The 56,033-nt window shown below is 66.1% G+C and carries 51 protein-coding genes (1 of these 51 running past the window's edge); 23 read left to right on the top strand and 28 right to left on the bottom strand.

The window, feature by feature from the left end; all coding sequences use genetic code 11:
* The 8 genes from dapA to AC56DV_RS18365 all read right to left on the bottom strand — a co-directional run.
* Window positions 1-444, bottom strand: the 5' portion of a protein-coding gene (gene dapA / locus AC56DV_RS18400; RefSeq protein WP_496315694.1) for a 4-hydroxy-tetrahydrodipicolinate synthase. Its footprint begins 435 nt before the window's first position; the window shows 444 of its 879 coding nt (coding positions 1-444); its start codon is at window positions 442-444; the stop codon falls past the left edge of the window.
* A gap of 106 nt (window positions 445-550) precedes the next feature.
* The gene (locus AC56DV_RS18395; protein ID WP_496315693.1) at window positions 551-1,099 is read right to left on the bottom strand and encodes a class I SAM-dependent methyltransferase; all 549 of its coding nucleotides are present in this window, start codon (window positions 1,097-1,099) and stop codon (window positions 551-553) included.
* Complete coding sequence (locus AC56DV_RS18390; protein ID WP_496315692.1) at window positions 1,096-2,298, bottom strand: tryptophan--tRNA ligase; 1,203 nt, start codon at window positions 2,296-2,298, stop codon at window positions 1,096-1,098. Before AC56DV_RS18390 ends, AC56DV_RS18395 begins: the two co-directional genes overlap by 4 nt.
* Before the next feature lie 5 nt (window positions 2,299-2,303).
* Window positions 2,304-2,978: a site-2 protease family protein gene (locus AC56DV_RS18385; protein ID WP_496315691.1), complete on the bottom strand. Its 675-nt coding sequence runs from the start codon at window positions 2,976-2,978 to the stop codon at window positions 2,304-2,306.
* A gap of 67 nt (window positions 2,979-3,045) precedes the next feature.
* Window positions 3,046-3,669: an L-threonylcarbamoyladenylate synthase gene (locus tag AC56DV_RS18380; RefSeq protein WP_496315690.1), complete on the bottom strand. Its 624-nt coding sequence runs from the start codon at window positions 3,667-3,669 to the stop codon at window positions 3,046-3,048.
* A 21-nt stretch (window positions 3,670-3,690) separates the two neighbouring features.
* Complete coding sequence (gene htpX / locus AC56DV_RS18375; RefSeq protein ID WP_496315689.1) at window positions 3,691-4,575, bottom strand: protease HtpX; 885 nt, start codon at window positions 4,573-4,575, stop codon at window positions 3,691-3,693.
* Window positions 4,576-4,683: 108 nt separating this feature from the next.
* Window positions 4,684-5,514 (bottom strand): 3',5'-nucleoside bisphosphate phosphatase, encoded by an 831-nt coding sequence (locus tag AC56DV_RS18370; RefSeq protein ID WP_496315688.1) that lies wholly within the window; start codon window positions 5,512-5,514, stop codon window positions 4,684-4,686.
* 65 nt (window positions 5,515-5,579) lie between these two features.
* Window positions 5,580-6,455 carry an alpha/beta fold hydrolase gene (locus AC56DV_RS18365; protein ID WP_496315687.1) on the bottom strand — a complete coding sequence of 292 codons (876 nt, stop codon included), beginning with the start codon at window positions 6,453-6,455 and terminating at the stop codon, window positions 5,580-5,582.
* A gap of 168 nt (window positions 6,456-6,623) precedes the next feature.
* Here AC56DV_RS18365 and AC56DV_RS18360 point away from each other — a divergent pair, with 168 nt between their 5' ends.
* The 4 genes from AC56DV_RS18360 (at window position 6,624) to AC56DV_RS18345 (ending at window position 11,818) form a co-directional block, all read left to right on the top strand.
* Window positions 6,624-7,148, top strand: coding sequence for a gamma carbonic anhydrase family protein (locus AC56DV_RS18360; RefSeq protein ID WP_496315686.1), 525 nt, complete (start codon window positions 6,624-6,626; stop codon window positions 7,146-7,148).
* A gap of 3 nt (window positions 7,149-7,151) precedes the next feature.
* Window positions 7,152-8,117: an Hsp33 family molecular chaperone HslO gene (gene hslO / locus AC56DV_RS18355; RefSeq protein WP_496315685.1), complete on the top strand. Its 966-nt coding sequence runs from the start codon at window positions 7,152-7,154 to the stop codon at window positions 8,115-8,117.
* A gap of 162 nt (window positions 8,118-8,279) precedes the next feature.
* Window positions 8,280-10,664 (top strand): TonB-dependent receptor, encoded by a 2,385-nt coding sequence (locus tag AC56DV_RS18350; protein ID WP_496315684.1) that lies wholly within the window; start codon window positions 8,280-8,282, stop codon window positions 10,662-10,664.
* A 26-nt stretch (window positions 10,665-10,690) separates the two neighbouring features.
* Window positions 10,691-11,818, top strand: coding sequence for a glycerophosphodiester phosphodiesterase (locus AC56DV_RS18345; RefSeq protein ID WP_496316420.1), 1,128 nt, complete (start codon window positions 10,691-10,693; stop codon window positions 11,816-11,818).
* Between the two features lie 8 nt (window positions 11,819-11,826).
* On the opposite strand, the gene AC56DV_RS18340 is transcribed toward AC56DV_RS18345, so the two are convergent.
* From AC56DV_RS18340 to pyrG, 6 genes are all read right to left on the bottom strand, one after another.
* On the bottom strand, window positions 11,827-12,993 hold the full coding sequence (locus AC56DV_RS18340) for a hemin-degrading factor (RefSeq protein ID WP_496316419.1): 1,167 nt from the start codon (window positions 12,991-12,993) through the stop codon (window positions 11,827-11,829).
* A 15-nt stretch (window positions 12,994-13,008) separates the two neighbouring features.
* Window positions 13,009-15,279 carry a TonB-dependent receptor domain-containing protein gene (locus AC56DV_RS18335; RefSeq protein ID WP_496315683.1) on the bottom strand — a complete coding sequence of 757 codons (2,271 nt, stop codon included), beginning with the start codon at window positions 15,277-15,279 and terminating at the stop codon, window positions 13,009-13,011.
* A gap of 152 nt (window positions 15,280-15,431) precedes the next feature.
* Window positions 15,432-15,752 carry a cell division protein FtsB gene (gene ftsB, locus AC56DV_RS18330; protein WP_496315682.1) on the bottom strand — a complete coding sequence of 107 codons (321 nt, stop codon included), beginning with the start codon at window positions 15,750-15,752 and terminating at the stop codon, window positions 15,432-15,434.
* A gap of 43 nt (window positions 15,753-15,795) precedes the next feature.
* Window positions 15,796-17,079, bottom strand: a complete 1,284-nt coding sequence (eno, locus tag AC56DV_RS18325) for a phosphopyruvate hydratase (protein WP_496315681.1) — start codon at window positions 17,077-17,079, stop codon at window positions 15,796-15,798.
* Window positions 17,080-17,243: 164 nt separating this feature from the next.
* Window positions 17,244-18,098 carry a 3-deoxy-8-phosphooctulonate synthase gene (gene kdsA / locus AC56DV_RS18320; RefSeq protein ID WP_132138876.1) on the bottom strand — a complete coding sequence of 285 codons (855 nt, stop codon included), beginning with the start codon at window positions 18,096-18,098 and terminating at the stop codon, window positions 17,244-17,246.
* Window positions 18,095-19,777 (bottom strand): CTP synthase, encoded by a 1,683-nt coding sequence (gene pyrG, locus AC56DV_RS18315; protein ID WP_496315680.1) that lies wholly within the window; start codon window positions 19,775-19,777, stop codon window positions 18,095-18,097. Before pyrG ends, kdsA begins: the two co-directional genes overlap by 4 nt.
* A gap of 211 nt (window positions 19,778-19,988) precedes the next feature.
* On the opposite strand from pyrG, the gene AC56DV_RS18310 reads away from it, so the two are divergent.
* The gene (locus AC56DV_RS18310; RefSeq protein WP_496315679.1) at window positions 19,989-20,390 is read left to right on the top strand and encodes a PRC-barrel domain-containing protein; all 402 of its coding nucleotides are present in this window, start codon (window positions 19,989-19,991) and stop codon (window positions 20,388-20,390) included.
* Between the two features lie 50 nt (window positions 20,391-20,440).
* Here AC56DV_RS18310 and AC56DV_RS18305 read toward each other — a convergent pair whose 3' ends face one another.
* Complete coding sequence (locus tag AC56DV_RS18305) at window positions 20,441-20,887, bottom strand: GNAT family N-acetyltransferase (RefSeq protein WP_496315678.1); 447 nt, start codon at window positions 20,885-20,887, stop codon at window positions 20,441-20,443.
* 73 nt (window positions 20,888-20,960) lie between these two features.
* Here AC56DV_RS18305 and AC56DV_RS18300 point away from each other — a divergent pair, with 73 nt between their 5' ends.
* Window positions 20,961-21,227 (top strand): putative signal transducing protein, encoded by a 267-nt coding sequence (locus AC56DV_RS18300; RefSeq protein ID WP_496315677.1) that lies wholly within the window; start codon window positions 20,961-20,963, stop codon window positions 21,225-21,227.
* Window positions 21,228-21,236: 9 nt separating this feature from the next.
* Here AC56DV_RS18300 and AC56DV_RS18295 read toward each other — a convergent pair whose 3' ends face one another.
* Window positions 21,237-24,434 (bottom strand): error-prone DNA polymerase, encoded by a 3,198-nt coding sequence (locus tag AC56DV_RS18295; RefSeq protein ID WP_496315676.1) that lies wholly within the window; start codon window positions 24,432-24,434, stop codon window positions 21,237-21,239.
* Between the two features lie 102 nt (window positions 24,435-24,536).
* On the opposite strand from AC56DV_RS18295, the gene AC56DV_RS18290 reads away from it, so the two are divergent.
* The 4 genes from AC56DV_RS18290 (at window position 24,537) to AC56DV_RS18275 (ending at window position 28,620) form a co-directional block, all read left to right on the top strand.
* Entirely contained in the window at window positions 24,537-25,397 is an 861-nt protein-coding gene (locus tag AC56DV_RS18290; protein ID WP_496315675.1) for a PhzF family phenazine biosynthesis protein, read from the top strand.
* A 147-nt stretch (window positions 25,398-25,544) separates the two neighbouring features.
* Complete coding sequence (locus AC56DV_RS18285; protein WP_496315674.1) at window positions 25,545-27,929, top strand: TonB-dependent receptor plug domain-containing protein; 2,385 nt, start codon at window positions 25,545-25,547, stop codon at window positions 27,927-27,929.
* Window positions 27,930-28,058: 129 nt separating this feature from the next.
* The gene (locus AC56DV_RS18280) at window positions 28,059-28,382 is read left to right on the top strand and encodes a CopG family ribbon-helix-helix protein (protein ID WP_496315673.1); all 324 of its coding nucleotides are present in this window, start codon (window positions 28,059-28,061) and stop codon (window positions 28,380-28,382) included.
* Window positions 28,366-28,620 (top strand): type II toxin-antitoxin system RelE/ParE family toxin, encoded by a 255-nt coding sequence (locus AC56DV_RS18275; protein ID WP_496315672.1) that lies wholly within the window; start codon window positions 28,366-28,368, stop codon window positions 28,618-28,620. The genes AC56DV_RS18280 and AC56DV_RS18275 overlap by 17 nt, the downstream gene beginning before the upstream one ends.
* A 9-nt stretch (window positions 28,621-28,629) precedes the next feature.
* Here AC56DV_RS18275 and coaD read toward each other — a convergent pair whose 3' ends face one another.
* The 5 genes from coaD to AC56DV_RS18250 all read right to left on the bottom strand — a co-directional run bounded on the left by coaD (window position 28,630) and on the right by AC56DV_RS18250 (window position 34,019).
* A complete protein-coding gene (coaD, locus tag AC56DV_RS18270; protein WP_496315671.1) occupies window positions 28,630-29,784 on the bottom strand; it encodes a pantetheine-phosphate adenylyltransferase in 1,155 nt (384 codons plus the stop codon).
* A 32-nt stretch (window positions 29,785-29,816) separates the two neighbouring features.
* Window positions 29,817-31,202 (bottom strand): ATP-binding protein, encoded by a 1,386-nt coding sequence (locus AC56DV_RS18265; RefSeq protein WP_496315670.1) that lies wholly within the window; start codon window positions 31,200-31,202, stop codon window positions 29,817-29,819.
* Window positions 31,199-31,858, bottom strand: coding sequence for a response regulator (locus AC56DV_RS18260; RefSeq protein WP_056394137.1), 660 nt, complete (start codon window positions 31,856-31,858; stop codon window positions 31,199-31,201). The genes AC56DV_RS18265 and AC56DV_RS18260 overlap by 4 nt, the downstream gene beginning before the upstream one ends.
* A gap of 22 nt (window positions 31,859-31,880) precedes the next feature.
* Complete coding sequence (locus tag AC56DV_RS18255) at window positions 31,881-33,395, bottom strand: Do family serine endopeptidase (protein ID WP_496315669.1); 1,515 nt, start codon at window positions 33,393-33,395, stop codon at window positions 31,881-31,883.
* A gap of 165 nt (window positions 33,396-33,560) precedes the next feature.
* Entirely contained in the window at window positions 33,561-34,019 is a 459-nt protein-coding gene (locus tag AC56DV_RS18250; RefSeq protein ID WP_057157623.1) for an Hsp20 family protein, read from the bottom strand.
* A 200-nt stretch (window positions 34,020-34,219) separates the two neighbouring features.
* On the opposite strand from AC56DV_RS18250, the gene AC56DV_RS18245 reads away from it, so the two are divergent.
* The 3 genes from AC56DV_RS18245 to AC56DV_RS18235 all read left to right on the top strand — a co-directional run bounded on the left by AC56DV_RS18245 (window position 34,220) and on the right by AC56DV_RS18235 (window position 37,534).
* The gene (locus AC56DV_RS18245; protein ID WP_496315668.1) at window positions 34,220-36,112 is read left to right on the top strand and encodes a M61 family metallopeptidase; all 1,893 of its coding nucleotides are present in this window, start codon (window positions 34,220-34,222) and stop codon (window positions 36,110-36,112) included.
* 88 nt (window positions 36,113-36,200) lie between these two features.
* Window positions 36,201-37,145: a sensor domain-containing diguanylate cyclase gene (locus tag AC56DV_RS18240; protein WP_496315667.1), complete on the top strand. Its 945-nt coding sequence runs from the start codon at window positions 36,201-36,203 to the stop codon at window positions 37,143-37,145.
* Between the two features lie 41 nt (window positions 37,146-37,186).
* Window positions 37,187-37,534 carry a hypothetical protein gene (locus AC56DV_RS18235; RefSeq protein ID WP_496315666.1) on the top strand — a complete coding sequence of 116 codons (348 nt, stop codon included), beginning with the start codon at window positions 37,187-37,189 and terminating at the stop codon, window positions 37,532-37,534.
* Window positions 37,535-37,552: 18 nt separating this feature from the next.
* Here the strand turns inward: AC56DV_RS18235 and AC56DV_RS18230 are convergent, their stop codons facing one another.
* The 3 genes from AC56DV_RS18230 to imuA are packed head-to-tail and all read right to left on the bottom strand — an operon-like array spanning window position 37,553 to window position 40,457.
* Entirely contained in the window at window positions 37,553-38,308 is a 756-nt protein-coding gene (locus AC56DV_RS18230) for an alpha/beta hydrolase family protein (RefSeq protein WP_496315665.1), read from the bottom strand.
* A gap of 33 nt (window positions 38,309-38,341) precedes the next feature.
* Window positions 38,342-39,817 (bottom strand): Y-family DNA polymerase, encoded by a 1,476-nt coding sequence (locus AC56DV_RS18225; RefSeq protein WP_496315664.1) that lies wholly within the window; start codon window positions 39,815-39,817, stop codon window positions 38,342-38,344.
* Complete coding sequence (imuA, locus tag AC56DV_RS18220; protein WP_496315663.1) at window positions 39,744-40,457, bottom strand: translesion DNA synthesis-associated protein ImuA; 714 nt, start codon at window positions 40,455-40,457, stop codon at window positions 39,744-39,746. Before imuA ends, AC56DV_RS18225 begins: the two co-directional genes overlap by 74 nt.
* A gap of 138 nt (window positions 40,458-40,595) precedes the next feature.
* Between imuA and AC56DV_RS18215 the strand changes: the two genes are divergently transcribed.
* The 4 genes from AC56DV_RS18215 to AC56DV_RS18200 all read left to right on the top strand — a co-directional run bounded on the left by AC56DV_RS18215 (window position 40,596) and on the right by AC56DV_RS18200 (window position 43,819).
* Complete coding sequence (locus AC56DV_RS18215) at window positions 40,596-41,846, top strand: putative Na+/H+ antiporter (protein ID WP_496315662.1); 1,251 nt, start codon at window positions 40,596-40,598, stop codon at window positions 41,844-41,846.
* 15 nt (window positions 41,847-41,861) lie between these two features.
* Window positions 41,862-42,635 carry a DUF4262 domain-containing protein gene (locus AC56DV_RS18210; RefSeq protein ID WP_496315661.1) on the top strand — a complete coding sequence of 258 codons (774 nt, stop codon included), beginning with the start codon at window positions 41,862-41,864 and terminating at the stop codon, window positions 42,633-42,635.
* Between the two features lie 86 nt (window positions 42,636-42,721).
* Complete coding sequence (locus tag AC56DV_RS18205; protein ID WP_496315660.1) at window positions 42,722-43,597, top strand: SPFH domain-containing protein; 876 nt, start codon at window positions 42,722-42,724, stop codon at window positions 43,595-43,597.
* A gap of 12 nt (window positions 43,598-43,609) precedes the next feature.
* A complete protein-coding gene (locus AC56DV_RS18200; protein ID WP_496315659.1) occupies window positions 43,610-43,819 on the top strand; it encodes a type II toxin-antitoxin system antitoxin in 210 nt (69 codons plus the stop codon).
* A gap of 15 nt (window positions 43,820-43,834) precedes the next feature.
* Here the strand turns inward: AC56DV_RS18200 and AC56DV_RS18195 are convergent, their stop codons facing one another.
* Together AC56DV_RS18195 and hrpA are read right to left on the bottom strand one after the other, a co-directional pair.
* Window positions 43,835-45,046, bottom strand: a complete 1,212-nt coding sequence (locus tag AC56DV_RS18195) for an extracellular catalytic domain type 1 short-chain-length polyhydroxyalkanoate depolymerase (RefSeq protein WP_496315658.1) — start codon at window positions 45,044-45,046, stop codon at window positions 43,835-43,837.
* 197 nt (window positions 45,047-45,243) lie between these two features.
* Entirely contained in the window at window positions 45,244-49,476 is a 4,233-nt protein-coding gene (gene hrpA / locus AC56DV_RS18190; protein ID WP_496315657.1) for an ATP-dependent RNA helicase HrpA, read from the bottom strand.
* A 53-nt stretch (window positions 49,477-49,529) separates the two neighbouring features.
* Between hrpA and argA the strand changes: the two genes are divergently transcribed.
* Window positions 49,530-50,840 carry an amino-acid N-acetyltransferase gene (gene argA / locus AC56DV_RS18185; protein WP_057157612.1) on the top strand — a complete coding sequence of 437 codons (1,311 nt, stop codon included), beginning with the start codon at window positions 49,530-49,532 and terminating at the stop codon, window positions 50,838-50,840.
* A 35-nt stretch (window positions 50,841-50,875) separates the two neighbouring features.
* Window positions 50,876-51,148 (top strand): oxidative damage protection protein, encoded by a 273-nt coding sequence (locus AC56DV_RS18180; RefSeq protein WP_057157611.1) that lies wholly within the window; start codon window positions 50,876-50,878, stop codon window positions 51,146-51,148.
* A 34-nt stretch (window positions 51,149-51,182) separates the two neighbouring features.
* Here AC56DV_RS18180 and AC56DV_RS18175 read toward each other — a convergent pair whose 3' ends face one another.
* Window positions 51,183-51,578, bottom strand: a complete 396-nt coding sequence (locus tag AC56DV_RS18175; RefSeq protein ID WP_496315656.1) for a hypothetical protein — start codon at window positions 51,576-51,578, stop codon at window positions 51,183-51,185.
* Window positions 51,579-51,596: 18 nt separating this feature from the next.
* A complete protein-coding gene (gene rpiA, locus AC56DV_RS18170; RefSeq protein ID WP_496315655.1) occupies window positions 51,597-52,271 on the bottom strand; it encodes a ribose-5-phosphate isomerase RpiA in 675 nt (224 codons plus the stop codon).
* A gap of 134 nt (window positions 52,272-52,405) precedes the next feature.
* On the opposite strand from rpiA, the gene AC56DV_RS18165 reads away from it, so the two are divergent.
* The 4 genes from AC56DV_RS18165 (at window position 52,406) to AC56DV_RS18150 (ending at window position 55,902) form a co-directional block, all read left to right on the top strand.
* Window positions 52,406-52,774, top strand: a complete 369-nt coding sequence (locus tag AC56DV_RS18165) for a response regulator (protein WP_496315654.1) — start codon at window positions 52,406-52,408, stop codon at window positions 52,772-52,774.
* A complete protein-coding gene (locus tag AC56DV_RS18160; protein WP_496315653.1) occupies window positions 52,771-53,406 on the top strand; it encodes a chemotaxis protein CheC in 636 nt (211 codons plus the stop codon). Before AC56DV_RS18165 ends, AC56DV_RS18160 begins: the two co-directional genes overlap by 4 nt.
* 2 nt (window positions 53,407-53,408) lie before the next feature.
* Complete coding sequence (locus AC56DV_RS18155) at window positions 53,409-54,386, top strand: GGDEF domain-containing protein (protein ID WP_496315652.1); 978 nt, start codon at window positions 53,409-53,411, stop codon at window positions 54,384-54,386.
* 1,072 nt (window positions 54,387-55,458) lie between these two features.
* Window positions 55,459-55,902 carry a hypothetical protein gene (locus AC56DV_RS18150; RefSeq protein ID WP_496315651.1) on the top strand — a complete coding sequence of 148 codons (444 nt, stop codon included), beginning with the start codon at window positions 55,459-55,461 and terminating at the stop codon, window positions 55,900-55,902.
* The last annotated feature ends 131 nt before the right edge of the window (window positions 55,903-56,033 follow it).

Genomic DNA, 56,033 nt, shown 5'->3' with positions numbered 1-56,033 from the left:
GATGGTCTCGTTCGACATGTCGGCCACGGTGCGGCCCGGCACGTTGTACAGGATCACGGGGATATCGACTGCTTCGGCGATGGCCTTGAAGTGCTGGTACATGCCTTCCTGGGTAGGACGGTTGTAGTACGGCACCACCTGCAGCACGGCGTCCGCGCCCGCATCCTTGGCGTAGCGGGTCAGCTCGATCGCCTCGGCGGTCGAATTGCCGCCGGCGCCGGCGATGATGGGGATGCGGCCCTTGGCGTGCTCCACGGTGGCCTTGACCAGGGCGCAGTGCTCCTCAACGCTGACGGTGGCCGATTCGCCGGTGGTGCCGACAATAACGATGCCATCCGTGCCTTCGGCGATGTGCCAATCGATCAGCTTGTTCAAACCCGGATAGTCCAGACTGCCGTCTGCGTGCATCGGGGTGACAATTGCTACTATGCTGCCCTTAATCATAGTTAACCAAAACAGTAAGAAATTAAAACAACGATTGTAGACGATAGGCCGGGTCTGTGGTGCCTTCCGGAACAGTATCCTATATTAAATTGCGATTAAACCGTCATCAAAATGATGGCAAGAGCGCGGCAACGCGCGGGAATTCCGGCTTCACGGCGCAGATGCGTTGCACCAGAGCAGGTTTTGGGGTTTCCACCCGGCCATCCTCAAAAGCGATCACGCGCAGCGCATGCCTGGCGGCCCATTCCAGCAGCTCGCCGGGCGCCAGCAGGAAGGCCGGATTGGACGGTTTGCCGAATTCCGCATTGCCCTCGGCGAAAGTCTCATAAATGAGCACGCCGTTCGGCGCCAGGCTAGCCAGCATGTCCGCAACAAGCGGCCGATGCAAGTAGTTTGTGACGACGATGCCGGCAAAACGGCCCGGGCCGAAGGGCCACACCGCGCCGTCCGCCTCCAGGTCGATCTGCGAGGTGACGATGCCGTCGCCGGCGGCGGCCGCCAGCGAGTCGGCGTTCTGGTCCACCGCCACCACCGAGTGGCCGAGGGTCACCATGTGGCGCGCGTGGCGGCCGGTGCCGCAGGCCAGGTCCAGCACTTCGCCGCCTGGAATCAAGGGGGCAAAGCGCTGCACCCAGGGGGAAACTTGTTCACTCATGTGTAGGAAATTCCCATTGCTTCGCGCACATCGCGCATGGTTTCTTGCGCCAGTTTGCGGGCCACGTCGTTGCCGTCGGCAACGATGGCGCGCACCAGCGAGGGGTCGTCCAGGTAGGGCTGGGCACGCTCGTGCATCGGCTCCTGCTCCTTGACGATGGCGTCGATCACCGGCTGCTTGCACTCGATGCAGCCGATGCCGGCCGACTGGCAGCCCTTGACCACCCATTCCTGGATGGCGTTGTCCGAATAGACCTGGTGGAACTGCCAGACCGGGCAGCGCGCCGGGTCGCCCGGGTCGCTGCGGCGCACGCGGGCCGGGTCGGTCGGCATGGTGCGCACTTTCTTGGTCACGGCGTCCTTGTCCTCGCGCAGCGCGATGGTGTTGCCGTAACTTTTGGACATCTTGCGGCCGTCCAGCCCCGGCAGGCGGCCGGACACGGTCAGCCTGGCCTGCGGCTCCACCAGGATCAGCTTGCGGCTGCCCTCCAGGTAGCCGAACAGGCGCTCGCGGTCTATCATCGACAGGCTGTGGGCGTCGTCCAGCATGGCCTTGGCCTGCTCCAGCGCCTCGTCGTCGCCGTCCTGCTGGTACTGGGTGCGCAGTTCGTTGTACAGCTTGGCGCGCTTGCTGCCCAGCTTTTTCACCGCGTCCTGCGCCTTCTGCTCGAAACCCTTCTCTTTGCCGTACAAATGATTAAAACGGCGCGCAATTTCGCGCATCATTTCAATGTGCGGCACCTGGTCCTCGCCCACCGGCACGTCGGACGCGCGGTAGATCAGCACGTCGGCCGCCTGCAGCAGCGGATAGCCGAGGAAGCCGTAGGTTGCCAGGTCTTTGGAGGACAGATTGTCGATCTGGTCCTTATAGGTGGGCACCCGCTCGAGCCAGCCCAGCGGCGTGGCCATGGACAGCAGCAAATGCAGCTCGGCATGCTCGGGCACGCGCGACTGGATGAACAGCGTGGCCTGCGAGGGGTCGATGCCGGCCGCCAGCCAGTCCACCAGCATGTCCCAGGTGCTGCGCTCGATCAGCTCCGGGTCATCGTAGTGGGTGGTCAGCGCGTGCCAGTCCGCCACGAAGAACAAACAGGGCAGCTCGGCCTGCATCTTGACCCAGTTGGTCAGCGCACCGTGGTAGTGGCCCAGGTGCATGGCGCCCGTGGGGCGCATGCCGGAAACGACGCGGTCGGGATACATGGCGGTCAGCCCAGCAGCAGGCGCAGCGGGTACACCAGCGTGATGAACAGCCCTTGCGTCAGCTGCACCAGGGTGGCCAGCACAGGACTGAGTATGCCGGTGTACATCAGCGCCAGCAGGCCGATGAACACATACGGGCCGTAGCGCTCGATGCTGGCGAATTTATAGGCCAGCGGCTCCGGCAGCAGCGCGGTCACGATACGGCCGCCGTCCAGCGGCGGCACCGGTATCAGGTTGAACACGCACATCACCGCGTTGGTCAGGATGCCGGCCTTGGCCATGCCCAGCAGGAAGGGTTCCTGCACGCCCAGGCGGTACATGAACAGCAGCGCGATGGTCCAGCCCAGGCCCATGGCGAAATTGGCGGCCGGGCCGGCAGCGGCCACGAAGCCCATCTGCTTTTTCGGATTGCGCAGGCGGCTGTAGTCGACCGGCACCGGCTTGGCGTAGCCGAAGGCCATGCCGAGCGGACTCAGCGCGAGCAAGATGGGCAGCAGCACGGTGCCGAACCAGTCGATATGGGCGATGGGATTGACGGTCAGCCGCCCCTGCTGCTCGGCGGTGGTGTCGCCGAAATAACGGGCCACGTAGCCGTGCGCGGCTTCATGCAGGGAGATGGCGAAAAGCACAGGGATCGCGAAGACGGCGATGGTCTGTATCGTTTGATTGAAATCGGTCATAGGTAAAATTCTACCAGACCGGGATGAGCGGCCTGGAGCGTGGGGGAGTGGGAGGGATGGAAGATGCTTACAGGCCCAGCACGGCGGGGTCGCCCCGGCCCTGGCGCACCAGTTCCGGTTCCGCGCCGCTCAAGTCGATGACGGTGGTCGGTTCGAAGCTGCAGGCGCCGCCGTCGATAATCAAATCAACCTGCTTTTCCAGCCGTTCGCGCACCATTTCCGGGTCGGTCAGCGGCTGGTCGTCGCCCGGCAGGATCAGGGTGGTGCCCAGCAGCGGCTGCTGCAGCTCGGCCAGCAGCATCTCGACGATGCAGTTTTCCGGCACCCGCAGGCCGATGGTCTTGCGCGACGGGTGGCTGAGGCGGCGCGGAACGCAGCGGGTCGCCTCCAGGATGAAGGTGAACGGACCCGGCGTGGCCGCCTTGAGCAGGCGGAACTGCTTGTTGTCCACGCGCGCGTACACGCCGATCTCGCTCAGGTCGCGGCACAGCAGGGTCAGGTGGTGCTTCTCGTCGATGCCGCGGATGCGGCGCAGGCGCTCGACCGCGGCTTTATCGTCCAGGTGGCACACCAGCGCATAGCAGGAATCCGTCGGCAGCGCGACGATGCCGCCGCCGTGGATGATTTGCGCAGCCTGCTTGATCAGGCGCAGCTGCGGGTTGACCGGATGGATCTGGAAGTATTGACTCATATGCGCTCGGGCCGCCCGGTATCAGCGCGGCAGCTGCTGCAAGGCCGCGATGCGCTGCTCCATCGGCGGGTGGGTGGAGAACAGCGCCGACCAGCCGCCGCCGCCGGTGATGCCGGAGGCCGCCATGTTCTGCGGCAGCGCGCCCGGCTCCAGGCCGCCCAGGCGGGCCAGCGCATGCTGCATCGGCACGCTGCTGCCCAGCAGCTTGGCCGAGCCGGCGTCGGCGCGGAATTCGCGCTGGCGCGAGAACCAGGCCACGATGATGGAGGCCAGCAGGCCGAACACGATTTCGCAGACGAACACGGTGACCATGTAGCCGATGCCGTTGCCGCTGCTGCGTTCGCTGTCCTTGCCGCGCAGCATGTTATCGACGAAGAAGCCGACTATGCGCGCCAGGAACACCACGAAGGTGTTCACCACGCCCTGGATCAGGGTCATGGTCACCATGTCGCCGTTGGCGATGTGGGCCACTTCATGGCCCAGCACGGCTTCCACCTCGTCGCGGTTCATCGACTGCAGCAGGCCGGTGGAGACGGCCACCAGGGCCGAATTCTTGAAGGCGCCGGTGGCGAAGGCGTTCGGTTCGCCTTCGTAGACGGCCACTTCCGGCATGCCGATGCCGGCGCGCTCGGCCAGCTGGCGCACGGTGGCCACCAGCCACTGCTCGGTGGAGTTGGCCGGCGCGTCGATCACGCGGGCGCCGGTGCTCCACTTGGCCATCGGCTTGCTGATCAGCAGCGAAATGATGGCGCCGGTAAAGCCCACCACCAGCGAGAAGGCCAGCAGGCTGCCCATTTGCAGCTGGCCGCCCGCGCTGGGACGGCCGATGCCGAGCAGCGACAGCACCAGCGACAACACCAGCACCACGGCCAGGTTGGTGGCGATAAAAAGGACGATACGTTTCATAATGCATTCTCCGCAGAGTTATCCGAGCATAAGATAGGGCCGCATAGCCGGAATTGCAAGTAGACCCGGCAAGTAGACCCGGCGCCGGCCGGATGGCCGGGGGGCGGCCTAGAACCAGTCGTGCCAGACCGGGGTCACGTTGCCCGGCAGCGGCGGCAGCAGCTTGAAGTCCACCCGCGCCTCGCCGGGCGCGTGGAAATCGGTGCCGCGCGAGGCCAGGAAGCCGTAGGCATTGGCCAGGCGCGCGTATTCCGGGTACTGGTCCGGGGTGTGGCTGCCGGTGACCACTTCGATGGCGGCGCCGCCCATCTGCTTGAACTCGTCGAACAGCACGCCCTCGGCGGTGTCGCTGAACTTGTAGCGGCCCGGGTGGGCGATCACGGCGATGCCGCCGGCGCCGCGTATCCACTGCACCGACTGCTCCAGCGTGGCCCAGCGGTGCTCCACATAGCCGGGCTTGCCTTCACACAGGTATTTCTTGAACACTTCTGAGGTGTTGCGGCAGGCGCCGATCTCCACGATGTAGCGCGCGAAGTGGGTGCGCGACATCAGATTGGGATTGGACACGTATTTCAGCGCGCCCTCGTAGGCGTCCGGGATGCCGGCCTTGGCCAGCTGGGCGGCGATCTCGCGGCCGCGGCTGTCGCGTCCCGAGCGGGTCTGCTCCAGGCCCTGCACCAGCGCGGCGTTGTTCTCGTCGAGCTGCAGGCCCACGATGTGGACCGTTTCGCCGGCCCAGGTGATGGAGATTTCCACGCCGGTGACGAAGCGCATGCCCTGCTCGGCGGCAGCGGCGCGGGCGGCCGGAATGCCGCCCACTTCGTCATGGTCGGTCAGCGCCCACACGTCCACCCCGGCCTCGCGCGCCACCTTGGCGACCTTGGCCGGCGGCAGCACGCCGTCGGAAACGTTGGAATGGCAGTGTAAATCTACATTCATACGGGCTGGATTGTTTGCGGTAATAGAAGCTCCATTGTACGCTGCGATGACGGGTTACGCGTCAATCAAGCCAGGAACTCCTCCAGCATCGCCGCCAGCTGTTCCGGCTGGTCGTGGTGCAGCATGTGGCCGGCGTTGTCCATCATCTTCGCGGTGACGTTGGCCAAATGGCCCAGGCGGCGGTCGATTTCCACGCGCGCCTCCTCTTTCGGCCCCATCCACAGCCACATATTGGTGTGCTCGGCCTCCACCCACAGCACCGGCGCGGTGATCGCGCGCCAGCACGCCATCACCTCTTCCACGTGGTACAGCAGCGGGTTGATGCGCTTGTGCGCCGGGTCGCCCAGGATTTCCCACTCGCCCTTGTCGTTCTGCCCCGACCAGTGGCTGGCCAGGAAGGCGGCGCGCTCGTCCGACAGGCGCGGATTGGTCTTTTGCAGGCGCTTGGCCACCTCGCCCAGGTCGGCGTAGCCGCGCATTTCCTGCGGTACCAGCAGTTCGTCCATCCACTTGGCGTAGCGGGCCGGCGCCTGGTCCGGCGTGGTGGACTTCATGCCGAAGCCCTCCAGGTTGACCAGCCGCCGGATGCGCTCGGGCCGCGCGCCCGCGTACAGGCCCACCACGTTGCCGCCCATGCTGTGGCCCAGCAGGTTGACCGGGCTGTCCGGCTGGTAGTGGCGCAGGATGGCGTCCAGGTCGCCCAGGTAGTCGACGAACCAGTAAGTGTCCACGCGCGGCCGTTCGGTCAGGCCGAAACCGCGCCAGTCGGGGGCGATCACGTGCCAGTCGCCCTGCAGCGCGTCCACCACGAACTGGAACGAGGCCGACACGTCCATCCAGCCGTGCACCATGAAGATCTTGGGCGCCCCTTCCCTGCCCCAGTGGCGGATATGGGTGCGGTTGCCGCGCACGTTGATGAATTCGGATCGGGAAGGTTTCATGATGATTGCAGCCTTGAAAGTAGCGCAGCGAGCGCAATATGGGTGCCTTGGACGGGCGCAAGCCTCAATAATAGCACGATCGTTCGCAAATTCTGAAGCAAGCCGATGCCTGGCAGGCGTAAAATAGCGCCATTCCGCAGTTTCCACAAACACTCAACTGGGCTTCCCATGACCATTTACCAGCTGGGCGAGCACGCGCCCGAGATTGATGCTTCCGCTTTTGTGGCCGACACGGCCAGCGTGATCGGCAAAGTGACGCTGCACGCCAACGCCTCGGTATGGTACGGCACCACGATACGCGGCGACAACGAACGCATCACCATCGGCGAGAACAGCAATGTCCAGGAAAACACCGTGATGCACACCGACATGGGCTATCCGCTCACCCTGGGCAAGAACGTGACGGTGGGCCACCAGGCCATGCTGCACGGCTGCACCGTGGGCGACGGCTCGCTGATCGGCATCCAGGCCGTGGTCCTGAACGGCGCCAAGATCGGCAAGGGCTGCCTGGTGGGCGCCGGCGCGCTGGTCACCGAGGGCAAGGAATTCCCGGACAACCAGCTCATCATCGGCGCCCCGGCCAAGGCCGTGCGCACGCTGACCGAACAAGACGTGGCCAACCTGCAAGGCGCCGCCGACAGCTACGTCAAGCGCAGCCAGCTGTTCAAGACGCAACTCAAGAAAATAGGATAAACAATGAGCATCACCCCAGATCTGGCTGCCAGCCAGGACACCCTGCAAAAATTCATCTTCGACAACGCCTCGGTGCGCGGCGAGCTGGTCGACATCTCGGCCACTTGGCGCGAGGTGCAGGCGCGCCACGCCTACCCGGCGCCGGTCAAGCGCCTGCTGGGCGAAATGGTGGCCGCCGCCGCCCTGCTGTCGGCCAACCTGAAGTTCAACGGTTCCATCATCATGCAGATCCACGGCGACGGACCGGTGCGTCTGCTGGTGGTCGAGTGCGACGCCGACCTGCGCCTGCGCGCCACCGCCAAGCTGACCCCGGACGCGGCCATCGCCGACGACGCCGGCGTGATGCAGCTGCTGAACGCGCACGGCAAGGGCCGCTTCATCATCACGCTCGATCCGGCCGACAAGGTGCCGGGCCAGCAGCCCTACCAGGGCATCGTGCCGCTGGACGGCGACGACGTGGCAACCGTCATCGAAAACTACATGCAGCGCTCGGAACAGCTGGACACCAAGCTGTGGCTGGCGGCTGACGACAAGGTGTCGCGCGGCCTGCTGCTGCAAAAGCTGCCGCACCACGGCGGCAAGGCGGAAGCCACGCAGCTGTCGCAGGAAGAAGCGCTGGAAACCTGGAACCGGGCGGTGATCCTGGGCTCCACCTTGAAGCAGGAGGAAATCCTCAGCACCACCATCGACGTGCTGATGCAGCGCCTGTTCTGGGAAGAGACCATCCGCGTGTTCGACCCGGTGCATCCATCCTTCCACTGCAGCTGCACCCGCGAAAAAGTCGGCAATATGCTGAAGATGCTGGGCCAGGAGGAAGTGGAAGGCGTGCTGGATGAACAGGGCACCGTCGCCATCAACTGCGATTTCTGCGGCCAGCACTACGAGTACGACAAGGTCGACTGCGCCCAGCTGTTCGTCACCAGCGCCCCCGCCGAAGTGCTGATGCACGCCAGCGAAGCCAAGCACTAAACCGCAGCATCCGTCCCCGCCGCTGCGCGGGGACGCGTCTACTCCCCCCTCCTCCGCTTCATCAATTCATCAATTCGTCACCGTACCGTCATGCCGCCGTCACACCGGCTGGTTACGCTGCGCGTCGTTTGCATTTCTTCCAATGTTTCCAACGACAGGCACATGATGAACAAGAATCTCCTCGCTTCCGCCATCTGCATGGCATTCTCCTTCCCCGCCTTTGCAGCCATCTCGGCGGCCCCGGCCGAGCCGGAAGCGCCGGCTGCGGCCGACAGCGGCAGTGAAATGGCCGCGGCGGCGGCCGGCCCGGTGGCCACCGTGGAAGTGGCGTCGCGCAAAACCCGCTCCTCGGTGGCGATGACCAAGAACGAAATGCAGAAGATCCTGCCCGGCATCAACCCGCTGAAGGCGCTGCAGGCGCTTCCCGGCGTAAGCTTCCAGACCGCCGACCCGTGGGGCAACAATGAGCAGAACCTGTCGCTGTTCGTGCACGGCTTCAGCGGCCAGCAGCTGGGCTACACCATGGACGGCGTGCCGCTGGGCGACCAGCAGTACGGCAACTACAACGGCCTGTCGCCGCAGCGCGCCGTCATCAGCGAGAACGTGCGCAGCGTGATCCTGTCGTCCGGCGCGGGCGACCTGGCCACCGCCTCCACCAGCAACCTGGGCGGCACCATCGAAACCTTCTCCAGCGACCCGCTGGCCGCCCAAGGCGCCACCGTGCAGCAAACCGTGGGCAGCTACCGCACCTCGCGCACCTACGCGCGCTTCGACACGGGTACCTTCGGCGGCGGCAGCAGCGCCTACATCTCGGCCGCGCACCAGAAGCAGCGCGCCTGGGACTTCAACGGCAAGCAGGGCGGCGACCAGGTCAACGCCAAGTTCGTCAACCAGAGCGACGCGGGCAAGCTGACCCTGTACTTCGCCTATTCGGACAAGATCGAACCGAACGAGGACAGCACCGTGCACGTGGCCGGCGAAACCAGCGCGCCCTACACCCGCCCCTTCACCTATCCCGACTTCGCCTACGCGCTGAGCTACCTGTCGCCCACCGGCGCCACGCCGGCGGCGGACGGCAACAACTACCGCAACTACTACAGCGACGCGCAGCGCAAGGATTACCTGGGCTACGCCAAGTTCGACTGGCGCCTGGGCGAGTCCACCACCTGGAGCAACCAGGTCTACCACCACGACGACGACGGCGTGGGCGTGGTGGCCGGCCCGATCGGCGTGGCCGGCCTGCCGGCGCTGTTCGCGGTGTACTACCCGAACCAGAACCTGAAGCAGGTGTTCGGCGGCTCCGGCTACGCCACCCGCACCACCGAGTACGACATCAAGCGCAGCGGCGTGCTGTCCACGCTGCGCAGCGAGTTCGGCGACCACACGGTGCAAGGCGGCGTATGGTTCGAACACAACCAGTCCTCGGCCTACCGCCGCTGGTATGCGCTGGACGTGAACAACCCCAGCTCGCCGTACGACCGCCCTTCCAACCCGCTGATCACGCAGTACGGCAGCACCATCGACAACAAGGTGGTCCAGCTGCACCTGCAGGACGAATGGCGCGTGCGCCCGGACCTGGTGCTGCAGGCCGGCTTCAAATCCAGCCTGCAGGATGCGGACGGGCAGTTCCCCGTGCAGCCGCGCAAGGGCGCCATCGCCGGCGGCTCCAGCGCGCTGCCGGTGGGCCAGATCGAGACCAAGAAATGGTTCCTGCCGCAGATCGGCGGCCGCTGGGACGTGACGGCGCAGGACCAGCTGTTCTTCAACGTGCAGAAAAACATGCGCCAGTTCGTCACCTACGGCGGCGGCGGCGCGTCGCCCTGGTCGCTTGCCAGCCAGCAGGCGTTCGACCTGTTCAAGTCCACCGCCAAGCCGGAAACCTCGATCACCTACGAAGCAGGCCTGCGCAGCAACCACCAGCTGGACTGGGGCATGCTGAAAGCCTTCGACGGCCAGGTCAACGTGTACCATGTGGACTTCAAGAACCGCCTGCTGCAGATCAGCCCGACCCCGGTGATCTCGGCCATCATCGGCGGCAATCCGGTGCTGGCCAACGTGGGCAGCGTGAAGATCGACGGCATCGACCTGTCGGGCACCTTCCACTTCGGGCGCGGCTTCTCGTTCTACAACGCGCTGTCCTACAACCGCTCCACCTATGAGGACAACTACAGCAACGGCGCCACCGTGGTGCCGACGGCAGGCAAGACCGTGCCGGGCAATCCGGAATGGATGAACAAATTCGTCGCCACCATGACGGTGGCCGACACCGAGTTCCAGCTGAGCGGCGACTACGTGGGCAAGCGCTACGCCACCTACACCAACGACCTGGCGGTGCCGAGCTACTTCCTGCTGGGCCTGGGCGTGTCCGGCCAGCTGCCCTTCCTGAACGGCGGCATCGTGAAGAACGCGCGCTACCGCGTCAACGTGAGCAACCTGGCCGACCGCATGGGCAGCCTGAACGTGGTCGTGGGCGCGGCGGACAAGACGTACAATACCTTCCCGATCGCACCGCGCCAGGCTTTCTTCACCGTGATGGCAGACTTCTGATGGACAACATCCTCAACACGCGCCGCCTGCTGTCGCGGCGCGGCTTTATCGGCAGCGTGGCCGCCGCCAGCGGCAGCGCGCTGCTGGCGCCGGCCGCCTTCGCCGCCGGCAGTGCCGGCGCGGGCGGCGCGGGCGGTGGCGCCAAGCCGCTGGTGTTCGCCCACCGCGGCGCCAGCGCTCTGCGCCCTGAGCACACGCTGGCGGCCTACGCCAAAGCCATTGCCGACGGCGCGGACTACGTGGAACCGGACCTGGTCTGCACTAAAGACGGTGTGCTGGTGGCGCGCCACGACGCCTTCCTGAACGAGACCACCGACGTCGCCAAACGCGCCGAATTCGCCGGCCGCCGCACCCGCAAAACCATCGACGGCCAGACCCACGAAGGCTGGTTCGTGGACGACTTCACGCTGGCGGAAATCAAGACGCTGCGCGCCATCGAGCGCATTCCCGAATCGCGCCCCGGCAGCGCGCAGTTCGACGGCATGTTCCAGGTGGTGACGTTCGAGGAGATCATCGACTTCGTGGCGGCGCAGTCGGCCGCCGCCGGCCGCGTGATCGGCCTGGTGCCGGAGCTGAAAAGCTCGGCCTATTTCGCCGGCGTCGGCCTGGCTTTGGAAGACCGCTTCTTCTCCACCCTGGCCGCGCACGACTACACGCGCCGCCACCCGGTTGAAATCCAGTCCTTCGAAGTAGCCAACCTGAAGTACGTGCGCAGCAAGCTGGGACGGCGCGCCAACATCCGCCTGATGCAGCTGGTGGGCGCGCCCGCGCAGCGCCCGGCGGACGTGGCGGCGGCCAACGGCAGCCTGACTTACGGGCAGATGTGCACGCCGGCCGGGCTGAAGGCGATCGCCGCCTACGCCGACGTGGTGGCGCCGCCGACGCGCATGCTGATACCGCTGAAGCAGGATGGATTTTTGGCCGAGCCAACCTCGCTGGCTGCCGATGGCCGCGCGGCGGGCCTGCGAGTGGAAACGTGGACGTTCCGTCCGGAGAACCGCTTCCTGGCCGCGGATTTCCGCGACGGCGCAGGCGAGCATGCACGCAATCCGGCCGGTTCGGTGGCCGAGATCAAGCGCTATTTGAAGCTGGGACTGGATGGCTTCTTCACCGACGACCCGGCGCTGGGCCGGGCCGCCGTGGACAGCCTTTAAGACCGAGCTTAAGCCTTCGGCAGGTTGCGCGTCAGGTCCACCCAGGTTTGCGGCTGGGGCTTGGCGCGCTCGCGCACGCCGAAGAAGGTCACCACCAGTTCGCCGTTCTTGTCGAAGAACTCCACCGAGGTCACGCCGGCGCGCTGCACCACGTAGCCGCTGTTGAAGGCGCTCTCGCGCAGGTGCAGGTTGAAGTCCGGGTCCAGCACGTTGTACCAGTCGCCGCTGGCGGCGGTTTTCTCGATCACGCCGCTGAAGATCTGCGTCACCGAACCATTGCCCAGGAAGGCCATGATGGGCAGCTTCTGCTTGGCCGATTCGTCCAGCAGGTTGCGCACCGCTTTCGGCGACACGCGCTGCACCACGCCTTCAGGCGCCAGGCGCATGGCCTGCTCGCGCGAGATGCCGAACTCGCCCAGCAGGCGGTTGAACTGGTGCACGTCCGTCATTTCCTTCCAGGCCAGCTGGAACTCCTTCACGTCCACGGCCGAATCCGGCTTCTCGGCCTGCTTCGGCGCGATCGGCACCACTTTCAGCGCCGCGTTCTGGTCCGGGGCGCGGAAGTCGGCCACCAGCTTGTCGAACACGCCGACGGCGGCTTCGTTCTTCAGGTACAGCTTGTGCGCGGCGGTGCCGGTGGCGTCGAAGAACTGCAGGCTGCGCGAAATCTGGCCGTCGCGGCCCGGCTGCACCACCGCGAAGGCGTGCTTCCAGTTGGCGAAGTTGAAGCGCAGGTCGATCTCGCCGCCCAGGTAGCCGCCGGCGATGTTGCGCATGCGCGCTTCGCGTTCAGGATCGTTCGGCGCGCCGGCTGCCGCTTGCGCCGCCGCCGCGTCCTGCGCGATGCGGGTGGCCACGCCGGTGCGTTCCAGCACGCCGTTCTCGTTGCGGGTCAGGGCCAGCACCTTGCCCAGGTCCAGCGCGCGGCGCATGATTTCGCGCGCCGCGTGGTCGTCGTTCTTCAGCAGCGTGACGGTCTTGCCGATGCCGGTGGCCAGCAGCTCGGCTTCGGACACGTTCAGCGCGCGCGCCGCGTCGCGGATCTGCAGCTTGGGCTGCTCGGCGCGCAGCTTTTCCCAGCGCTGGGCCAGGCCGGCGTCTGCGGCCATGACAGGCACGGCGCCCAGCATCAGGGCGCTGGCCAGCGCCAGCGCGATTCGGTGATTCTTCTTCATCATGGTCTCCAAAAATCAGTACATCAGTTTAAAGGTAACGGCGTAATTGCGCCCGGTTTTCACCTGGCGTTCGATATCGGCCAGCGCGGTGGCGCTGGTGCCGGCGGCCAGGGTGCGCGCGCTGGCGTAGTCCCAGTACCTCTTGTCGCCCAGGTTGTAGGCGCCGGCCGTGACGGTGGCGTTCTTGCCGACGTTGAAGTAGGCGGTCAGGTCCATCACGGTCGATGCGGGTACGGCGAACAGCGCGGCGGCGGCGCCGGTGACCACGTCAGGCGCGGCCTGCTTGGCGCGCACGTGCACCGTGGTCAGCGCCACGCCGCCGCGCTGGGCCGGGTCGTCCCAGGCCAGGGTGGCGCTGCCCTTGTACGGCAGCACGGTGGCCAGGTCGCTCTTGCGGCCGTTCTTGTTGTTGGTGGTGCTGCCGCGCGAGCCGCCCGCCGCCAGCGCCACGCTGGCGCCCTGCAAGGGCGCGGACCACTGGCCCAGCTCGAAGCGGCTGCTCATTTCCACGCCCCAGATGCCGGCCTTGGCCACGTTCTCGGGACGGAACAGGCCCTGGCTCAGGGTCGGGTAGTTGACCGGGTCGGCCGGCTGCGCCACATATTCGATGAAGTTCTTGTACGCCGTGTGGAACATGGACGCGCTGAGCTGCACGCCTTTGCGCGGCTCGCCCTTCAGGCCCAGCTCGAAGGCGTTGCTGGTCTCCTTTTCCAGCTTGGCGTTGCCCAGCACGCCGTAACCCTGCCCTGCGCCGGTGTAGCTGAAGGAGTCGTAGGTGCTGGTGCGGTCGGCGCCGCTGGGCATGCGCGCGCCGCGCTTGTAGCTGGCGTAGGCGTTGAAGTCGGGCGTCAGCTCAACCGACAGGCCCAGGCTGGGCGCCACGAAGCTGTCGCTGTCGTCCTTCAGTTCCTTGGCCGCGGACGGCACGGCGATGATGTAGTTTTCCAGGTTCTTCGGGCTCAGCTTGCGGTGCTCGACGCGCAGGCCGGGCGTCAAGGTGGCGTTATAGCCGGCCAGCGGGAAGGCGATCTCGCCGCGCACGTAGGCCGCGATCTTCAGCGTGTCCATGTCCGCCATGCGGTTCTTCTGCGTGAGCTGGTGCACGTTCGAGCCCACCACCGTGCGGTCCTCTTTCCATGGACGGCGGGTTTCGAGATCCTCCACCGTGAAACCGTAGTTCAGCAGCGTGGCGGCATTGAGCTGCTTGCCGGCGTCGCTGGCGATGCCGATGCTCTTGTTATACAGGCCGGTAGCGATGTCGCGCGTGTACGGGCGGCCGCCGGTGATGTAGGGCGCGTGGGTGTTGTCTTCCACTTTCGCATCCTGCACGTAGAGGCGGGTATCGACGGTGTCGAACAGCGGGTTGCCGGTGCCGGTATAGCCGTGGTCCAGGCTGACGCGCGTGCGGCGCGTGGTGGAAGCCTGCTCGGAACCTTCGGGGTACAGCGACAGCTGCTTGTTCTTGATTTCGCGGTCGTGCTCGGACTTGTAGGCGTCCACCGTGAAGCCCAGCTTGTGGCCGGCCACCGGCGCCCAGCTGAATTTGCCCAGCAAGGCGTCCGACGACCAGTCGTCCGGGTTGAACACCGCGTTGCCCTTGCTGCGCAGCTGCTGGCCGTCGCGGTGCACCAGCACGGCCAATGCCTTCAGCGCGCCGAAGCCCATGGCGCCGGTCAGCGCGTGCATCCTGGCCTTGTCGCCGGAGGTGTAGCCGAACTTGTATTCGGCGTAGCTGTTGCGGGTCTCGCTCAGGTAATCTTCCGGCGACTTGGTGACGAAGGAGACGTTGCCGCCCAGGCCGGGCGTGCCCGCCCCTGCCGCCGTGGTGCCGGAGCCGATGCGCACTTCGCGGAAGGTTTCCGGGTCGAAGTAGTCGCGGCCGATGCCGAAGCTGTTCAGGGTGTTGCCGTCCGGCTTGGGCGCGGCGTCCGGCAGCGAGATGCCGTCCAGGTCCAGGCTGACGCGGTTGCCTTCGATGCCGCGGATACTGAAGCCGGTGTTGCCGGCGCCGTCCCAGATATTGCCGGAGCCGATGCCGGCCGCCGGCACGCTGATCAGCGGCTCGTAGCGGGCCATATTGGCCATGTCGGTGGCGGCGCGCCTGGTCAGCTCGGCGCTGCCGATGACGGTGGTGGTGCCGGTCCTGGACGGCGCTTCGTCGCGCTTGGCAGTGACCAGGATTTCGTTCAGTTGGGCGGTTTGCGCAAAGGCGGGTGCAGCGGGCAAGGCAAAAGCGGTCAGCAGCAGCGCGGCAAGGCGCCGCTGGCGCGTAAGGATGGCAGCCATGGAGTTCCAGGTAAGGTGAGATTAAAGCTGGCTCTCCCTACGGGCTTCGCTGGCAACAGCGCATATTAACAAGAATGATTCTTATTTACAAGTAGGGCATTGGCGCTGGTGCTTGGCGGGTTACGCGCCGGGGCGCCAACCCGCCCTACCGGTCATGGCGCCGCTGCGGGCGCGGCGGCCGGGGCTTGCGGCTGGGCCTGGCCCTTGCCGAGGATCTGGATGTAGATTTCGTTCTGCTTGATCATGCTCAGCTCGAAGCGGGCCCGCTCTTCGACGGCGCCGGTGCCGTCCTTCAGGTCGCGCACTTCGGAGTCGAGCTTGGCGTTGCGGCTTTTCAGCTCGTCGTTCTTCTTCTGGGCCACGGCCACCTGGTCTTCCAGGTCGGCCACGCGCAGCCAGCCGCCTTTCCCCAGCCACAGCGGGTACTGTATCAGCAGCAGCAAGGCTGCCAGTGCAAGGGTAATCAAACGCATATGGGGGCAGCCAGCCAGGGCAAGCCTGGCTGGCGTCGTGCTATTACTTCAGGTTGTAGAACGCGTCACGGCCAGGGTAGGAAGCGATGTCGCCCAGGTCTTCTTCGATGCGCAGCAGCTGGTTGTACTTGGCCATGCGGTCCGAACGGGACATGGAACCGGTCTTGATCTGCAGCGCGTTGGTGCCCACGGCGATGTCGGCGATGGTCGAGTCTTCGGTTTCGCCCGAGCGGTGCGAGATCACGGCGGTGTAGCCGGCGCGCTTGGCCATTTCAATGGCGGCGAAGGTCTCGGTCAGGGTGCCGATCTGGTTGATCTTGATCAGGATCGAGTTGGCGATGCCCTTCTGGATGCCTTCTTTCAGGATCTTGGTGTTGGTGACGAACAGGTCGTCGCCCACCAGCTGCACCTTCTTGCCCAGCGCGGCGGTCAAGGTGCCCCAGCCTTCCCAGTCGCCTTCGTGCATCGCGTCCTCGATCGAGATGATCGGGTACTTGTCGCACCAGGTCGACAGCAGGTTGGTGAACTCGACGGCGGTCAGGCTCATGCCCTCGCCTTCCAGCTCGTATTTGCCGTCCTTGTAGAACTCGGACGCGGCGCAGTCCAGGCCCAGCGCGATCTGGGTGCCTGGCTCGTAGCCGGCTTCTTCGATGGCCTGGATGATCAGCTTGATCGCTTCTTCATGGTTGGCCAGCGATGGGGCGAAGCCGCCTTCGTCGCCCACGGCGGTGCTCAGGCCCTTCTTGTGCAGGATCTTCTTCAGCGTGTGGAACACTTCGGCGCCGTAGCGGATGGCTTCCTTGAACGACGGGGCGCCCACCGGGATGATCATGAATTCCTGGATGTCCAGGTTGTTGTCGGCGTGCGCGCCGCCGTTGATGACGTTCATCATCGGCACCGGCATCTGCATGGCGCCCGAACCGCCGAAGTAGCGGTACAGCGGCAGGCCGGCTTCTTCGGCGGCGGCCTTGGCCACGGCCATCGACACGGCCAGCATGGCGTTGGCGCCCAGGCGCGACTTGTTCTCGGTGCCGTCCAGGTCGATCAGGGTGCGGTCCAGGAAGGCCTGCTCATTGGCGTCCAGGCCCATGATGGCTTCCGAGATTTCGGTGTTGATGTTTTCGCAGGCTTGCAGCACGCCCTTGCCGAAGTAACGCTTCGGGTCGCCGTCGCGCAGCTCGATGGCTTCGCGCGAGCCGGTCGACGCGCCCGACGGCACCGCCGCGCGGCCCATCACGCCCGATTCCAGCAGCACGTCGCACTCGACGGTTGGATTGCCGCGCGAATCGATCACTTCACGGCCGATAATGTCAACGATAGCACTCATGTCATTCTCCAAAGTTTAAGCAAAAACTGTTGCCTGCGCGGCCTGCACTGCCGGTCCCGGCGCAAAATTGCAGCAAGGGTAACAGACGGCGGCCGGATGTGGAAGCGGGCCCGGCGTATGTGTTCTATACGCCGGGCCCGCCCGGTATGTCATGCCTGTGGAGCTTAGTTAAAACTAGTTTCCAGGAAGCCAGCTTTCTTGGTCACGCGATCCAGTTCGATCAGCACCGACAGCAGCTCCTTCATGCGGCCCAGCGGCACCGCGTTGGGGCCGTCCGACAGCGCGGTGGCCGGCGTCGGGTGGGTTTCCATGAACAGGCCGGCCACGCCCACGGCCACGGCCGCGCGCGACAGCACCGGCACCATCTCGCGCATGCCGCCCGAGGAAGCGCCGTTGCCGCCCGGCAGCTGCACCGAGTGGGTGGCGTCGAACACCACCGGGGCGCCGGTTTCGCGCATGATGGACAGCGAGCGCATGTCCGACACCAGGTTGTTGTAGCCGAAGGAGGCGCCGCGTTCGCAGGCCATGAAGTTGTCTTCAGGCAGATTCTTGGCGGCGGCAGCCGCGCGCGCCTTGGCGATCACGTGCTTCATGTCGCCCGGGGCCAGGAACTGGCCCTTCTTGATGTTCACCGGCTTGCCCGACTCGGCGCAGGCGTTGATGAAGTCGGTCTGGCGGCACAGGAAGGCCGGGGTCTGCAGCACGTCCACCACCGACGACACCACGTCGATTTCCTCGATGGTGTGCACGTCGGTCAGCACCGGCACGCCCAGCTCGCGCTTGACGTCGCCCAGGATTTCCAGGCCTTTTTCCATGCCCGGACCGCGGTAGGAGGTGCCCGAGGAACGGTTCGCCTTGTCGAACGACGACTTGTAGATGAAGGGGATGCCCAGCTCGGTGGTCATTTCCTTCAGCGCGCCGGCCACGTCGAACGCCATCTGGCGCGACTCGATCACGCAGGTGCCGGCGATCAGGAAGAATGGCTGGTCGAGGCCGACGTCAAATCCGCACAGTTTCATGCTGCATCTCCTTGGAGCTGGTTTTCAACCGCATGCAGGCCCTTGGACGCTTTTTGCGCCAGTGCCGCCTTGATGTAGGACGTGAACAGCGGGTGGCCGTCGCGCGGGGTCGATTTGAATTCAGGGTGGTACTGCACGCCCATATACCATGGGTGCGCGTTCTCGCCGCTGCGCGGCAGTTCCATGATTTCGCACAGGTCTTCGGTCGGGGTGCGCGCCGCCACCACCAGGCCGGCGGCTTCCACGCGGCCCAGGTAGTGGTTGTTGGCTTCGTAGCGGTGGCGGTGACGCTCGGTCACCACGCTGCCGTAGATTTCCGATGCCAAGGTGCCCGGCTTGACGGCGCAGGCTTGCGCGCCCAGGCGCATGGTGCCGCCCAGGTCCGACTTCTCGTCGCGCTTTTCAACCTTGCCGTCCAGGCCTTGCCACTCGTCGATCAGGGCCACCACCGGCTGGTCGGTGCCCGGCTCGAACTCGGTGGAGTTGGCGTTGGTCAGGCCGGCCTTGTGGCGCGCGTATTCGATCAGCGCGACCTGCATGCCGAGGCAGATGCCCAGGTAAGGGATCTTGTTTTCACGGGCGAACTGGGCCGCCATGATCTTGCCTTCCACGCCGCGCTTGCCGAAGCCGCCCGGCACCAGGATGGCGTCGTACTTGGCCAGCTCGGCGCAGCCGGTGGTCTCGATCTCTTCCGAGTCGATGTACTCGATGTTGACCTTCGATTCGTTGTGGATGCCGGCGTGGCGCAGCGCTTCGGTGAGCGACTTGTACGACTCGGTCAGTTCCACGTATTTGCCGACCATGCCGATCGACACTTCCGCTTTCGGGTGCTCCAGCGTGTAGATCAGCTTGCTCCACATGGACAGGTCGGCCGGGGCCGGGTTCAGGTCCAGCGCTTCGCAGATGATGGCGTCCAGGCCCTGGTCGTGCAGCATCTGCGGCACTTTGTAGATGGTGTCCACGTCCCACACCGAGATCACGGCGCGTTCTTCGATGTTCGAGAACAGCGAGATCTTGGCGCGCTCGTCTTCCGGAATGGCGCGGTCGGCGCGGCACAGCAGCGCGTTCGGCGAGATGCCGATTTCGCGCAGCTTCTGCACCGAGTGCTGGGTCGGCTTGGTCTTCAGCTCGCCTGCGGAGGCGATGTAGGGCACCAGCGTCAGGTGCACGAAGGCGGTGTTCTTGCGGCCGGCGCGCAGGCTCAGCTGGCGTGCCGCTTCCAGGAAGGGCAGCGACTCGATGTCGCCCACGGTGCCGCCGATTTCGCACAGGGCCACGTCGTAGCCTTCCGCGCCGCGGCGGATGTAGTCCTGGATTTCATTGGTGATGTGCGGGATCACCTGCACGGTCTTGCCCAGGTACTCGCCGCGGCGCTCCTTGCGGATCACCGATTCGTAGATCTGGCCGGTGGTGAAGTTGTTCACCTTTTTCATGCGGGTGGAGATGAAGCGCTCGTAGTGGCCGAGATCGAGGTCGGTTTCGGCGCCGTCGTCGGTAACGAAGACTTCACCGTGCTGCATGGGGCTCATCGTGCCGGGATCGACGTTGATGTAGGGGTCCAGCTTGAGCATGGTGACTTTGAGGCCGCGCGATTCGAGGATCGCGGCGAGGGAGGCGGCGGCTATCCCTTTACCAAGGGAAGACACAACGCCACCGGTGACGAAGACATATTTGGTCATTGCGGGTCGGTGCCGAACGGCACGTGCGGGAAATTGAAATTATAGCGCAAATTGCGCATTTCTTCATCATCACGGCTGGAAATACCCCGATACGGCTACCATCGCCCGGGCCCGCCTGAATAAAACTGCAATATTGCTTTCAGTGTGGGTCAGCGTACAGAGCCGCCCGCGCGGCGGCCGGACAATGGTATTTTTTCAACAGGAGGTCAAAATGAGCTACGAAGAACGCGATGCCTACGGCATGTATGTAGACCGGGGCCACAAGGGCCCAGGCCCGGAACTGATGGGCGCCGACACGCTGATCGGCGACCACGTGCACAACCTGAAGAATGAACACCTGGGCGAGATCAAGGAAATCATGCTGGACATGCGCAGCGGCAAGATCGCCTACGCGGTGATGTCGAGCGGCGGCGTGTTCTCGCTGGGCGAGCGGCTGTTCGCGGTGCCGTGGGAGGCGCTGACCCTGGACACGGTGAACAAGCGCTTCACGCTGAACATCGACAAGGACCGCATCGACAACGCGCCCGGCTTCGACACCGAGCATTGGCCCAACATGGCCAACCAGGCCTGGGCCACCGAGATCCACAACTACTACGGCACCAGCGCGCGCTAACTGCGCCGCCCTGCCGTCCTGTCTGCGCGCCCGCCCTGCCGGGCGCGTTTTTATCGGGCCGGCGGCGCCAGCCGCATCGGCACGTAGGCGATGCCGTTCTGCTCGACGCGCGGGCCGGTGGCGGCAAAGCCGAAATGCTGGTACATCGGCATGGCGTAGACGGAGGCGTTGACCGTCATGGCCTGCCCGGCCGCCGCCGCGCGCGCCGTGTTCCACAGCTGCCGCGCCAGGCCCTGGCCGTGGTAGCGCCTGGCCACGTACAGGTGGAACAGATGGGTGGCGTGGCGCAGCGCCACCACGCCGGCCAGGTCGCCGTCCAGCCAGCCCGTCCAGTACTGGTATTCCTCGCCGATCACATAGCGTTCGATGGCCCCCTGCGACATGCTCATCATGAACTGCTCCGCGCCGGCGCCGTCCGGCGCCAGGGTCATGAACGGCATCAGCTCGTTGATCAGCGCGCTGATCGCCACCGCGTCTTCCCGCAGCGCTTTTCGCATTAACATTTTTTCCATGCCGCATTGTGCCAGAATCGGTATAGTGAGGGCATCCACACAGGTACGAGGAGGAAGCATGGAGAACGACTACCGCGTCATTGCGCAGTTCCTGATCCCGACCGAGGCGCACCTGGTGTGCGGCTGCCTGGTGGCGGCCGGCGTGCCGGCCGTGGTGTGCGACGACCAGCTGGTGCAGGCCAATCTGCTGTGGGCGCCGGCCATCGGCGGTGCGCGCATCCTGGTGCCGGACGAATTCATGTACAAGGCGCGCGAGGCGCTGGCGGCGTATGAACGCGGCGAGTACGCGCTGGCGGAAGACGCGGATGTGGGCGTGCCGCGCTAGGCTGCGCGGCTAGCAGAAGTCGCGGCTGACGGTGGGCAGGCTGCCCAGCAGGTGGCTCATGTCCACCAGCCGCTTGGCCACCAGGTGGCGCACGATGCCTTCCTGCTGCCACACGCCGTACACGCCCAGCAGCTGCGCGCCCAGCACTTCCTTGCGCTGCTGCTCCACCAGCGACGGCCAGATGATCACGTTCACATTCCCAGTCTCGTCCTCGATCGTGATGAACAGCACGCCCTTGGCCGTGCCGGGCCGCTGCCGCACGGTGACGATGCCGCAGCCGCGCGCGAGCTGGCCGTTGCGGTAGGTGTTCAGCGTGGACGCGGGCATGAAGCGGTGCTCCAGCAAGGTGGCGCGCAGCAGCGCCAGCGGGTGGCGGCGCAGGGTCAGGCCCTGCGCGCGGTAGTCGCTGACGATGTCGTCGCCTTCGCTGGGCGGGCGCAGCTGCGGGGTTTCCTCGTCCGGCTCGGTGGGCCGCAGCAAGTCCTTGTCGGGCACGGCGCCGGCCGCTTCCCACAGGGCCTGGCGGCGGTTGCCGGACAGGCCTTCGAGCGCGTTGGCGGCGGCCAGCACTTGCAGGTCGTGCCGGTCCAGGTCGGCGCGCCGGGCCAGGTCGGCCACGCTGGCGAAGGCGCGCACGGCGCGCGCCTGCCCGATGCGCTCGGCGCTCTCGGGACGCATGCCGCGCAGCACGGAAAAGCCCAGCCGCACCGCCGGCTGGCCGCGCGCGCCGGCCGCTTCCTCCAGCGCCGAATCCCAGTTGCTGACGGCGACGTCGGCCGGCCGCACGACCACGCCGTGGCGCCTGGCGTCCTGCACCAGCTGCGACGGGCCGTAGAAACCCAGCGGCTGGCTGTTGAGCAAGGCGCACAGGAAGGCGGCCGGTTCGTGGCACTTGACCCAGGAGCTGGCGTAGGTCAGCAGCGCGAAGCTGGCCGCGTGCGATTCGGGGAAGCCGTACTCGCCGAAGCCCTGGATTTGCTGGCAGATGGCTTCGGCAAAAGCCTTGTCGTACTTGTTCCGCACCATGCCTTCGACGATTTTCTTCTGGTACTTTTCGATGTCGCCCTTGCGCTTCCAGGCCGCCATGGCGCGCCGCAGCTGGTCCGCCTCGCCCGGCGTGAAGTCGGCGGCGATCATGGCGATCTGCATCACCTGCTCCTGGAAGATGGGCACGCCCAGCGTGCGTTTCAGCGCTTCCTCCAGGCGCGGCTGGTACTCGACCAGGCCGGGGTCCATGCGGCGCTGCAGATAGGGATGGACCATGCCGCCCTGGATCGGCCCCGGCCGCACCAGCGCCACCTCCACCACCAGGTCGTAAAACTCGCGCGGCCGCAGGCGCGGCAGCATGCTCATCTGCGCGCGCGACTCGATCTGGAACACGCCGATGGTGTCGGCCTCGCACATCATGTCGTAGGTTTGCGGGTCTTCGCGCGGGATGTCCTGCAGGCGGAAATGCGTGCCGCGCCGCTCGCCGATCAGTTCCAGCGAACGGCGCAAGGCCGACAGCATGCCCAGCGCCAGCACGTCCACTTTCAGCAGGCCCAGTTCCTCCAGGTCGTCCTTGTCCCACTGGATCACGCTGCGCTCTTCCATGCTGGCGTTTTCGATGGGCACCAGGCGCGACAGCTTGTCCTGCGCGATGACGAAGCCGCCCACGTGCTGCGACAGGTGGCGCGGCATGCCGAGGAACTGGTAGGCCAGCGAGGCCCACTGGTGCGCCAGCTTCGATTCCGGGTCCAGCCCGCTTTCACCGAGGCGCCCCAGCAAGTCCTGCTTGCTGTCGAACCAGCGGTGCGACTTGGCCACTTTCTCGACAATGGCCAGGTCCACGCCCAGCGCCTTGCCGCTGTCGCGCAGCGCGCTTTTGGGCCGGTAGCAGATGACGGTGGCGGCCAGCGCGGCGCGGTGGCGGCCGTACTTGGTGTAGATGTACTGGATCACTTCCTCGCGCCGCTGGTGCTCGAAGTCCACGTCGATGTCGGGCGGTTCGGCGCGTTCGCGCGAAATGAAGCGCCCCATCAGCAGCTTGCTGTGCGCGGGGTCGACCTCGGTCACCCCCAGGCAGTAGCACACGGCCGAATTGGCCGCCGAGCCGCGCCCCTGGCACAGGATGCCCAGCGAACGCGCATGGCGCACGATGTCGTACACGGTGAGGAAATAGAACTCGTAGCCCAGCTCGGCGATCAGCTCCAGTTCGTCCTCCACCTGCTTCTGCACCGCTTGCGGCATGCCCTGCGGGTAGCGGGTTTGCGCGCTGATATAAGTTTCCTGGCGCAGGTAGCTGGCCGGCGTGTGCCCTTCCGGCACCAGCTCGTGCGGGTATTCATAGCGCAGCTCGTCCAGCGAAAAGGTGCACAGCGCGGCGACGCGCAAGGTCTCGTCCAGCGCGGCGCGCGGATACAGGTTGGCCAGCCGCAGCCGCGAACGCAGATGCTGCTCGGCGTTCTGCGCCAGCTCGTAGCCGCACTCCCCCACCGGGCGCCCCACGCGCACGGCGGTCAGGGTGTCGAGCAGCGGCTTGCGCGAGCGCACATGCATGCGCACATTGCCCACCGCCACCACCGGCAAGCCATGCTGCCAGGCCACCTCGTCTATGCTCATGCGGTGCGCCTCGTCGAAGGCGTGCTGCAGCAGGGTCAGGCCGATCCAGGCGCGGCCGGGAAACTGGGCCGCCATCCAGGCCGCCTGCAAGTGCAGCGTGTCCACGTCCTCCGGCTGGTCGGACGGGTAGCGCGGCAGCAGGATCAGCAGGCAGTCGGGCAAGCCCTTCAGGTGCGCCTGGGCCGGCTGCGGCGCGGCGATGTCGTCCAGGTAGAGTTTATAGCTGCCCTTGACCACGCCCTCCCGCATGCGCGCCAGGGTGATCAGCTCGGACAGGTTGCCATAGCCGTTGCGGTTGGCCGCCAGCGCCAGCAGCGACAAGCCCGGCGAGCCGTCCGGCTTGCTCAACTGGAAATGACTGCCGATCAGCAGCGGGAATGCCGGCTCGCCCTCCGGCGTGGCCCGCTTGGCCGCGCCGTGCGCCCGCACCACCCCTGCCAGCGAACACTCGTCGGTGATCGCCAGCGCGGCATAGTCCAGCTGCAAGGCGCGCTCGACCAGCTCCTCGGCATGCGAGGCGCCTTGCAAAAATGAAAAGTTCGTCAGGCAAAACAACTCCGCATAGGCTGGCAAGCTGCTGGCTGGCGACGGATTGGGGGGCGGCATGATTCAAATGGTACTGTATATAAATACAGTATTGTACGCGCATCGAGCAAGCGCGGACAGCCTGGGCTATGCTATTCGGCCCAGCAACTTTCCAGCCTACACATGCAACGCACCGTCCATGAATTGAAATGCTTTGGCAGCCGCCCCGGCGAGGGCAACGCGGCGCTGGTGGTGCTGGGGGACCAGTCGGGCGAGGCGGCGCGGCAAGCGTTTGCGCGCGGGCAGAACCGCAGCGCGTGCGTGTTCGTGGATGCTGCCGATCCGGACGCGGACGCCGCTGCAGACGATGCCGAGTATGTGCTGGACTATTTCTACCCGCACATGCGCAGCCCGCTGTGCCTGCACGCCACGCTGGCGGCGGCGCGCGTGCTGCTGCGCCGGCACGGCAGGCCGCTGGCGGTGCGCACCGCCATGCGCGGCCAGCTGCTGCGCTTGTGCGAAGGCGCGCCCGACGCGGCTGGCGGGGGCACCAGCGCAGCCCGCGTGTTCGTGCGCCTGCAGCGCCAGCCGGCACCGGACGTGGCCATTGCGCCGGACCTGCCGGGCGCCCTGCTGGGCCAGCCGGCGCCGGGCGTGCCGCTGCAGCTGGCGTCGGCCCCCGCCATCGCCTCGGTCGGCAGCCCCAAGCTGCTGCTGGAGCTGGACGGCAGCGCCGCCCTGCAGGCGCTGCGCCCGGACCTGGCGCGCATCGCGGCCTGGGGCAAGCAGCACGGAGTGAGCGGTTGCTACGCCTACGCGCGGCGCGCCGACGGCAGTTTCGAGGGCCGCAACTTCAATCACCTGGACCCGGCGCTGGAAGACAGCGCCACCGGCGTGGCGGCCGGCGCGCTGACGGTGCACCTGGGCCGCGCCGTCACCCTGCACCAGGGCGCCAACCTGGGCCAGCCCTGCGTGCTGCGCACCGAGCTGGACGGCGAACACATATTAATCGGTGGCGCGGCCGATTTTTTGGCGCCGCCTTGAGCGGAAACAATGCTACATACACCATTTTTCCGCGAACACAATAGAAAATAGTGTACGTGTGCGAAATTGAAACAACTTACAGTTCCTAACTTTCAGATGGGTTCGCCGACCTTTAAAATCAGCGAAATCTTTCATCTGGAGAAACACGTGCCTACTATTTCCGCCCTCCGCCGCGCCGTTCTCGTCAGCCTGTACGGCACCGCCGCGCTGGCGACCATGGCGCCGACCGCCCTTGCCCAGAGCGCTGACGCCAATGCCAGCGCCGCCCCTATCCAGTCCGTCAACGTGGTCGGCTCGCGCCGCGCCACCAGCTCGGCCACCGACACCGTGGTGCCGGTCGACGTGATCCCGATGAACAAGGTTGCCGAGCAAGGCGCCCAGTTCGACCTGTCGCAGACGCTGACCTATATCTCGCCCTCGTTCAACTCCACCCGCCAGACCGGCGCGGACGGCGCCGACCTGGTCGATTCGGCCGCGCTGCGCGGCCTGAGCTCGGACCAGACGCTGGTGCTGATCAACGGCAAGCGCCGCCACACGGCCGCGCTGGTGAACATCTTCGGCGCGCGCAACCGCGGCAGCACCGGCACCGACATGAACACCATCCCGACCATGGCTATCAAGGACGTGCAGATCCTGCGCGACGGCGCCGCCGCCCAGTACGGCTCGGACGCGATTGCCGGTGTGATGGACATCGGCCTGAAGAAGAACGTCGGCTGCGAATCGTCGGTCGGCTACAGCCAGTATTCGAAAGGCGACGGCAAGAACTACATGGCCTCGGCCTACTGCGGCTTCGCCGTGGCGGGCGGCAGCGTCGGCATCACCGGCGAATACCTGGACCGCGGCCGCTCCAACCGCGCCGAGCCGGGCAATCCGCGCACCATCGGCGATTCCAAGTCCGAGAACCAGACCGCGATGCTGAACGGCGAAATCCCGGCCGGCGCGGGCGGCAAGCTGTACTTCACGGCCGGCCTGCAGCAGCGCGACGCCTCCAGCGGCGCCTGGGCCCGCGACGGCGTGGACGACGTGCCGACCCGCAACTCGGCCGCCATGTACCCGAACGGCTTCGTGCCCTTCATCAACGGCGACCTGGACGACCGCTACGGCATCCTCGGCTACCGCAGCAAGGTGGGCGAGTGGAACACCGACCTCTCGCAGACCTACGGCTACAACCGCCTGAAGTACAACATCAGCAACACGCTGAACGCCTCCATCGCCAACCTGCCGGCCAACAAGGGCATCAGCCCGAGCCGGTTCGACGCGGGCGGCTTCTCGTTCCAGCAATTGACCACCAACGCCGACGCCAGCCGCTACTTTGAAGGCGTGATGGGCGACGGCATGAACGTGGCCTTCGGCGCCGAATACCGCCGCGAGACCTACAAGATCTTCGCCGGCGAACCGGGTTCGTACATCGACGCCGACGGCGCAGGCGGCGGCAATGCCGGCAGCCAGGGCTTCCCCGGCTTCCAGCCGTCCGACGCCACCAACGTCAGCCGCCACAGCAGCGCGCTGTACCTGGACCTGGAAGCGGACCTGAACAAGAAGACCAAGCTGCAAGGCGCGGTGCGCTACGAGAAGTTCAGCGATTTCGGTTCCACCGTCACCGGCAAGCTGGCCGGCTCCTACAGCCTGGCCGACGGCATGCTGCTGCGCGGCTCGGCCAGCACAGGCTTCCGCGCGCCGTCGCTGCAGCAGGCGCACTTCTCGTCCACCTATACCGACTTCGTGGGCGGCAAGCCGACCGACATCTCGATCACCCCGGCCGTGGGCGCGGTGGGCCAGCTGGCCGGCCTGCCGCCGCTGAAGGAAGAGAAGTCGCGCAGCTTCACGCTGGGCGCGACCTGGACCCCGAGCGACGCGCTGTCGGTCACGGCCGACCTGTACCACATCAAGATCAAGGACCGCATCGTGCTGTCCGGCCTGTTCGACGAGAGCAACTACCCGGCCCTGGCCGCCAAGCTGGCGACCCTGGGCGTGGGCGGCGCGCAGTTCTTCGTCAACTCGGTCGACACCAAGACCCAGGGCCTGGACCTGACCGCCTCGCACCGCGGCTCGCTGGCCGGCAACAAGCTGACCACCTTCCTGGCCATGAACTTCGGCAAAACGGAAGTGGACGCCATCCACGCCCCGGCCGCGCTGCAGGGTTACGAGGACGTGCTGCTGTCCGAGCGCGAGCGCCTGTTCCTGGAACAGGGCGGCCCGCGCCGCAAGGCCACGCTGGGCTTCAACCTGACCACCGGCCCGCTGGAGACGGACTTCAAGATCATCCACTTCGGCCCGCAGACGCTGGGCACCTGGAGCGGCACCGCCTCCGGCGTGGCCAACCAGCGCTACGCCGCCAAGACCTCGGCCGACGTGGGCTTCACCTACAGCTTCAGCAAGAACACCAAGCTGACCTTCGGCGCGAGCAACATCTTCAACGTGCATCCAAGCGAGCAGGACCCGAACGAAACCGACAACGGCTTCAAGTACGAGAGCGTGCAGTTCGGCCTGAACGGCACCTCCTATTTCGGCCGCCTGTGGGTCAAGTTCTAAGCTGATCCCGCTTCATCGAAACGCCCGCCGCAGCAATGCGCCGGGCGTTTTTTTACGCCTGGCGCTTGATCCGGCGCAGCATCGCCATCCATGCTGCGGTGCTAGAATCAAAAAATAAGCGGAGGCTATATGACCACGTCCACGATAGAGCTACCCAGCGATCTGCATCAACGTATCTGCGCCGCTGCTCAGCAGGCTGGCATCACTGCGCATGACATGATTCTGCAAGCCATTGAAGATATGCTCGACCGCCACGAGGCCGAGGTTCAGGAAGATGATCGCCGCGAGCAGGGGCTGATGCAGACCGGCCTGTCTATTCCGCATGCCGAAGTGCGCGAGTACTTCGAGCGCCGCGCTCGCGGCGAAGATGTAGCTAAACCCGTTCCAAAAAATTCCAGCCCTGATCATGTCTCGCGTCAATTGGACGCAGCAAGCTTTGGACGACCTGGATAGTATCGCCAGCCATCTCCTAATGCGCAACGCCAGCAATGTCGCAGCAAAAGTATCGGGAATGATCAAAGCGGTGGACATACTCGAACTAAATCCGTTGCTGGGCCACGCCGTGCAGCAGGGCCGGCGTGAACTTTTGGTTGGCCCTCGTCGCCGCGCCTATAAAGTACATTATCGATACCTCCCGGATATCGATCTGGTCTTCATCGTGTCGGTGCGGAGCCAAAAACAGGTTCGCTAGCCCGCTTGACTACAGCTCAGCGATCTCGTCGCTCATGTTGAGGATGGCCTGGGCGTTGTATTGGGCGGCGAAGAAGGGGTCGCCGAACAGGGTGCCGGCTTCGGCTTTGTGGCGCAGGTAGGTCAGCACCTGGCCGCGCTGCAGCGCGTAACGGTCGTCGGAGATGTGGCGGTATTCGCTGCGGATGCCTTGGGTGTAGTGGCGGTACACGTCCTCCGCCTGGCCCAGGATGGCCAGGTCCACGCTGAGCATGGTTTCCTTCAGCGGGTGCGCCACGCCGGCGCTCTGGAAGTGGTCGGTGGCGCGTATCAGCGCGGCCACGTCGTCCTGGATGCCGGGCCCCAGGCCGCTGGCCAGCCATTGCCGGGCGCTGGCTTCCTCGTTCGACAGCGCGCCGCCGGAACCGGCGCCATGGTCATACACCGCGTCGTGGAACCAGAAGGCGGCCCGCACGATGTCGGCGTCGCGCTTCGACGGGCCGACGTTGGCGCTCCAGGTGCGGATCTCGGCCAGGCCGTGCACCAGGTGGTCCAGGTTGTGGTAAGCGCGCCCGGGGCCGCCGTAGGCGTCCGGACCTGTCAGGCGTTCGAACCAGGCGTCGGCGTTGGCGGCGGCGGCAGGATCGGGGGCAGCACCGGCGGCGCCCTGCCACAGCGCGTCCCATTCCTTGCGCAGCCAGCTGATGATCCAGGCCTTGTAGGCCGGCGCCGGCACGAAGTTCTTCATGGTCCAGTTCCAGCCCACCGGCCCTTCCAGCGCCTTCACGAAACTGGAGCTGACCGAGCCGAGGTCGCGCGGCGGCATCACGAACAGCGTCTTGGCGCCGCCGATCACGTCCACATTGGTTTGCTGGATCAGGTTTTCATAGTCGAAGTCGGCGGTGGTGCGGATGCCGCGCACCAGGTAGTCGATGCCGTGCTTCTTGGCCACCCGCGCGGTGTAGTCGCTTTTCACGATCTGCACCTGCACATTGTCCCAGCCGCGCTCGGCGCAGCTCTCGGCGATGATGGCCTTGCGCTGCTCGGCCGAGAACTTGGGCTGCTTGGTGGAGTTCTCGGACAGGAACACCACCACCTCGTCCGCGATGGAGCGCGCCTCCCCGATCACCCACATATGTCCGTTGGTGATCGGGTCCAGGGTGCCCGAAAAGCCGATTTTCTTCATGCGCCGCTCCGCTGCCGAGGTAAAACGACATTCTAGCCGGGCGCGGCCTTTCCTGTTGCGGGAAACTCAACTTTTACTTGCAGCCCGCCCAGGCGCTCGGACTGCCCCAGCACCAGCGCGGCGCCGTGGCGCTCGGCGATGGCCTTGATGATGGCCAGCCCCAGCCCGCTGCCGCCGGCCGAACTGCCGGGCACGCGGTAGAAGCGGCTGAACACGCGCTCGCGCTCCTCCGGCGAAATGCCGGGGCCGCTGTCCTCGACGCACAGCACCGGGCCGCGCTCCCCTTGCATCACCTCCACGTCCACCGTGCCGCCGGGCGGCGTGTACTTGATGGCGTTGTCGATCAGGTTGCGCAGCAGGATCAACAGCGCGTCGCCCTGCCCCGCCACGCTCACCTCGTCGGCGCGCGGCAAGCCCAGGTCGATCTCGCGCGCCTGCGCCGCGCCGGCCAGGTCGCCCATGGTGCGCTTGGCCAGGTCGGCCAGGTTGACGCTGTCGAACTTCTGCTCGGCGCCGCCGGACTCCTGGCGCGCCAGCACCAACAATTGCTCCACCAGCCGCGTGGCGCGCTCGATGCCGGCCGTCAGGCGGCCCACCGCCACGGCGCGCGCGGACGCGTCCTCGGCGCGGTCCAGGCTCAGCACCTGCAGCTTGAGCGCGGCCAGCGGCGAGCGCAGCTCGTGCGCGGCGTCCGCCACGAAGTGCTGCTGCGCCTCGAAGGCGGTGCGCACGCGGCCGAACAGCAGGTTCAGTTCGTGCACCAGCGGCTTGACCTCGTCCGGCAGGTCGTTCTCGGACACCGGCGACAAATCGTCCGCCTGGCGCGCCGCCACCTGCTTGCGCACGCGCGACACCGGCGCCAGCGAACCGCTCACCACCCACCACACCACCAGCATCAACAGCGGCGCCATCAGCGCGATCGGCGCCACCGTGCGCAGCGCCAGCGCGCCGGCCATGCGCTGGCGCACGGCCATGTCCTGCGCGATCTGCACGGTCTGGTTGCTGGTCTGCACCGAGAAGATGCGGTAGGTGGCGCCGCGCACGCGCACGTTGGAAAAGCCCAGCACGGCGCGCTGCGGCAGCTCCGCGCGCGACAGCGACCGGAACACCTGCACGCCGTCCGGGGTCCACACCTGCACCACCATGTCGTCGTTGCCGGGGTCGGCGGCCGGGCCGTTGGCGTGGTTGGCCAGCGGCGCGCCGGAGCGCAACGACAAGGCCATCTGCTGCATGTGGTAGTCGAAGATCTCGTCGGCGTCGCTGCGCGCGCTGCGGTAGGCGATCAGCGCCTGCGCCATGGCCGCCAGCACGATGGCCGCCAGCAGGAACCACAGCAGCCGCGCACGCAGCGAGTGCGACACGGAGCGCGTGACGGTCTTCGTCACCGACTGCGACATCGATGAAACGGACACTTTCATGCCTTGGGCACCATGTAGCCGAGGCCGCGCACGTTCTGGATCAGCTCGCTGCCCAGCTTCTTGCGCAAGCCGTGGATGTAGACTTCCACCGCGTTGCTGTTGACTTCATCCTTCCAGCTGTACAGCTTTTCCTCCAGCTGGGCGCGCGACAGCACGATGCCGGGGCGCGCGATCAGCGCCTCCAGCACCGCCCATTCGCGCGCCGACAGGCTCACGTTCTGGCCGTTGGCGATCACTTCGCGCGTCTGCGGGTTGATCATCACGCCCTTGTGCTCGAACACGGGGTCGGCGCGGCCGGCCGAACGGCGCAGCAGCGCGCGGATGCGCGCCAGCAGCTCGTCCAGGTCGTAGGGTTTCAGCACGTAGTCGTCCGCGCCGGCGTCCAGGCCGGCGATGCGCTGGTCCACCGCGTCGCGCGCCGTGGCCACCAGCACCGGCGTGATCTCCTTGCGCGCGCGCATCGAGCGCAGCACTTCCAGGCCGTCCTTGCGCGGCAGGCCCAGGTCCAGCAGCACCAGGTCGTAGGTCTGGGTCTGCAGGGCCGTGTCGGCCATGTCGCCGTCCTTGACCCAGTCGACCGCGTAGTGCTCGGCCCGCAGCAGGTCGAGCACCACTTCGCCGATCATCGTATCGTCTTCCACCAGCAGCAGGCGCATGGTATTTCCTTTGTTTTATTTATCAACCGATCCGCACCGGAATGAAGATCTTCTCATCCCCGCGCTGGATCAGCAAGGCCACCGACTTCTCGGACTTGGCCATCACGTCGCGCACCTGCTCGACGGTGTTGACCGCGCGCCCGTTCACCGACAGCAGCACGTCGCCCGGCTGCACGCCGGCGTAGGCCGCCGCGCCGCCCGCGCCTTCGATCAGCAGGCCGGAATTGATGCCGGACTGGCGCTTCTCGACCGGGTCCAGCGGGCGCAGCTGCAAGCCCAGCCGGACCTTGCTGCTGGCGCCGTCGTCGGCGCGGGCCACTTCGGCCACCTTGTCGGCCGCGTTGCCCAGCTTGCCGGTCAGTTCGATGGCTTTGCCCTGGCGCCACACTTCCAGCGTCACTTTATCACCCGGCAGGGCCACGCCCACCACGGCAGGCAGGTCGCCCGAGGCGATGATCTTCTGGCCGTTGATCTTGCGGATCACGTCGCCCGACTTCACGCCGGCCTTGTCGGCGGGGCCGCCCGGCTCCACGTTGGCCACCAGCGCGCCTTCCGGCGTGTCGAGCTTGAAGGAGTCGGCGAAGGCCTGGTCCACTTCCTGCACCGTCACGCCCAGCTTGGCGTGCGCCACTTTGCCGGTGGTGACGATCTGGTCCTTGATCTTGGTCGCCACGTCGATCGGAATCGCGAACGACAGGCCCTGGTAGCCGCCGGTCTGGCTGTAGATCTGCGAGTTAATCCCGATCACCTCGCCGCGCGTGTTGAACAGCGGACCGCCCGAGTTGCCGGGGTTGACCGCCACGTCGGTCTGGATGAAGGGAACATAGCTGTCTTCCGGGCCGAGCGAGCGGCCCTTGGCGCTGACCACGCCGGCCGTGACCGTGCTTTCCAGGCCGTACGGCGAACCGATGGCCAGCACCCACTCGCCCACCTTCAGGTCCTTGGTGCGGCCCAGCGGCACCACCGGCAGGTTCTTGCCTTCGATTTTCAGCACCGCCACGTCGGTCTTCGGATCGGAGCCGAGCACCTTGGCGCGGTATTCGCGGCGGTCGGTCATCTTCACCGTCACTTCGCTGGCGTCGCGCACCACGTGGGCGTTGGTCAGGATCAGGCCGTCGGGGCTGATGATGAAGCCGGAGCCCACGCCATGGGTCGGCACCGAGCGCTCGCCGCGCTGCTGGCCGGGCTGCTGGAAGCGGCGGAAGAATTCGAAGAAGGGGTCGTCGCCGAAGGGATCGCGGCCGCGCGCCTGGGCGCCGTCGTAGCCGGTCTTGGTGCTGCCGGTGACGCTGATGTTGACCACGGCGGGTCCGTTGCGTTCGGCGATCACGCTGAAGTCGGGCATGGAGATCATGGGCGCGGCGACGGGAACGGCGGGCGCGGCGGCGGCGGGCGCGGCAACGTTCTGCGCCTGGTTGGCCACGGCGCCGGCATTGTTTTGTTGCACCACCACGGCACCGCCTGCGCCCAGCGCACCCAGCACGGCCAAGGCAGCGACGCCACGTTTCATGGTTACGGAAACAGGTTGTTTTTGCATTTCTGCACTCCCGATGGAATGTGGTTTATCGATGACTCCAATATGGGGGAAGAGACTTAGGCGCCGCTTAATCTCCCGGACCGTTACTTCCGGTTACAACCGCACGCCAGACGTGCAACTGGCCGGATTGCCCGGCCAGTGGTGCTACTTGCTTACTGTTGCAGCTTAAGCGGCTTGACGCTGCTCCAGCGCGGCGACGTTGTCAGTGCCGTCGATCGCGATCTTGCGCGGCTTCAGCGCTTCCGGCACTTCGCGCACCAGTTCGATGGTGAGCATGCCGTTGTCGAAGGAGGCGCCGGTCACTTTCACGTGGTTGGCCAGCTGGAAGCGCTGCTCGAAATCACGCGCCGCAATGCCGCGGTGCAGATAGGTGCGCTCCACGCCGTCGCGCTGCTTGCGGCCGACAATGTGCAGGCTGTCGCGCTCGCTGGTGATATCGATTTCCGAACGGCTGAAGCCGGCCAGCGCCATCACAATACGGTACTGGTCTTCGGAGACCAGCTCGATGTTGTACGGCGGGTAGCTGGGCTGGGCGTCGCCGCGCTGGGCGTCGTTCAGCAGCTGGGCCAGGCGGTCGAAACCGATAGCGGAACGATACAGTGGGGTCAGGTCAAAAGTACGCATGATGGATATCCTTTCAAAGTTAAGCGATATGGTCTTCCGGTCCCCTTCTGGGCAACCGGTGCATCCGATATACGGTTGCCGCCAGGAGCTTTCAAGAGCCAGGCTGCAAAAATTTTTGCGGTACATTTCGACACAAAGCGATGTTTCCTGCGTGCTACACTCGGCCTCTTTACTCCTCCACTTTCCGCTCCATGACTGCTATGCGCAAAACCCTGCTGGCCCTGCTGCTCAGCGCCGCCCTGACCGCCCACGCTGACCCGATCCCCGCCCCGGTGGACCAGCCCTACCCCGGCACCATCGTGCTGAAGGTGGACGCGTCCAACACGTCCCAGCAGATTTTCCGCATCACCGAAACCATTCCCGCCAAGCCCGGCAAGCTGACCCTGCTGTACCCGCAGTGGGTGCCGGCCAACCACGGCCCCAGCGGCCCGCTGAACCAGTTCGCCGGCCTCAAGCTCACTGCCAACGGCAAGCCGCTGGCCTGGAAGCGCGACACCGTCAACGTGCACGCCTTCCACCTCGAGGTGCCGCGCGACGCCAAGGCGGTGGAAGTGGAATACCAGTACCTGTCGCCCACCGAGCCCAACCAGGGCCGCACCACCATCACCGGCGAGATCCTGGGCATCCAGTGGCACTCGATGGTGCTGTACCCGGCCGGCCACACCACGCGCCGCATCACGGTGCAGCCCAGCCTGACGCTGCCGGAAGGCTGGCAGTACGGCAGCGCGCTGGAAACCGTGGAACGCAAGGGCGACACGGTGCAGTTCAAGGCGCTGGACCTGGAAACCATGGTCGATTCGCCGCTGTTCGCGGGGCGCTACTTCAAGCGCTACGACCTCGACCCGGGCGCGAAAATCCCGGTGCACCTGAACGTGGTGGCCGACACCGCCGAAGCGGTGGAAGCCAAGCCGGAGCAGATCGAACTGCACCGCGCCATGGTGCAGCAGGCCTACAAGCTGTTCAACTCCTACCACTACCAGCACTACGATTTCCTGCTCGCGCTGAGCGAGGAATTCGGCGGCGTGGGACGCGAGCACCACCAGTCCAGCGAGAACGGCGTGAAGCTCGACTACTTCACCGACTGGAACAAGGCCGAGTCCGTGCGCGGCCTGCTGCCGCATGAATTCACGCACTCGTGGAACGGCAAGTTCCGCCGCCCGGCCGACCAGAACGTGCCCAACTTCAACACCCCGCTGCAGAACAGCCTGCTGTGGGTGTACGAAGGCCAGACCCAGTACTGGGGCCAGGTGCTGTCGGCGCGCTCCGGCATGCTCAGGACGGAAAGCGTGCGCGACATCATGGCGGCCAACGCGGCCCGCTACGACAACCAGCAGGGCCGCAGCTGGCGCCCTGTGCAGGACACCACCAACGACCCCATCATCAACGGCCGCCGTCCGCTGGGCTGGAGCAACTGGCAGCGCAGCGAGGACTACTACAACGAAGGTGCGCTGATCTGGCTGGACGTGGACACCAAGATCCGCGAAATGTCGAACGACACCAAGTCGCTGGACAACTTCGCGCGCAACTTCTTCGGCATCGACAACGGCGCCTACGTGGCCAACTACTACACCTTCGAGGACGTGGTGAAGGCGCTCAACGCGATCGAGCCGCACGACTGGGCCGGCTTCCTGCGCGCGCGCCTGGACGGCACCGGCCCGGCGCCGCTGGACGGCTACGCGCGCGCCGGCTGGAAGCTGGTCTACACCGACACCCAGACGCCTTACCTGAAGGCGGTGGAAGAGCGCAGCAAGATGGCCGACTTCCAATACTCGCTGGGCTTCTCGCTGAACAGCGAAGGCAAGGTCGAAGCGCTGCAATGGGAAGGCCCGGGCTTCAAGGCCGGCATCGGCGGCGGCACCACGGTGCTGGCCGTGAACGGCGCCGCCTACAAGGCCGAGGTGCTGCGCGCGGCCGTCACCGCCGCCAAGACCGGCGGCAAAGCCGACGCCAAGCCGATCGAGCTGCTGGTCAAGAAGGGCGCGAAATACCGCACCATCCTGCTCGACTACCACGGCGGCCTGAAATACCCGCGCCTGGAACGCATCCCCGGCACGCCGGACCGCCTGCAAGCCATCCTGTCGCCGCTGAAATAAAGCGCCTTGCGCCTTTGTCCGGGACAACTCGCTTGCTGCCCCGGACTGCGGTTATACTGGGCTTCCCTCGATAGCCTGGAAACCGTCCATGGACGATCCCGTCAGCATCGCTGCCCTGCTGGAAGAAAATGCCCGCCTGCGGCTGGAAGTGGCCGCGCTGCGCGGCCGGGACCGCATCTTCCGCTCCCTGCTCGACCACGCCCCGCTGCTGATTTCCACCAAGGACCTGGAAGGCCGCATGACCATGGCCAACCGCCATTTCGAGGTGCTCGACGGCTACGATGAAAGCAGCTTCGTCGGCCGCAGCGTGTTCGACCTGTTCCCGCCCGAGATTGCCGAGCAGCTGTGGCGCAACGACCGCCGCGCGGCGCAGGAACAGCGCGCCGTGCAGGAGGAGGAAGCGGTGTACCACCGCGACAAGACGCTGCACACCTACATGACCGTGAAATTCCCCCTGTACGACGAACACGGCCAGGTGAACGCCACCTGCGCCGTGTCCACCGACATCACGCAGACCCGCGCCGCCGAGGACAGCAGCGTGACCGACGAACTGACCGGCCTGAAGAACCGGCGCTATTTCAACATGCGCTTTTGCGAAGAGCAGAAACGCGCCCGGCGCGACGGCCGCCTGCTGACCTTGCTGCTGCTGGACGTGGACCGCTTCAAGGAATACAACGACCACCACGGCCACCCGGCCGGCGACAGCGTGCTCAAGGCCGTGGCGCACAGCATGCGCGCCGCGCTGCACCGGGCCGGCGACCTGTGCTTCCGCATCGGCGGCGACGAGTTCGCCTGCCTGTACAGCAGCGGCGGCACCGGGGAAAGCCTGGAACTGGCCGGCGAGATCCGCTCCGCCATGGCCGCGCACGCCATTGAACACCGCGCCAATCCGCCCGGCGGCAAGGTCACGCTGTCGATCGGCGCCGCCTTCCTGGCGCCCGGCGCCGAACTGGGGCGCGACGAACTCTACCAGCTGGCCGACCAGGCGCTGTACCGTGCCAAGCACCTGGGCCGCGACCGCGTGGCGACCTAGCCGCTGCGGACGATTGGGGCGATTTGGTGTATGCTGCGGGCATGAACCAAGACACCGACATCCAGCTCAGCGGCCCGTTCAAGGCCACCGACGGCGCCGGCCGCGCCATCGACATCAAAGCCATCCGCATCTTCGACGAGGGCTATGGCGTCATCGACCTGTACGTGGACCTGGCGGCGCCCGCGTCCGACGGCCTGCACAAGGACAAGAAACTGATCGCCGAGATCAGCGCCCGCCTGCGCAGCCTGGGCTACGCGGGGCCGGACCTGGTGCCGGGCGACCCGGTGATCCAGGAAAAGAAACTGATCGTGCTCGACACGCCGGACGAGTTCCTGCCCTTCGCCGTGCGCAAGGGTTTCAAGGACTTGTCGTCCGAATTCGACGAGTAATCAGCGTCTAATCAACGTCTACAGATAGCGGCTGCTCCAGGCCGCGATCAGGTCGGCCACGTAGGCGGCGTCCTCGCGCCGCGTCAGCAGGTGGTCGGCATCGTCCAGCGAGACGAAACTTTTCGGGTGGCGCGCGGCCATGAAAATGTCCATCGCATTGCGCACCGCCACCGTATCGTCGCCCGGCGCGTGCATCACCAGCAAAGCCTTGCGCAGCCCCGCGATATGCTCGCGCAGGCTGTGCCCGCCCACGTCCTCCACGAACTGCTGCTTGATGCGGAACGGCCGCCCCGCCAGTTGCACCTGGGCCTCGCCGTCGGCGGCGATCTGCTCCAGGTGGGCGCTGAACATATTGGTCACATAGGCCGGCTCGCCCGGCGCGGCGATGGTCACCACCGCCTTCGCCTCCGGCACGCTGGCCGCCGCCGCCAGCACCGCCGCGCCGCCCAGGCTGTGGCCGATCAGCAGGTGCGGGGCGGCAAACTTCTCGCGCAGGAAATCGGCCGCCTCCACCAGGTCGGCCACGTTGGACGAAAAATTGGTGTTCTCGAACTCGCCCCCGCTGGCGCCCAGGCCGGTGAAATCGAAGCGCAGCACGGCGATGCCGTGCCCGGTGAGCGCCTGCGCGATGCGGCTGGCGGCGATCACGTCCTTGCCGCAGGTAAAGCAATGGGCGAACAGCGCATAAGCTTTAATGGCGCCGTCCGGCGCATCCAGGCGCGCCGCCAGCTGGTGGCCGCTGGCGCCGGTGAATTCGTGTCGTTCTGCACGCATGATGTATTCCGTAAAAAGAGCCGTACCCGCAGTCTAGCCGAACAAGCCGTGCAGATACCAGCGCGGCTCGGCTTCGCCCTCCTTCGCCCCCAGCCGTTCGCGGAACACCCAGTAGTGGGCATGGTCGGCGCCCTCGGCGATGAAATAGTCGCGCGTCTGCCCGTCGCTCCACCAGCCGGCCTCGATGCGCTCGGCGTTCGACACCATGCGCAGCGGCGACATGTAGAACGGCCGGTGGTCGCGCATCAGCAGCGCGATCGGCTTGGGCAGCAGCCAGGCCGGGCGCGGCAGGCTTTGCGGCGGCATGCGCGCGCTCACGTCGGCCGGGCGCAGCTTGTCGTGCACCGGCACCCAGGCGTTGGCCAGCTCGGGCCGGTAGTCCGCCTGCGGCGACGCCTTCAGCACATTGTCCGCCCCCAGCCGCGCCACCAGCAGCTCGAACAGGCGCTCGCGGTCCTCCTTGCTGCCGCCCGGCTCCGGGAACAGCGAGTCGGTGGGCGGCAGCATGGGCTGCACCTGCGCCGCCTCCAGGCACAGGCCGATCACTGGCGCCGCCAGCTCGGTCTTGGCCAGGCGCTCCTTGAGCAGGCGCAGCAGGTGGTCGTCGCGCCACACCGGCTCGGCCAGCGCGATCTCGATGGCGGTGGGCGGGCGCGCCACCTTGCCCCGCTCATGCTCGAGCAGCAGCTTGACGCGCTCCACCGCGAACTGGCGCGCGCACAGCCAGCCCACCATCTGCTGCAGCAGGCGCTGCGCGCCGTGCAGCAGCGCGTCCGCGTGCTCGATGCGGTCGAACAATTCCAGCCTGGCGCTGAAGGTGGGCGGCGCCTCCACCCACTCGTACAGCTCGGGCGCCTCGCCGTGCGCCTCGTCCAGCATGTCGAGCAGCGCGCGGCCGCAGCGGCGCTGCAGGCCGGGGCGCGGCAGCCGCCGCAAGTCCGCCAGCGTCAGGCAGCCCATGCCCTCGAACCACTTGAGGAAGGGGCGCGCCGGCGGCGGCAGGCTGCTGGGCAGCGGCGCCAGGCGCCGCGCCATGCTGTCGATTTTCAAACAGCGCCCGCCGCCGCTGCGCGCCAGCAGCCAGGCGCCGCGCGCGGTGGGCGCGCAGCTCAGCACGGCGGTAAAGCCCAGCGCCCGCATGCTGCCGCGCACCAGCGCGCACAGCCGGCGGATGCCGCCGAACAGGCGCAGGCTGGCGCCGATGTCGATCAGCAGCGTGGCCTCCTCGGCCTCCGCCACCAGCGGCGTGTAGCGCAGCAGCGCCATGGCCACCGCGTGCGCCGCCTCCTGCTCGCGCAGCGGGGCGCGCTCGTGCAGCTGCGCGTCCGGCGCCATCAGCAGCGCGCCGCCGCGCCGCATGCCCAGCCGCACGCCGGCGGCATGGGCCAGCGGCGACAGCGCCAGCACGCCATCCTGCTCCAGCACCACGCTGCAGTTATCCTCCGACCAGCTGGGGCAGAAGACTTCGAGCGGGAGCCGTGGCAGGTAGAGGCCGATCCAGAGACGCATGACGCTGTAGCAAAGAAGGTGGCAAGGGCAGGAACAGCGGCGCGTCGCGCTGCGGTCCCCGGCGTTTGATGAATTCGATGCGGATGCCGCCCGGCGCCGAGCGCAGCGCCAGGCGCAGCGGCGCCGGCGAGGCGTCCTGCGCGGCGGCAAGCGGGCGCATCAGGCAGAACAGGGTGTCGCCGCTTTGCGCCGCCAGGTGCAGCCGGCGCAGGTTTTCGCTGCGGATCTGCTGCTGCCACAGCAGCAGCGCGCCGCAGCAGCCGCTGCGCAGCACCTGTTCGGCGGCCCACAGCGCGTCCCCGCTTTTTCCCGTGCTGCGTATCCACACCATTTGTCCCGGCGGCAAGCCCAGCGCGGCCAGCGCCAGTCCCTGCGGGATCTGCGGCGGCGCCAGCAGCACCACCGGGCGCTTCGAGGCCGCCACCAGCGCCGGACGCAGCAGGCGGATTTCGCCGATGCCCTGCTGCTGCAGCATCAGCTCGGTGAGCGTGCCCAGCGGCCAGCCGCCGCCCGGCAGCTGGGCCGACAGCGCCGCGTAGCCGGTGTCCACGCAGCGCGTGGCCGAGTGCGCCAGCTGCGACGCCAGCCACAGCGACGGATGCAGGCTTTCGGGAGCGGCAAGGGTGGAAGGACTGAGCATGGTTGCAAACACGGATACTGTACAAATACACAGTACTATTTACTCCCGGTTTTGGCAAGGACTACTTACGGTTTGTTCCACTGGGAAAGCTTGCAGATGCTGTAAGATGGGCATTAAAACCATACCTGATAGGCATCAATGACCACCATCCAGCTGATCGGCGCCATCCTGTTCGGATGCGCCCTGGTGCACACCTTCGCCGCCAAATCGTTCGAGATCCTGGCCCACCGCCACCCGCGCCACGCCGGCCTGCTGCACCTGCTGGGCGAAGTGGAAGTGGTGTTCGGCTTCTGGGCCGCCATCCTGATCGTGGCCATCGCCATCGCGGCGGGCGGCCAGAACGCCATCGCCTACGCCGAATCGCGCCAGTACACCGAGCCGCTGTTCGTGTTCGTGGTGATGGTGGTGGCCGCGTCCTGGCCGGTGCTCAACGCGGTGCAGCGCGCCCTGCAGGCGCTGGCGCGGCTGGCGCCGATGCGCAATGAACTGGCGCTGGCCTGGCTGGGCCTGGCGCTGGTGCCGCTGGCCGGCTCCCTGATCACCGAGCCGGCCGCCATGACGCTGGCCGCGCTGACGCTGGCGCCGCTGGTGTTCCGCGACGGCATGCCCGAGCGGCTCAAATACGCCGCGCTGGGCGTGCTGTTCGTCAACGTGTCGATCGGCGGCACGCTCACTTCCTACGCCGCGCCGCCGGTGCTGATGGTGGCTGCCACCTGGGGCTGGGACAGCGCCTTCATGGCCAGCCAGTTCGGCTGGAAAGCCACGCTGGCGGTGCTGGTCAACGCCACCGCCATCTGCTTCGTGCTCAAGCGCCACCTGCAGCCGGCCGGCGCGCCGGCCGATGGCGGCGGCCCGGCGCAGGTGCCGCTGCTGGTGTCGCTGATCCACCTGGGCCTCCTGGCGGGGGTGGTGCTGCTGGCGCACCATCCGGTGATGTTCCTCGGCCTGTTCCTGCTGTTCCTCGGCTTCACGCAAGCCTACCAGCGCTACCAGCAGCCGCTGATCCTGAAGGAAGGCTTGCTGGTGGGCTTCTTCCTGGCCGGGCTGGTGGTGCTGGGCGGCATGCAGCAATGGTGGCTGCAGCCCATCGTCTCGAGCCTGGCGCCGGTGGCGCTGTTCTTCGGCGCGCTGGGCCTGACCGCCATCACCGACAACGCCGCCCTGACCTACCTCGGTTCGCTGATCGACGGCATGACGCCGCAGGCGCAATACATGCTGGTGGCGGGCGCCGTGGCCGGCGGCGGCCTGACGGTGATCGCCAACGCGCCCAACCCGGCCGGCGTGTCGCTGCTGCGGCGCGGCTTCCAGGACGAATCGATCGGCGCCATCGGCCTGCTGCTGGGCGCCCTGCCGCCCACCGCCGTGGCCGCAGCAGCCTTCTTCCTCTAAACCCAGGAGCCCGCCATGCCCGAACACAATCACGCATTTTCCGACTGGCCATTTGCCGACAGCGTCAACACCGTCACCTTTTGCACGGATAAAGTGGCGCACCAGGCCTTTCCGGTGCTGCAGGTGGCGCATGACCATAACGGCGACTGGCAATTTCTGGACGCCACCACCGACACGCCTGGCGAATGCGTGCTGCTGTGCATGGGATGCGTTTATGAACGCGATGCCTCACTCGCCGGGATCAGCGACTTGCCGCGCGGCTGGAGCGCCTATCGCACGCATGTCGGCGCAGAGTGGGAGCGCTGGGAAAAACCGTGCGAAACCGGCGGAGATGAAGAGCAGGTGCACGCCGATATCGCGGCATACGGTCTCCACATTATCAATGTGATGGAGGAAGATGAAGAGCCGCCTTTTTCGTATTCGCTAGGCATAGAACAATCGCTGGGCATGCCGGACCTGATCGTTGTCGGGCTCAAGCACGAGGTGGCGCAAGCGGTCATTAATGAGTGCTATCGGCAAATGCGGTCGGGCCTGCAGCTTGAGCCGGGGACGCGCGTCAGCGGCCTGCTGGGAGGGGGCTTCGAATGCGTGATTGGTCAAGTCTCGGCGGCAAACTACAAGCACTATATGGGATGGGGCGTGTGGCTTTACAAAGACACAGAGGCTCGTGCTTACCAGATCATTTTCCCCAGCACCGCCGGCGTGTTTCCTTGGGAAGCACACGCAAATGCCTGGTTCAAGCAATGGCAGCCGCTGCTGGCCGAAGAGCAGCACACGCAGCGGCCATGATATTTATTTGATAAATTTCTTGACTCCAACTTGAAGTGATCCTAAAGTGATATCACTTTGATGTCACAACCAAGAGGGAGTCCAGCATGAAAGCAGCACATATTCGCCGCGAAACGGCGTTTTCCTCGGTCAGCGGCTATACGGCGGCGGTGGCCGCCCTGGCGCTGATCGCACTGGCCGGCCTCGGCGCACGAGGCGGCCTGCATCCTGTTCTTTGCGTCATCGCCGCCCTGCTCGGCCTGGTGAGCTTTGCCGGGCTGTACATGCTACAGCCGAACGAAAGCGCCATCCTCACGCTGTTCGGCAAATACATCGGCACCGACCGCAGCGAAGGCCTGCGCTGGGCCTTCCCGCTGTACATCAAGCGCAAGCTGTCCGTGCGCGCCCGCAATTTCAACGCGCCCACGCTGAAGGTCAACGACAAGCGCGGCAACCCGGTCGAGATCAGCGCCGCCATCGTCTGGCGCGTGCGCGACACCGCGCAGGCGGTGTTCGAGGTGGACGATTTCGAGCGCTACGTATCGATACAGGCCGAAGCGGCCCTGCGCCACCTGGCTTCGCAGTACGCGTATGACGAAGGCGAGGATCTGCCGGACGGCGAAACCACGCTGCGCGCCGGCATGGACGTGGTGGCGGAGGCGCTGAAGGTGGAGCTGCAGGCGCGCTTCGATGCGGCCGGCGTGGAAGTGCTGGACGCCAAGCTGACCCACCTGGCCTACGCGCCCGAAATCGCGCAAGTGATGCTGCGCCGCCAGCAGGCCGAGGCCATCATCAGCGCCCGCGCCAAGATCGTGCACGGCGCCGTGAGCATGGTGGAGGCCGCGCTGAAAGGCCTGGCGGAACGCGATATCGTGGAGCTCGATGCCGAGCGCAAGGCGGCCATGGTGAGCAACCTGCTGGTGGTGCTGTGCTCGGACAAGGAGACCCAGCCCATCATCAACACCGGCACCCTGTACAACTAGCGGCAGAACAGCATGGCAAGCCCAGGTAAAAAAGCCTATCCCCTGCGGATCGATCCGGCGCTGTGGGACGAAATCCAGCGCCTGGCCGCGCGCGACCTGCGCAGCGTGAATGCGGAAATCGAATTCCTGCTGCGCGAGGGACTGGCGCGCCGGGGCGTGAAGCTCAAGGGCGACGGCAATGGCGACGGCAGCGGCGACGGCACGGACGCGCTCGCGGAATAAGCCGGGCCGGCGCCCTCACGACAGCACGCGCCGGTGCTTGGCGAAGAAGTCCAGCATCATCTTGCTGGCGTCCGGGCCGGCCTTGGCGTTGAAGGACAATGCCGGGTCGCCGCCGCTCCAGGCGTGCTCCAGGTCGGCGATGCGCGCCACGCGCAGCAGCACCTTGCCTTTCGAACTGTAGTCGCGGATCTCGTGCGCGTTGCGCGTGTGGCCGCGCCGCGCGCGCTCCACCACTTTCACTTCGGTCCCCGCCGGCAGCCGGTTCAGCAGCAGGCTCTGCTGCACCAGCTGCGCCTGGTTGACGGGACGCACGATCTTGTCGCCCTCGCCCTGGATCAGGATGGTGGGCATGACCGGGAAGCCGGGCTGCCGCAGCAGCACCTGCCGGATGGCGGCGGAGGCCTGCAGGCCGGCGCCGTGCTGCATCACGCTCAGGGCGCCGACGGTGCTGTGCCCGCCGCCGTAGGCCGGACCGGAATGCAGGCCCACGGCGGCAACCAGTTCGGGATGGTTCAGCGCGAGGATGTTGGCCATGCCGGCCCCGGCGGAAATGCCGCACACGTAGATGCGCTTGCGGTCGATGGCGTAGTCGCTGCAGACCTTGCCGATCACGGCGGCGATCAGCGCGGTGTCGCCGCCGCCTTCCTGCGTGGTCTTGTCATACCAGCGCCAGCAGCGGTGCGCCTGGGTGCTGGCGGCCTGCTGCGGATACAGCACGGCGTAGCCTTTCTGCTCGGCCAAGCGGTTCATGCGCGTGCCCTGGGCGAACTGGGTGGCGGTCTGGTGGCAGCCGTGCAGCATGACGACCAGCGGCAGGCCCTGGCGCGCGGCGGCGTCGGAAACGCGCTGCGGAAGGTAGAGCCAATAGCTCATGGGCTGGGCCGGCACCTGGCCCGCTTGCGGCATTGCCGCATAGTGCGATGCAAGCCAGCGGCCGGGCAGCACGGACACGTCCGGCCGCGCGTGCTGGCGGATCGGCATGCCGTCCGGCGCCGACAGGGCGGGCCGGGGCGCTGCGGCGGGCCGGGACGGTGCGGCGGTACGCGCCGGGGCAGCGCGCCGCGCCGGGGCGGCAGGCTTGGCCGCCTTGGCCACCTTCACCGCTTTGGCTTTCGGCTTGGCCTTCGCGGTGGGCAGGCCGAACAACTGGGTCATCAACTTCTGCTGCGACTTCCCTGCGCGGGTAATGCTGCGCAGCAATCGTGCGCCAAAGATGGGCTTGGTCATGCGACACTCCTAGTCACTATGTTGCAGTGCAATATAGCGGAGCGGGCGGTACCCATCGGTGCGCCAGCGCACGGGATCGCAGATTAAACTTCCTCACCGAATGCAGCAGTAACCGCCATGCGCGGGGAAAACAGGGTGGCCGGCAGGTGGGACTGCGTTGGCCGCCCTGCCGCGCACCCTTCACCCCATGCCGGCGCCTAGCGCTGCATGGATTCCCATACCTTCTGCAAGCGCTTGGCCGACACCGGCATGGGCGTGCGCAGTTCCTGCGCAAACAGCGACACGCGCAATTCCTCCAGCATCCAGCGGAACTCCACCAGCTTCGGATCGGTGTTGCGGCCGGCGGCCTTGTCGCGCATCAGGCGCTGGAACGGCGCCGCCGCGCTTTGCCATTCGGCCATCAGCTTGGCGTCGCGCGCGGGATCGGCGCGCAGCTTTTCCAGGCGCACGTTCATGGCCTTCAGATAGCGCGGGAAATGCGCCAGCTGCGCATAATCGCTTTCGAGCAGGAAGCGCTTGTGCACCAGGCCCTGCAGCTGCGCCTGCATGTCGGCCGCCACCTGCGCGTTGATGCCTTGCAGGCGCTTCGGCAGGCCGTGGAACTCGGTCAGCACTTGCGACAGCAGGCGCGCCACTTCGTTCACCAGCAGCACCAGGCGCGACTTGCCTTCATCCTTGCGCTTGGCGAAGGTGGCGGCGTCGGTCGGCAGCGGGTCCTGCAGGCAGGCGATGTCGAGCGCCTTGTTGATGATCTGGTCGCGCAGCTCCTCCTGCGTGCCCATGGACATGAACTGCATGCCCATCTGCTGCAGGTTGGGGATGCTCTTTTCCACGAACTTGATCTGGTCCTTCATCTGCAGCGCGAACAGGCGGCGCAGGCCGACGCGGTGCGTGCGCGCCGCCACGGTGGGGTCGTCGAACACTTCCAGGTCGCAGTGCGTGCCCTTGTCCACCAGCGCCGGGAAGCCGATCAGTGTCAGCTTGCCCTGCACGATCTCGAGCAGTTCCGGCAGCTCGCCGAAGGTCCAGCCGGTGATGCCCGTCGTTGCCGATTGCGCGGCCGGGGCAGCGGCGGCAGGCGTGGCGCCCGCGCCGCCGGCCTTGGCCGTCACGCGCTCGGCAGCGATGCCGCCGTGCGCCGCCTTGCCGGCGGCCGAGCTGCCACCAGCGGCGGCGGCAGCCTGCGCAGGCTGGCCGCCCGCGCGCAGCTGCGTACCGGCCGGCGCGGTGGCCTCGGCCATCTTCTGGAAGCTCTGGCGCGCCTGCATGCCGTACTCGGCCTGCAGCGTGGCCAGGTTGCGGCCCATGTCCAGCTGGCGGCCATGCTCGTCGATCACCTTGAAGTTCATGAAATGGTGCGCGGGCAGCGTTTCCGGCTTGAAGTCGGTGGTCAGCACGCCGATGGTGATTTCCTTGCGGATGTCGGCAATGATGGCGTCGATCAGGTCGCCGCGCCCGAAGGCCAGCGAGGCCTGCACGCGCTCGCAGAACTTGGCCGCGTACTCCGGCAGCGGCACGCAATGGCGGCGCAGCTTTTGCGGCAGGGACTTCAGCAGCAGGTGCACTTTCTCCTTCAGCATGCCCGGCACCAGCCATTCGCAGCGCTCGCGCGACAGCTGGTTCAGCGCGTACAGCGGCACCGCCAGGGTCACGCCGTCGCGCACGCTGCCCGGCTCGAAGTGATAGGTCAGCGCCATTTCCAGGCCGGCCGCCATCATGGTCTTCGGGAACAGGTCGGTGGTCACGCCGGCCGCCTCGTGGCGCATCAGCTCGTCGCGGTTCAGGAACAGCAGCTTCGGTTCTGCCGCAGTCGCTTCCTTGTGCCATTTCTCGAAACCGGCGCCGTTCACCACGTCGGCCGGTATCAGCTTGTCGTAGAAGGCGGCGATCAGTTCATCGTCCACCAGCACGTCCAGGCGGCGCGACTTGTGTTCCAGGTTCTCGATTTCTTTAATGAGCTTGTGGTTGTGCGCGAAGAACGGCGCGCGGGTGTCGTAGTCGCCGCCCACCAGCGCGTCGCGGATGAAGATCTCGCGCGCTTCCTGCGGGTTGAAGGCGCCGTAGTTGATGCGGCGCTGGCTGTACACCACCAGGCCGTACAAGGTGGCGCGCTCGGACGCGGTCACTTGCGCGCTGCGCTTTTCCCAGCGCGGCTCGCCCCACGATTTTTTCAAGAGGTGGCCGCCCACCTTCTCCAGCCATTCCGGCTCGATCCTGGCCACGCAGCGCGCGTACAACCGCGTGGTTTCCACCAGCTCGGCGGCCATGATCCACTTGCCCGGCTTCTTCAGCAGGCTGGAGCCCGGCCAGATATGGAACTTGATGCCGCGCGCGCCCAGGAAGCCGGCGCCCGGCTCGTCCTCGCCCTTGAAGCCCACGTTGCCCAGCAGGCCGGTCAACAGCGCCAGGTGCAGGTTTTCGTAGGTGGCGGGCGCCTCGTTCATGCGCCAGCCCTGCTCCTTGACGATGGTGAGCAGTTGCGAGTGCACGTCGCGCCATTCGCGCAGGCGCACTTGCGACAGGAAGTTGCTGCGGCAGTTTTCCTGCAGCTGGCGGTTGGTCTTCTTGTGCTCGATGGCGCCCTCGAACCAGCGCCAGATCTTGATGTAGCTGAGGAATTCGGACTTCTCGTCGGCGAACTTCTTGTGCGCCTCGTCGGCCGCCTGCTGGTGCTCCACCGGGCGGTCGCGCGGGTCCTGCACCGACAGCGCGGAGGCCACGATCAGCGCTTCCGTCAGCGAGGCGTTGTCGTGCGCGGCCAGGATCATGCGGCCCACGCGCGGGTCCAGCGGCAGCTTGGCCAGCTTGCGGCCCAGCGGCGTGAGCTGGTTGTATTCGTCCACCGCGCCCAGTTCCTGCAGCAGCTGGTAGCCGTCCGCGATCGCGCGCGCCAGCGGCGGCTCGATGAAGGGGAAGGTTTCCACGTCCGCCAGGTGCAGGGACTTCATGCGCAGGATGACGGCGGCCAGCGAGGAGCGCAGGATCTCGGGATCGGTGAATTTCGGGCGCTGCAGGAAGTCCTGCTCGTCGTACAGGCGGATGCAGACGCCGTCGGCCACGCGGCCGCAGCGGCCGGCGCGCTGGTTGGCGGCCGATTGGGCGATCGGCTCGACCTGCAGCTGTTCCACCTTGTTGCGGTAGCTGTAGCGCTTCACGCGCGCCAGGCCGGCGTCCACCACGTAGCGGATGCCGGGCACGGTCAGCGAGGTCTCCGCGACGTTGGTGGCCAGCACGATGCGGCGCGCATTGGAGGTGCGGAACACGCGCTCCTGTTCCTCCACCGACAAGCGGGCGAACAGCGGCAGGATCTCCACGTGCGGCGGATGGTGCTTGCGCAGCGCTTCGGCCGCGTCGCGGATCTCGCGTTCGCCGGGCAGGAACACCAGCACGTCGCCGGAGCCGATGCGGCACACTTCGTCCACGCCGTCGATCACGGCGTCCATCAGGTCGCGCTTCTCGCGGGCGGCGGCGGCTTTGCCCTGCTGCGGGGAAGGGTTGGCGGCGTTGGCGCCGCCCATGGGCACCTGGTCGCGTTCCACCGGGCGGTAGCGCACTTCCACCGCGTACAGGCGGCCCGACACTTCGATCACCGGCGCCGGCTTTTCCGGCGTGCCGAAGTGGCGCGAGAAGCGGTCGGCGTCGATGGTGGCGGAAGTGATGATGATCTTCAGGTCCGGTCGGCGCGGCAGCAGCTGCTTCAGGTAGCCCAGCAGGAAGTCGATGTTCAGGCTGCGTTCGTGGGCTTCGTCGATGATGATCGTGTCGTAGCCCTTGAGCAGCGGGTCGGTCTGGGTTTCGGCCAGCAGGATACCGTCCGTCATCAGCTTGACGGAGGCGCCGCGCATCAGGGTGTCGGCGAAGCGCACCTTGAAGCCGACGTTCTCGCCCAGCGGCGTGCCCAGCTCCTGCGCGATGCGCTTGGCGGTCGAAGACGCGGCGATACGGCGCGGCTGCGTGTGGCCGATGATGCCGTTGCGGCCCCGGCCCAGCTCCAGGCAGATCTTCGGCAGCTGGGTGGTTTTGCCCGAGCCGGTTTCGCCGGAGACGATGATGACCTGGTGCTTCATCAGCGCCTCGGCGATCTCCGCGCGGCGGCCGGAAACCGGCAGGTCTTCAGGGAAGGTGATCGGCGGGATCGGATTGCGGAACGCCGCCTCCGCCGCGCGCGCAGCGGCTTCCTCCGGCGTCAGGCGCGGGCCACGTCCGCCGCGCTCCCCCTCGGCGCGCGGCGGACGCGCCGCACCTTCCGGGCGCGGCTGGCGCGGTGCGCGGCCTTCGCCACGGCGCTGCCCACCCTGGCCGCCCTGGCTTCCCTGTGGCGCGCGCGTCACAGCGGGCGTATCGCCCTTCGGGGCGGCGGAGACGGTGGCGGGAGCGTTGGATGGCTGCTGCGGGACGGCGACTGGTGGCTTCTTGCTGGCTTCTGACATGTTTTTTACTAGTATTTGGCGCGAAAACCGCGCACCGAATTATAATGCGGCAAATGGAAAATCCTACCCAATTCGTCCAATGGCTGCGCTCCGTCGCGCCCTACGTCCACGCTTTCCGCGGCAAGACCTTCGTGGTCGCCTTCCCCGGCGAACTCGTATCGGCTGGCGCCCTGCCGGTGCTGGCCCATGATTTGTCGCTGCTGCAGGCACTCGACATCAACGTGACCGTGGTCTACGGCTCGCGCCCGCAGGTGGCCGAACAGCTCGCGCTGCGCAACGTGGAAGGCCGCTTCCACAACGGCGTGCGCATTACCGACACCGCCGCCATGGAATGCGCCAAGGAAGCGGCCGGCGAGCTGCGCCTGGACATCGAGGCCGCGTTCAGCCAGGGCTTGCCGAACACGCCGATGTCCAACGCGGCCATCCGCATCATTTCCGGCAACTTCATCACCGCCCGCCCGCTCGGCGTGATCGACGGCGTGGACCTGGAACTGACCGGCATCACGCGTAAAGTCGACGCCGAAACCATCCACTCCATCCTCGGTTCGGACGGCCTGGTGCTGCTGTCGCCGCTGGGCTTCTCGCCCACCGGCGAAACCTTCAACCTGACCATGGAAGACGTGGCCTGCAGCGCCGCCATCGCCCTGCACGCCGACAAGCTGATCTTCATCACCGAAACCGACATGATGACGGACGCCGGCGGCACCGAGATCCGCGAACTGTCCTCGCACCAGGCCGAAGCCGTGCTGCAGGCCGGTTTCCTGCCCGACGCCACCGCATTCTACTTGAAGCACTGCGTCAAGGCCTGCAACAACGGCGTGGACCGCTCCCACATCGTGCCGTTCGCGATGGACGGCTCGGCGCTGCTGGAACTGTTCACCCACGATGGCGTGGGCACCATGATCTCGCACGAGAACCTGGAGTCGCTGCGCCAGGCCACCATCGAGGACGTGGGCGGCATCATCAAACTGATCGAACCGCTGGAAGCGGACGGCACGCTGGTCAAGCGCGGCCGCGAACTGATCGAACGCGAAATCGACCTGTTCTCGGTGATCGAGCACGACGGCGTGATCTTCGGCTGCGCCGCGCTGTACCCGTTCCCGGAACAGAAAATGGCCGAAATGGCATGCCTGACCGTCAACCCCGACGTGCAAGCCCAGGGCGACGGCGAACGCATCCTCAAGCACATGGAGAACCGCGCCCGCGCGCTGGGGCTGAGCAAGCTGTTCGTGCTCACCACCCGCACCGCGCACTGGTTCATCAAGCGCGGCTTCGTGCCGGCCACCGTGGACGCCCTGCCGAAGGACCGCCAGCGCATGTATAACTGGCAGCGCAAATCCCAGGTTCTGGTTAAAACCTTATAATCAAGCTTTCACCACCGCATTTAGGAGCACCAAAGATGGCCCGCACCGTCCATTGCATCAAACTGAACAAGGAAGCCGAAGGCCTGGATTTCCCACCGTATCCGGGTGAACTGGGCAAGAAGATCTACCTGTCCGTATCGAAAGAAGCGTGGGCCGCCTGGCTCAAGCACCAGACCATGCTGGTCAACGAAAACCGCCTGAACCTGGCCGACCAGCGCGCGCGCAAATACCTGGCCACGCAGATGGAGAAGCACTTCTTCGGCGACGGCGCCGACGCCGCAGCCGGCTACGTGCCGCCGGCGGACTAAAAAACAAAGGCGCCGACGGCGCCTTTTTTCTACCTTATCGCTGCAGCGGCTTGCACTGGCGCAGCTCGCACTTGGCGAGATAAGCCCTGCCGTCGCCGCACATCATGCGGTAGACCTCGACCGGGCCCGGCTCGGACACCAGCCCGGCCCCGGGGCCGCCGTTGCCGTCGCAGCCGGCCTTGCGCGCCATGCGCTCCACCGTGGCCGACGACACGCCGGCCCGGAACGCCACCTTCTCGATCTCCACCCCGTCCACCATCACGCGCTTGCTGCCGTCGCTGGCCAGCGCGGACACCATCGGCTGGCGCACCGTCGCCGCGCGCCGTGCCGCTTCGGCTTCCTGGTCCTTGTCCTTGCCGAAAGGCAGAGACGAACAGGCACTCAACATCACGGCGTTCAGCAACACCGCCAGCAACAGCAAACGTTTCATAAGTGTCCCGGGAAAGGATTAGTAGGCCAGCGTGCGCACGCCGTCCGGCGTGCCCAGCAGGCAGACGTCGGCGCCGCGCGCGGCAAACAGGCCGACGGCGATCACGCCGACGATCTGGTTGATCTGCGCCTCCAGGCCCTTCGGATCGGTGATGGCCAGGCCGGCCACGTCCAGGATGTTGCCGCCGTTGTCGGTGACGAAGGCTTCCCCGGTGCCCGGCTTCAGGCGCAGCTTGGGCTGGCCGCCCAGCGCTGCCAGCTGGCGCGACACGGCGTTGCGCGCCATCGGCAGCACTTCCACCGGCAGCGGGAACTTGCCCATCACGTCCACCAGCTTGGAGCCGTCGGCGATGCAGACGAACTTCTTCGACACCGACGCGACGATCTTCTCGCGCGTGAGCGCCGCGCCGCCGCCCTTGATCATGGCGCCCTGCTCGGTGATCTCGTCGGCGCCGTCGATGTAGACGGCGATCTCGGCCACATCGTTCAGGTCCAGCACGGGAATGCCGTGGCCGGCCAGGCGCGCGGCGGTCGCCTCGGAGGACGCCACGGCGCCCTTGATCTGGTGCTTGATCTTGGCCAGCTCATCAATGAAGAAGTTGGCGGTCGAGCCGGTGCCGACGCCGATGATGTCGCCTTCCACGTAGGCGATGGCGGCGCGGGCTACTGCTTGTTTCAGTTCGTCTTGGGTCATGGTAAAAATATTAAGGGGTATAAGAGTGGCAGATCGGATTGCCGCTATTTTAGCGGATCGCCACCGACAATACTCGCAGAACGCCGGTCGGTATGAGAAAATGGCCACCCAGACAATAGCCCGCAGGATAGCTCATGGAGTCCGTCCAACAGATACTGATCGTCGACGACAGCCGCGTTTCGCGCCTGATGGCGCGCCAATACATCCTCAGCATGCATGCCGGCTGGGTCATCGAGGAAGCCGCCTCGGGCGAAGAAGCGCTGCAGAAAGTCGCCTCTTACACGCCGGCCCTGGTGCTGATCGACGTCAACATGCCCGGCATGGGCGGCCTGGCCGCCGCCGAGCAGCTGCGCGCCCTGCTGCCGCAGGCCCACATCTCGCTGCTCACCGCCAATGTGCAAAGCGCCACCCGCAACCGAGCGGCCGAGATCGGCGTCGGCTTCATGGAGAAGCCCATCACCGAGGCCCGCATCGCCCAGCTGATCGCACCGCTGGAGGCATGAAGATGCCTTTCGCCCTGACCGAGCTGGAACACGACGCGCTGGTGGAGATCTTCAACATCGGCGTCGGCCAGGCGGCCGCCGCCATGAGCGGCATCGTCAACGAGGCGGTGACCATGTCGGTGCCCTCGATCAGCTTCCTGAACCGCGCCGACGCGGCCGCCCTGCTGGGCCACCGCGACGAGCAGCTGCAGCGCATCTGCGGCGTGAGCCAGCACTACGCGGGCGCCTTCCAGACCGAAGCCATCCTCATGTTCCCCGAGGATAAAAGCCTGGAAATCGTGCGCCTGATGGTGGGCGAGCTGGTGCCGCTGGCCGAGCTGACCGAGATGGAACAGGAGGCCATGAGCGAGATCGGCAACATCATCCTGAACTCCTGCATCGGCACGCTGGCCAACATCTTCGAGCAGGAGCTGCAAGGCTCGCTGCCGGTGTACCACGTCGGCACCAGCGAGGACATCCTGAGCGCCTCCGGCACCGCGGCCGAATCGGTGGTGATGATGCTGCACATCGACTTCGTCCTTGAAATGCACCAGATCCACGGCTACGTCGCTTTCATCCTCGACGTGTCCGCGCTGCACGACCTGAAACAGCAGATCAATCTGTATCTGCACCGCGTGACGGGCCAGGGCTGACAATGGACCTGGAAGCGAACCGTCTCGGCCTGCTCGAGAGCGTGCTGGGCGCAGTCCACGTCGGCGCCATTGTCCTGGACGGCGCTGGCCGCATCGTGCTGTGGAACCGCTGGATGGAGCAATACTCCGCCATGCCGGCGGGCGAGGTGCTGTGCCGCGAGTTCTACACGCTGTTCCCGGAAATGCGCAGCCAGCGCATTGGCATGGCGATCCAGCAGGCGCTGGCCAGCAACTTCCCGTCGCTGCTGTCGCAAACGCTGAACAAGTCGCCCTTTCCGCTGCACGCCGACCGCGCGGCGGCGGCGCGCGGCGAGCGCCTGCAGCAGGCCATCGCGGTCACGCCGGTGGAGGTGGCCGGCGCCGAGCGCCACTGCCTGATCCAGATCACCGACGTGAGCATCGCCGTCAACCGCGAGAAAGTGCTGCGCGAGCAGGCCATGGTGCTGCGCTCGCAGACCTTCTCGGACGGCCTGACCGGGGTGGCCAACCGCCGCCATTTCGACGTCGCCATCGACAAGGAACAGCGGCGCGCCAAGCGCAACGGCGCCAACCTGTCGCTGCTGATGATCGACATCGACTGCTTCAAGGCCTATAACGACCACTACGGCCACCAGCAGGGCGACCAGTGCCTGATCCAGGTATCGGCCGCGCTGGCGGCCATGCTGCACCGCTCGACCGACTTACTGGCGCGCTACGGCGGCGAAGAATTCGCCATCATCCTGCCGGACACCGATGCGGACCAGGCCATGATAATGGCGGAAGCCTTGCGCCAGCGCGTCCTGGCGCTGGGCATCGAGCACCGCTGCGCGGCCGAGGAGGGCCAGCACGTGACCGTCAGCGTCGGCCTGGCCACGCTCAGCCCCGAGCAGCCGTTCGACGTGCCCGCGCTGATCGGCGCCGCCGACCGCGCGCTGTACGCCGCCAAGCACGCCGGCCGCAACCGCGTGGCCGCGCATCAGCACGAGATGCACAACCGTTGACGTATGCTGGACTGGCTGATTTCGGCAGCCAAGAGCGGACGATCGGCACATGGCATTAAGGCGGAGAACAAGATGAGCATCGTACCAACAAACCGAACCGCCGCGATTACAGGAGTCTGGTCATCAATGGGCCTTGTAACTTTCGATGCGTGGTTCGAACACGCGAGGTTTGCCTCCGTCCTCGCCCACGATTTAGCATGGTTGTCGGTATTTGCTGTGTTCTTCTTCCTGCCCGTACTCTACTTTGTGATTGGTTGCCACACCGGCGCTGTTAGTCGCGGGTGGTTTTTTGACCCCTCCGAGCGTGCGGGATACTTGGTCGTCGTAAAAAGGATGTTGGCCTGGTTCGGAGGCGCATGTTTCGCAGGAGGTTTCTCATCAATAGCCATGACCCTCCTCCTTAGGCCGTAGTTGCTGTTATTGAGTGCCGCTTTAGGGCGAAAATGCATCACACGCGACCGGCTACAATGAGGCGGCTTCGGCTTGGAGTGAGGTTTTGTGAGTTTTGCAGATGAGTAAGCTGCTATCCTGAACACCGTCGGCCGAGTTCGGCCAACAGCGGCCCGTCGGGCGTTGAGAATTTGACGTGCAACTTAAAAGGTGCGAATAACTTGCAATGAAGAATAGCTTCCTCTCCATTGACTCTTCGATTATTGAGTCGCTCGCGCAGCGTCCGTTGCGGCTAAAGGAACTTTTGGCAGTTGCCGCTGTTCGAACCGAAGCTCTGCGCCTCAACGTCCGGCGAGCCGGTGTATCCCCTAGCGAAAGTGTTGACACAACTGTCAATGAGCGATTGCAGGCACTTCGGCGTAACGGCAATATTGCATACGATCCAGTGACAAGTCGTTGGGAAATTCTTCAGTGATGCGACTGAGGCTTAACCTGGGATTCGAAAACGTACTATCGGCCAGGAGCGGCCGCTCGCCGGGGCTGCAAACATGTAGTTGAACAGAGGTTGAAGATGCGAGATACGTGTGGCATATGCGGCCGAAAACTGGACCAGAAAGATGACCCTTTATCAGCCGACTGTGGTGGCGACTGTTGGGGCTGCATTGGCGAAATTGAAGCAGAGATGGGCGACGAGTATTCGCTAGCCAAAGTCAGGGAGGAGTTTGCTAAAGGACTTCGCCCAGGTTGGGTTGGGTTGAGCCGAGCTCCAACAACTGAGTGCCGAGTCCAGAAAATTATGAAAGATTCTGAAAAATTCATGTCGTGGTTGAAGTACCTCGATATTGAATACCTAGACGAGATTACGTTCAACACGTTAAGCGATTTTGACATCAACGATCCTAGCGACTGGAGCAACATCGTCGAGGTAGCGATGCGCGACGAAGCAATAAGCTTCAATCCGGTCTCTCGTGTGTCGATGATTGCTGTGCTGGACGATCTGGCTGGTTATCCTAAAAGCGAGGTGCGCAGGCTATTGGAGCGAGTGACCATGCCGTTTGATGCACCTCTGCGAGACTATATTTCATTCTTTCAATACGTGCGGCGAGAGCTTTTCGATGAGGTTTGAATGACGGCTTCGGGGCCAGGCTGTGTGAAAACCCGAGTTTCCGTGCCGCGAACGGCCGCGCCGTGCAAGTGCCGACTTTCTGCGACGCGCAAGCCGAAGTTAAAAAGGGCTCACGCCCCTAACAACGCCGC

It is taken from the genome of Massilia sp. BGA-UO-ETr-WB1 (assembly GCF_059567845.1).
Note: the sequence above shows the minus strand (reverse complement) of the source record. Positions and strands in the feature narration are given on the sequence as shown.

Bases quoted from the DNA above. Each gene is read 5' to 3' on its own strand.
- AC56DV_RS18265 (WP_496315670.1), bottom strand. From the start codon at position 31,202: ATGAAAGTGTCCGTTTCATCGATGTCGCAGTCGGTGACGAAGACCGTC.
- AC56DV_RS18280 (WP_496315673.1), top strand. From the start codon at position 28,059: ATGACCACGTCCACGATAGAGCTACCCAGCGATCTGCATCAACGTATC.
- AC56DV_RS18300 (WP_496315677.1), top strand. From the start codon at position 20,961: ATGGAGAACGACTACCGCGTCATTGCGCAGTTCCTGATCCCGACCGAG.
- AC56DV_RS18245 (WP_496315668.1), top strand. From the start codon at position 34,220: ATGCGCAAAACCCTGCTGGCCCTGCTGCTCAGCGCCGCCCTGACCGCC.
- AC56DV_RS18290 (WP_496315675.1), top strand. From the start codon at position 24,537: ATGCAACGCACCGTCCATGAATTGAAATGCTTTGGCAGCCGCCCCGGC.
- AC56DV_RS18175 (WP_496315656.1), bottom strand. From the start codon at position 51,578: ATGAAACGTTTGCTGTTGCTGGCGGTGTTGCTGAACGCCGTGATGTTG.
- AC56DV_RS18255 (WP_496315669.1), bottom strand. From the start codon at position 33,395: ATGCAAAAACAACCTGTTTCCGTAACCATGAAACGTGGCGTCGCTGCC.
- AC56DV_RS18380 (WP_496315690.1), bottom strand. From the start codon at position 3,669: ATGAGTCAATACTTCCAGATCCATCCGGTCAACCCGCAGCTGCGCCTG.
- AC56DV_RS18340 (WP_496316419.1), bottom strand. From the start codon at position 12,993: ATGAAGAAGAATCACCGAATCGCGCTGGCGCTGGCCAGCGCCCTGATG.
- AC56DV_RS18155 (WP_496315652.1), top strand. From the start codon at position 53,409: ATGGACCTGGAAGCGAACCGTCTCGGCCTGCTCGAGAGCGTGCTGGGC.
- argA (WP_057157612.1), top strand. From the start codon at position 49,530: ATGGAAAATCCTACCCAATTCGTCCAATGGCTGCGCTCCGTCGCGCCC.
- AC56DV_RS18195 (WP_496315658.1), bottom strand. From the start codon at position 45,046: ATGACCAAGCCCATCTTTGGCGCACGATTGCTGCGCAGCATTACCCGC.
- AC56DV_RS18240 (WP_496315667.1), top strand. From the start codon at position 36,201: ATGGACGATCCCGTCAGCATCGCTGCCCTGCTGGAAGAAAATGCCCGC.
- AC56DV_RS18250 (WP_057157623.1), bottom strand. From the start codon at position 34,019: ATGCGTACTTTTGACCTGACCCCACTGTATCGTTCCGCTATCGGTTTC.
- pyrG (WP_496315680.1), bottom strand. From the start codon at position 19,777: ATGACCAAATATGTCTTCGTCACCGGTGGCGTTGTGTCTTCCCTTGGT.
- ftsB (WP_496315682.1), bottom strand. From the start codon at position 15,752: ATGCGTTTGATTACCCTTGCACTGGCAGCCTTGCTGCTGCTGATACAG.
- AC56DV_RS18365 (WP_496315687.1), bottom strand. From the start codon at position 6,455: ATGAAACCTTCCCGATCCGAATTCATCAACGTGCGCGGCAACCGCACC.
- AC56DV_RS18260 (WP_056394137.1), bottom strand. From the start codon at position 31,858: ATGCGCCTGCTGCTGGTGGAAGACGATACGATGATCGGCGAAGTGGTG.
- AC56DV_RS18305 (WP_496315678.1), bottom strand. From the start codon at position 20,887: ATGCGAAAAGCGCTGCGGGAAGACGCGGTGGCGATCAGCGCGCTGATC.
- AC56DV_RS18295 (WP_496315676.1), bottom strand. From the start codon at position 24,434: ATGCCGCCCCCCAATCCGTCGCCAGCCAGCAGCTTGCCAGCCTATGCG.
- coaD (WP_496315671.1), bottom strand. From the start codon at position 29,784: ATGAAGAAAATCGGCTTTTCGGGCACCCTGGACCCGATCACCAACGGA.
- AC56DV_RS18180 (WP_057157611.1), top strand. From the start codon at position 50,876: ATGGCCCGCACCGTCCATTGCATCAAACTGAACAAGGAAGCCGAAGGC.
- imuA (WP_496315663.1), bottom strand. From the start codon at position 40,457: ATGCTCAGTCCTTCCACCCTTGCCGCTCCCGAAAGCCTGCATCCGTCG.
- hrpA (WP_496315657.1), bottom strand. From the start codon at position 49,476: ATGTCAGAAGCCAGCAAGAAGCCACCAGTCGCCGTCCCGCAGCAGCCA.
- AC56DV_RS18360 (WP_496315686.1), top strand. From the start codon at position 6,624: ATGACCATTTACCAGCTGGGCGAGCACGCGCCCGAGATTGATGCTTCC.
- AC56DV_RS18390 (WP_496315692.1), bottom strand. From the start codon at position 2,298: ATGTATCCCGACCGCGTCGTTTCCGGCATGCGCCCCACGGGCGCCATG.
- kdsA (WP_132138876.1), bottom strand. From the start codon at position 18,098: ATGAAACTGTGCGGATTTGACGTCGGCCTCGACCAGCCATTCTTCCTG.
- AC56DV_RS18385 (WP_496315691.1), bottom strand. From the start codon at position 2,978: ATGACCGATTTCAATCAAACGATACAGACCATCGCCGTCTTCGCGATC.
- AC56DV_RS18165 (WP_496315654.1), top strand. From the start codon at position 52,406: ATGGAGTCCGTCCAACAGATACTGATCGTCGACGACAGCCGCGTTTCG.
- AC56DV_RS18200 (WP_496315659.1), top strand. From the start codon at position 43,610: ATGGCAAGCCCAGGTAAAAAAGCCTATCCCCTGCGGATCGATCCGGCG.
- eno (WP_496315681.1), bottom strand. From the start codon at position 17,079: ATGAGTGCTATCGTTGACATTATCGGCCGTGAAGTGATCGATTCGCGC.
- AC56DV_RS18225 (WP_496315664.1), bottom strand. From the start codon at position 39,817: ATGCGTCTCTGGATCGGCCTCTACCTGCCACGGCTCCCGCTCGAAGTC.
- AC56DV_RS18335 (WP_496315683.1), bottom strand. From the start codon at position 15,279: ATGGCTGCCATCCTTACGCGCCAGCGGCGCCTTGCCGCGCTGCTGCTG.
- htpX (WP_496315689.1), bottom strand. From the start codon at position 4,575: ATGAAACGTATCGTCCTTTTTATCGCCACCAACCTGGCCGTGGTGCTG.
- AC56DV_RS18215 (WP_496315662.1), top strand. From the start codon at position 40,596: ATGACCACCATCCAGCTGATCGGCGCCATCCTGTTCGGATGCGCCCTG.
- hslO (WP_496315685.1), top strand. From the start codon at position 7,152: ATGAGCATCACCCCAGATCTGGCTGCCAGCCAGGACACCCTGCAAAAA.
- rpiA (WP_496315655.1), bottom strand. From the start codon at position 52,271: ATGACCCAAGACGAACTGAAACAAGCAGTAGCCCGCGCCGCCATCGCC.
- AC56DV_RS18235 (WP_496315666.1), top strand. From the start codon at position 37,187: ATGAACCAAGACACCGACATCCAGCTCAGCGGCCCGTTCAAGGCCACC.
- AC56DV_RS18150 (WP_496315651.1), top strand. From the start codon at position 55,459: ATGGGCGACGAGTATTCGCTAGCCAAAGTCAGGGAGGAGTTTGCTAAA.
- AC56DV_RS18205 (WP_496315660.1), top strand. From the start codon at position 42,722: ATGAAAGCAGCACATATTCGCCGCGAAACGGCGTTTTCCTCGGTCAGC.
- AC56DV_RS18310 (WP_496315679.1), top strand. From the start codon at position 19,989: ATGAGCTACGAAGAACGCGATGCCTACGGCATGTATGTAGACCGGGGC.
- AC56DV_RS18230 (WP_496315665.1), bottom strand. From the start codon at position 38,308: ATGCGTGCAGAACGACACGAATTCACCGGCGCCAGCGGCCACCAGCTG.
- AC56DV_RS18210 (WP_496315661.1), top strand. From the start codon at position 41,862: ATGCCCGAACACAATCACGCATTTTCCGACTGGCCATTTGCCGACAGC.
- AC56DV_RS18370 (WP_496315688.1), bottom strand. From the start codon at position 5,514: ATGAATGTAGATTTACACTGCCATTCCAACGTTTCCGACGGCGTGCTG.
- AC56DV_RS18160 (WP_496315653.1), top strand. From the start codon at position 52,771: ATGAAGATGCCTTTCGCCCTGACCGAGCTGGAACACGACGCGCTGGTG.
- AC56DV_RS18350 (WP_496315684.1), top strand. From the start codon at position 8,280: ATGATGAACAAGAATCTCCTCGCTTCCGCCATCTGCATGGCATTCTCC.
- AC56DV_RS18395 (WP_496315693.1), bottom strand. From the start codon at position 1,099: ATGAGTGAACAAGTTTCCCCCTGGGTGCAGCGCTTTGCCCCCTTGATT.